This window comes from Neptunicella marina (assembly GCF_014270035.1).
Lineage (GTDB): Bacteria > Pseudomonadota > Gammaproteobacteria > Enterobacterales > Alteromonadaceae > Neptunicella > Neptunicella marina.
In genome coordinates this window covers 230,686-288,356 of the sequence record NZ_JACNEP010000004.1, presented here as the reverse complement: position 1 = coordinate 288,356, position 57,671 = coordinate 230,686, and the positions used below count along the sequence as shown (strand labels likewise).

The 57,671-nt window shown below is 44.0% G+C and carries 40 protein-coding genes (1 of these 40 running past the window's edge); 13 read left to right on the top strand and 27 right to left on the bottom strand.

Annotated elements, in window-relative coordinates:
• On the bottom strand, positions 1 to 2 hold a 2-nt sliver of the coding sequence (locus H8B19_RS07250) for an efflux RND transporter periplasmic adaptor subunit (RefSeq protein ID WP_186506128.1). Its footprint begins 1,252 nt before the window's first position; a 2-nt sliver of its 1,254-nt coding sequence is all that appears in the window; its start codon straddles the left edge of the window (only 2 of its three bases are visible, at positions 1 to 2); the stop codon falls past the left edge of the window.
• A 138-nt stretch (positions 3 to 140) separates the two neighbouring features.
• On the opposite strand from H8B19_RS07250, the gene H8B19_RS07245 reads away from it, so the two are divergent.
• Positions 141 to 1,139 (top strand): LysR family transcriptional regulator, encoded by a 999-nt coding sequence (locus H8B19_RS07245; protein ID WP_186506127.1) that lies wholly within the window; start codon positions 141 to 143, stop codon positions 1,137 to 1,139.
• Positions 1,140 to 1,204: 65 nt separating this feature from the next.
• On the opposite strand, the gene H8B19_RS07240 is transcribed toward H8B19_RS07245, so the two are convergent.
• Entirely contained in the window at positions 1,205 to 2,833 is a 1,629-nt protein-coding gene (locus tag H8B19_RS07240; protein WP_186506126.1) for a methyl-accepting chemotaxis protein, read from the bottom strand.
• 480 nt (positions 2,834 to 3,313) lie between these two features.
• On the opposite strand from H8B19_RS07240, the gene H8B19_RS07235 reads away from it, so the two are divergent.
• Positions 3,314 to 3,868, top strand: coding sequence for a M15 family metallopeptidase (locus tag H8B19_RS07235; protein ID WP_186506125.1), 555 nt, complete (start codon positions 3,314 to 3,316; stop codon positions 3,866 to 3,868).
• Here the strand turns inward: H8B19_RS07235 and H8B19_RS07230 are convergent.
• The 5 genes from H8B19_RS07230 to pbp4b form a co-directional block, all read right to left on the bottom strand.
• Positions 3,865 to 5,046: a type 1 periplasmic-binding domain-containing protein gene (locus tag H8B19_RS07230; RefSeq protein ID WP_186506124.1), complete on the bottom strand. Its 1,182-nt coding sequence runs from the start codon at positions 5,044 to 5,046 to the stop codon at positions 3,865 to 3,867. The genes H8B19_RS07235 and H8B19_RS07230 overlap by 4 nt on opposite strands.
• A complete protein-coding gene (locus tag H8B19_RS07225) occupies positions 5,027 to 5,494 on the bottom strand; it encodes a GNAT family N-acetyltransferase (RefSeq protein ID WP_186506123.1) in 468 nt (155 codons plus the stop codon). The genes H8B19_RS07230 and H8B19_RS07225 overlap by 20 nt, the downstream gene beginning before the upstream one ends.
• A 156-nt stretch (positions 5,495 to 5,650) precedes the next feature.
• The gene (ggt, locus tag H8B19_RS07220) at positions 5,651 to 7,300 is read right to left on the bottom strand and encodes a gamma-glutamyltransferase (protein WP_186506122.1); all 1,650 of its coding nucleotides are present in this window, start codon (positions 7,298 to 7,300) and stop codon (positions 5,651 to 5,653) included.
• A 32-nt stretch (positions 7,301 to 7,332) separates the two neighbouring features.
• A complete protein-coding gene (locus tag H8B19_RS07215; RefSeq protein ID WP_241737516.1) occupies positions 7,333 to 8,895 on the bottom strand; it encodes a serine hydrolase in 1,563 nt (520 codons plus the stop codon).
• A 21-nt stretch (positions 8,896 to 8,916) separates the two neighbouring features.
• Positions 8,917 to 11,424 carry a penicillin binding protein PBP4B gene (pbp4b, locus tag H8B19_RS07210; protein ID WP_186506121.1) on the bottom strand — a complete coding sequence of 836 codons (2,508 nt, stop codon included), beginning with the start codon at positions 11,422 to 11,424 and terminating at the stop codon, positions 8,917 to 8,919.
• A gap of 586 nt (positions 11,425 to 12,010) precedes the next feature.
• Here pbp4b and H8B19_RS07205 point away from each other — a divergent pair.
• The 3 genes from H8B19_RS07205 (at position 12,011) to H8B19_RS07195 (ending at position 20,531) form a co-directional block, all read left to right on the top strand.
• A complete protein-coding gene (locus H8B19_RS07205; RefSeq protein WP_186506120.1) occupies positions 12,011 to 15,016 on the top strand; it encodes a TonB-dependent receptor in 3,006 nt (1,001 codons plus the stop codon).
• 337 nt (positions 15,017 to 15,353) lie between these two features.
• On the top strand, positions 15,354 to 18,287 hold the full coding sequence (locus H8B19_RS07200) for a TonB-dependent receptor (RefSeq protein WP_186506119.1): 2,934 nt from the start codon (positions 15,354 to 15,356) through the stop codon (positions 18,285 to 18,287).
• A 354-nt stretch (positions 18,288 to 18,641) separates the two neighbouring features.
• Complete coding sequence (locus H8B19_RS07195) at positions 18,642 to 20,531, top strand: glycoside hydrolase family 3 protein (protein WP_241737515.1); 1,890 nt, start codon at positions 18,642 to 18,644, stop codon at positions 20,529 to 20,531.
• Between the two features lie 283 nt (positions 20,532 to 20,814).
• On the opposite strand, the gene H8B19_RS07190 is transcribed toward H8B19_RS07195, so the two are convergent.
• A complete protein-coding gene (locus H8B19_RS07190; protein WP_186506118.1) occupies positions 20,815 to 23,655 on the bottom strand; it encodes an FAD-linked oxidase C-terminal domain-containing protein in 2,841 nt (946 codons plus the stop codon).
• A gap of 254 nt (positions 23,656 to 23,909) precedes the next feature.
• Here H8B19_RS07190 and H8B19_RS07185 point away from each other — a divergent pair, with 254 nt between their 5' ends.
• The gene (locus tag H8B19_RS07185; RefSeq protein ID WP_186506117.1) at positions 23,910 to 24,761 is read left to right on the top strand and encodes a MurR/RpiR family transcriptional regulator; all 852 of its coding nucleotides are present in this window, start codon (positions 23,910 to 23,912) and stop codon (positions 24,759 to 24,761) included.
• 28 nt (positions 24,762 to 24,789) lie between these two features.
• A complete protein-coding gene (locus H8B19_RS07180) occupies positions 24,790 to 24,999 on the top strand; it encodes a PspC domain-containing protein (protein WP_186506116.1) in 210 nt (69 codons plus the stop codon).
• Positions 25,000 to 25,073: 74 nt separating this feature from the next.
• Here the strand turns inward: H8B19_RS07180 and H8B19_RS07175 are convergent, their stop codons facing one another.
• The 9 genes from H8B19_RS07175 to H8B19_RS18850 all read right to left on the bottom strand — a co-directional run bounded on the left by H8B19_RS07175 (position 25,074) and on the right by H8B19_RS18850 (position 35,766).
• Positions 25,074 to 26,225, bottom strand: coding sequence for an exo-beta-N-acetylmuramidase NamZ family protein (locus H8B19_RS07175; RefSeq protein ID WP_241737530.1), 1,152 nt, complete (start codon positions 26,223 to 26,225; stop codon positions 25,074 to 25,076).
• A gap of 38 nt (positions 26,226 to 26,263) precedes the next feature.
• The gene (murQ, locus tag H8B19_RS07170) at positions 26,264 to 27,208 is read right to left on the bottom strand and encodes an N-acetylmuramic acid 6-phosphate etherase (protein WP_186506115.1); all 945 of its coding nucleotides are present in this window, start codon (positions 27,206 to 27,208) and stop codon (positions 26,264 to 26,266) included.
• Positions 27,198 to 28,103: a glucosamine kinase nucleotide-binding domain-containing protein gene (locus H8B19_RS07165; protein WP_186506114.1), complete on the bottom strand. Its 906-nt coding sequence runs from the start codon at positions 28,101 to 28,103 to the stop codon at positions 27,198 to 27,200. The genes murQ and H8B19_RS07165 overlap by 11 nt, the downstream gene beginning before the upstream one ends.
• 2 nt (positions 28,104 to 28,105) lie before the next feature.
• Positions 28,106 to 29,692 carry a sodium:solute symporter family transporter gene (locus H8B19_RS07160; RefSeq protein WP_186506113.1) on the bottom strand — a complete coding sequence of 529 codons (1,587 nt, stop codon included), beginning with the start codon at positions 29,690 to 29,692 and terminating at the stop codon, positions 28,106 to 28,108.
• A 223-nt stretch (positions 29,693 to 29,915) separates the two neighbouring features.
• Positions 29,916 to 30,671 carry a L,D-transpeptidase family protein gene (locus tag H8B19_RS07155; RefSeq protein ID WP_206683168.1) on the bottom strand — a complete coding sequence of 252 codons (756 nt, stop codon included), beginning with the start codon at positions 30,669 to 30,671 and terminating at the stop codon, positions 29,916 to 29,918.
• Complete coding sequence (locus H8B19_RS07150; RefSeq protein ID WP_186506112.1) at positions 30,668 to 31,777, bottom strand: dipeptide epimerase; 1,110 nt, start codon at positions 31,775 to 31,777, stop codon at positions 30,668 to 30,670. Before H8B19_RS07150 ends, H8B19_RS07155 begins: the two co-directional genes overlap by 4 nt.
• A gap of 8 nt (positions 31,778 to 31,785) precedes the next feature.
• Positions 31,786 to 33,183 (bottom strand): C40 family peptidase, encoded by a 1,398-nt coding sequence (locus H8B19_RS07145; protein WP_186506111.1) that lies wholly within the window; start codon positions 33,181 to 33,183, stop codon positions 31,786 to 31,788.
• An 11-nt stretch (positions 33,184 to 33,194) separates the two neighbouring features.
• Positions 33,195 to 34,361, bottom strand: coding sequence for a DUF819 family protein (locus tag H8B19_RS07140; protein ID WP_186506110.1), 1,167 nt, complete (start codon positions 34,359 to 34,361; stop codon positions 33,195 to 33,197).
• A 106-nt stretch (positions 34,362 to 34,467) separates the two neighbouring features.
• Positions 34,468 to 35,766: a hypothetical protein gene (locus H8B19_RS18850; protein ID WP_194362668.1), complete on the bottom strand. Its 1,299-nt coding sequence runs from the start codon at positions 35,764 to 35,766 to the stop codon at positions 34,468 to 34,470.
• Positions 35,767 to 36,027: 261 nt separating this feature from the next.
• Here H8B19_RS18850 and H8B19_RS07130 point away from each other — a divergent pair, with 261 nt between their 5' ends.
• Entirely contained in the window at positions 36,028 to 38,145 is a 2,118-nt protein-coding gene (locus tag H8B19_RS07130; RefSeq protein WP_186506109.1) for a M3 family metallopeptidase, read from the top strand.
• Between the two features lie 149 nt (positions 38,146 to 38,294).
• Here the strand turns inward: H8B19_RS07130 and H8B19_RS07125 are convergent, their stop codons facing one another.
• From H8B19_RS07125 to H8B19_RS07105, 5 genes are all read right to left on the bottom strand, one after another.
• On the bottom strand, positions 38,295 to 38,510 hold the full coding sequence (locus tag H8B19_RS07125) for a hypothetical protein (protein ID WP_186506108.1): 216 nt from the start codon (positions 38,508 to 38,510) through the stop codon (positions 38,295 to 38,297).
• Between the two features lie 103 nt (positions 38,511 to 38,613).
• Positions 38,614 to 38,829, bottom strand: a complete 216-nt coding sequence (locus H8B19_RS07120) for an EF-hand domain-containing protein (RefSeq protein ID WP_186506107.1) — start codon at positions 38,827 to 38,829, stop codon at positions 38,614 to 38,616.
• 469 nt (positions 38,830 to 39,298) lie between these two features.
• Positions 39,299 to 43,099, bottom strand: a complete 3,801-nt coding sequence (putA, locus tag H8B19_RS07115) for a bifunctional proline dehydrogenase/L-glutamate gamma-semialdehyde dehydrogenase PutA (RefSeq protein WP_186506106.1) — start codon at positions 43,097 to 43,099, stop codon at positions 39,299 to 39,301.
• 321 nt (positions 43,100 to 43,420) lie between these two features.
• Positions 43,421 to 44,770: a sensor histidine kinase gene (locus tag H8B19_RS07110; RefSeq protein ID WP_186506105.1), complete on the bottom strand. Its 1,350-nt coding sequence runs from the start codon at positions 44,768 to 44,770 to the stop codon at positions 43,421 to 43,423.
• Positions 44,760 to 46,178: a sigma-54-dependent transcriptional regulator gene (locus H8B19_RS07105; RefSeq protein ID WP_186506104.1), complete on the bottom strand. Its 1,419-nt coding sequence runs from the start codon at positions 46,176 to 46,178 to the stop codon at positions 44,760 to 44,762. Before H8B19_RS07105 ends, H8B19_RS07110 begins: the two co-directional genes overlap by 11 nt.
• Positions 46,179 to 46,379: 201 nt before the next feature.
• Between H8B19_RS07105 and H8B19_RS07100 the strand changes: the two genes are divergently transcribed.
• The 3 genes from H8B19_RS07100 to H8B19_RS07090 are packed head-to-tail and all read left to right on the top strand — an operon-like array spanning position 46,380 to position 50,914.
• Entirely contained in the window at positions 46,380 to 47,675 is a 1,296-nt protein-coding gene (locus H8B19_RS07100; RefSeq protein WP_186506103.1) for an efflux RND transporter periplasmic adaptor subunit, read from the top strand.
• Between the two features lie 16 nt (positions 47,676 to 47,691).
• Positions 47,692 to 48,372: an ABC transporter ATP-binding protein gene (locus H8B19_RS07095; protein WP_186506102.1), complete on the top strand. Its 681-nt coding sequence runs from the start codon at positions 47,692 to 47,694 to the stop codon at positions 48,370 to 48,372.
• Positions 48,356 to 50,914 (top strand): ABC transporter permease, encoded by a 2,559-nt coding sequence (locus H8B19_RS07090; protein WP_241737514.1) that lies wholly within the window; start codon positions 48,356 to 48,358, stop codon positions 50,912 to 50,914. The genes H8B19_RS07095 and H8B19_RS07090 overlap by 17 nt, the downstream gene beginning before the upstream one ends.
• A 176-nt stretch (positions 50,915 to 51,090) precedes the next feature.
• Here H8B19_RS07090 and H8B19_RS07085 read toward each other — a convergent pair whose 3' ends face one another.
• A complete protein-coding gene (locus H8B19_RS07085) occupies positions 51,091 to 51,726 on the bottom strand; it encodes an MlaC/ttg2D family ABC transporter substrate-binding protein (protein WP_186506101.1) in 636 nt (211 codons plus the stop codon).
• Between the two features lie 201 nt (positions 51,727 to 51,927).
• Positions 51,928 to 52,407, bottom strand: a complete 480-nt coding sequence (locus H8B19_RS07080) for an ester cyclase (protein ID WP_186506100.1) — start codon at positions 52,405 to 52,407, stop codon at positions 51,928 to 51,930.
• A gap of 348 nt (positions 52,408 to 52,755) precedes the next feature.
• On the opposite strand from H8B19_RS07080, the gene H8B19_RS07075 reads away from it, so the two are divergent.
• Positions 52,756 to 53,601, top strand: coding sequence for an AraC family transcriptional regulator (locus tag H8B19_RS07075; RefSeq protein ID WP_186506099.1), 846 nt, complete (start codon positions 52,756 to 52,758; stop codon positions 53,599 to 53,601).
• Between the two features lie 44 nt (positions 53,602 to 53,645).
• Here the strand turns inward: H8B19_RS07075 and H8B19_RS07070 are convergent, their stop codons facing one another.
• The 3 genes from H8B19_RS07070 to H8B19_RS07060 are packed head-to-tail and all read right to left on the bottom strand — an operon-like array spanning position 53,646 to position 56,292.
• Positions 53,646 to 54,371 carry a copper homeostasis protein CutC gene (locus tag H8B19_RS07070; protein ID WP_186506098.1) on the bottom strand — a complete coding sequence of 242 codons (726 nt, stop codon included), beginning with the start codon at positions 54,369 to 54,371 and terminating at the stop codon, positions 53,646 to 53,648.
• Positions 54,372 to 54,400: 29 nt separating this feature from the next.
• Positions 54,401 to 55,357 carry an isoaspartyl peptidase/L-asparaginase family protein gene (locus H8B19_RS07065; protein WP_186506097.1) on the bottom strand — a complete coding sequence of 319 codons (957 nt, stop codon included), beginning with the start codon at positions 55,355 to 55,357 and terminating at the stop codon, positions 54,401 to 54,403.
• A gap of 32 nt (positions 55,358 to 55,389) precedes the next feature.
• On the bottom strand, positions 55,390 to 56,292 hold the full coding sequence (locus tag H8B19_RS07060) for a glucosamine kinase nucleotide-binding domain-containing protein (protein ID WP_186506096.1): 903 nt from the start codon (positions 56,290 to 56,292) through the stop codon (positions 55,390 to 55,392).
• 278 nt (positions 56,293 to 56,570) lie between these two features.
• On the opposite strand from H8B19_RS07060, the gene H8B19_RS07055 reads away from it, so the two are divergent.
• Positions 56,571 to 57,452: an endonuclease/exonuclease/phosphatase family protein gene (locus H8B19_RS07055; protein WP_186506095.1), complete on the top strand. Its 882-nt coding sequence runs from the start codon at positions 56,571 to 56,573 to the stop codon at positions 57,450 to 57,452.
• Positions 57,453 to 57,671 lie beyond the last annotated feature (219 nt).

Below are 57,671 nucleotides of genomic sequence, written 5' to 3'. Positions count from 1 at the left end.
ATGTTTGTTCCTTGGTCTAACTATTTTTCAGGTTGTGCAGTATGGAACAAACAAATCAATAAAAATAATTATGTATTTGTGTTCGTATCATCATTTTTAATGATATATTTTGTAGAATATTTAGCAGTGGAGTAATTAAGATGCGGGCTCAGGAACTTAATTTACTGATGGTTTTTGACGCTGTGATGACAGAACGCTCAATAACCCGGGCAGCCGACAGGCTAGCAATGACGCAACCTGCAGTATCAAATGCCGTGAGTAGAATGCGCAGTGTGTGGAAAGATGAACTGTTTGTTAAAGACGGTCGTAATATCCAACCCACCGTCTATGCACAAAATTTATGGAATCAGGTAAAACACCCTTTAGGTCAACTTGCCGATGCGGTTGATCCGCGAGAATTTGATCCGGCAACCGCCAAACGTGCATTTCGTATTTGTATGGCCGATATCTTTGTCGATATGGTGTGGGCACCGTTACGCCAGATTATCGAACGCGAAGCACCGGGCATCGATATACATGCCATCCCCTACAATCATACCAATGCCGAACAATTACTGGATGATGCACGAGTGGATATGGTGATAGGTTCGATTAATAATCCACCATCTGTTATCCGCAGCGAGCATATTTTAAGTACCTGTTATGTGGTCGCTATGCGCCCGGGTCATCAGCTGGCAAAAGCGAATCTGACTCTGGAAGAATTCGCGGCGGCCGATCACCTATTAGTCTCATTATCCGGCGATCCAACCGGCATGACAGATGCCGCACTGATGCAGGAAGGCCTGAGTCGTCGTATTGCCTGTACCGTTAACCACTTCTCTGCGGTTGTACCTTTACTCAAAAGCAGCAACCTGATTTCTGTTGTCCCCACTGCCACGGTTGAAAAAGCCATAATTTGTGGTGATATCGCCGCGACTAAAGTGCCGTTAGAGATTCAGTCTTCACAATTATCCAGCTTGTGGCATAAACGTCAGGACAGGGATGGCGGGCTGTTATGGTTACGTCGTCATATTAAAAATATTGTGACCGAGGATGCTTTACGTCACCGTCAGGTGATGGAGCAATTTTTGTGTAAAAACCAGCAATGTATGGCTGAGCGGGCCGGACAACAAATGACAGCAATGCAAAAAGCCAGTTAAATTTTAACCTGATTGTACATATAAAAAACGCCGGAAGACCGGCGTTTTTTAATTGCGATATATGGTTATGACAACCGGAACTGGTGAACCATGTTGTTAAGGTTCTCTGCCAGCTTGGCAAGCTCTGCTGATGCTATATTAGATTGCTCGGCGCCATCTGATGTTTGTTCTGCTAAATCACGAATATTCACCAGATTACGATCCACTTCTTTAGCCACCTGCGCCTGTTGCTCGACAGCACTGGCAATGGTGAGGTTCTGTTCGTTAATCTGGCTAATAATGTCACCTATTTGCTGCAACGCCTCACCGGCCTGATTCGCTACCGCTAATGTTTGACTGGCACGCTCATTACTTTGCGCCATAGATGATACGGTTTTTTCGGTATCACCTTGCGTCAAAGTAATCATATTTTCGATCTCTTTGGTAGACTCCTGCGTACGATGCGCCAACGCGCGTACTTCGTCTGCGACTACCGCAAATCCGCGGCCGGACTCACCGGCACGCGCCGCTTCAATTGCCGCGTTTAATGCCAGTAAGTTAGTTTGCTCTGCTATTGCACGAATAACATCCAACACCGAGCCTATGCTTTTAACCCTGCCGGCCAATGCATCGACACCTTGCATGGTACTTTTAAGCTCGTTAACCAATTCATCAATAGTATGAATTGTCTCCTGCACTTTTTTAGTACCGGTAACTGCCGTTTTATTCGCGTTATCAGATTCTTTTGATGTATAAGATGTGTTACTGGCGACTTCTTCAATCGCCGCGGTCATTTCATTCACAGCAGTGGCAGCCTGCTCCAGCTCCTGACCCTGCTTACGAATATGTTGAGAAGATGAGTGTGTTACCTGACTCAACTCTTCAGAGGTGGCGGCTAACTGATTGGAGGAATCGGCAATGGCCTGAATGGTACTTTTAAGATTATCCTGCATTTGTGACAAGGACCGGATTAAATCCGCCGCTTCATCCTTACCATCATCGCTGTAACCTTTACTTAAATCTCCGCTGGCAATAGTTTTAGCCACTTCCACCGCCTGCCCTATGGGAATAATCAGTGAACGACTAAAGACAACAGCTAAAACGCCTGTTGCCACCACTGCACAGATAATCACCACTATCATCATCACAGTACTGGTGTCATACAATGTTTGAGCATCATTCGATGTATCTTCAGCACGTTTTTGCTGGAAATCAGATAAATCCATTAGTGCGTCAGTAATTTCAGCAACTTCGTCCAGAAATCCCTGTTCTCTGAATATATTAGCTTCTTCAGTGCGCCCGGCATCATACATAGCAACCAGTTCTTTACGCAGCTGCTTGGTTTTTGTCATGCTTTTGTCAATACGCTCCAGAATCCGTCTTGCTTCAGGCGCTTTTGCCAGTGACAACATGCGTTTTTCAGCATCGTCATAATGCGCCAGTACTTTTTCAAGTCGGGCTAATATAACCTGTCTTTCCTGTGCTGACTTGGCATACCCCAGATTTGCAGTTTCAACTCTGGACAACAAAAAATCCTTTTGCATATCGCTAATGGCAATTAAAGCGGGTAATCTGTGCTCTCCCATCACATCCACTTCGTCATTCAGCGAACTCATTTGCAGAATGCCAAAAAAACCCAGTATGAGCGATATGCTACCCATGATGCCAAACGCTATGGTTGAGCGAATACCAATACGGAAATTACGAATATTCATAGAACGGTCCGACTCCTGAAAGCCTGTCTGGTTTGCACATAACCTTTGCGTACCAGATTTATTTTATTATTACGTGAAGGTATCCAAGCCTTGTAATTTTATTGAATCAAATTAGTTTCAATTCATGTAACAATATATGTATCGACATCAATTACAACATATTCAGTTTTGGTAACCTAAAAACAGCTGATCACTAACGTGATGATGTTCGTTTACAGCTCAATATAAACACTAATCGGAGCTGTTAAATATATAGGTCAGACATAGTGAATTTGCGAACATTTTCGGCTGTTTTTGATGCAACTCTACTTAAAAATAAACAACAGGTTATACGAAAAATACACTCATATGGATCAGCTGTTTTTTTAAAATTTCACGCTGGATTCCACTAACCTGCTTAACCGCTTATAAATGCAGATTGAATTGCAATTATTGCTTGGTTAATCTGTGACTCCTTTGCGATTTAAAAGATGCAGACACATGGACGTGATAATAGACAGTCAACTCAGCTTTAGTGAAGCCATTGCGGGTAGTCCCGCTCCACAAGAACTTATTCAACAACTGACACTGCTGGACGTGGATTATTTTTCTGATGACAACCTGCCTCATCAGGGACAATTTATACTGCATAAAACGGTCGCTGACGAAGTACGAGACATTTTCCGTTTAATTTACGACACCCGGTTTATTGTACACAAGGTAATACCGCTGGTTGAATATCAATGGGATGATGATCTGGCCATGCAACATAATGTCAGCTCAGCATTTAACTATCGAAAAATTGCGGGTACAGACAGGCTATCCCTGCATGCTTTAGGTAAAGCGGTGGATATCAATCCGTTTTGGAATCCGGTGCATTATGAAGATGGCAACATTGCACCACCTAATGCACGATATAAGCCCGGATTTAAAGGTGTATTTGATAATCAGCACGCTGTTGTACAAGCTTTTAAACAAGCTGGCTGGCGCTGGGGTGGAAACTGGACATCTCCGGTTGACCACCACCATTTTGATAAGCCACAAGCGGCAGACTAGATAAAATTTATCAAAGTAACAACAATGCCGACAACCCCAACAACAACACCCAATATATTTATAACATTGCTTACAACTCCAATGCTATTCCAGCGCATATAATAATGTGGTTTTGTTTTCTTACTTAAGGGGACAAAACTGTAACGATTAAACCGCTTTTTTACCCTCAGCAAACTAATGGTTTCATCACCAGCCATTTCACCGTTTTCTAAAAAAGTGATATCACCATTTAATGTACGTTTTGCTTTGGGTTGCCTGAGATGATTAATAACGGATTGTCGGGCATTGGCAATATCCTGTTGCATAACGTTTGGGTTATCAGTCAAATAGTTACATAAAACACATAATGCATTCATGGTGGAAGTATCTGCGTCCTGCACGTCGGGAAAATCTGCAAAGTACTGTGTTAGTTCCTTACCAATCATGCTATCGGTTTCATCTCTGTCCAGATCCGTAGCAACAATACTATTGACTGTTAGTGAATTGAGCAGATTCGAATTAGAGCCAAACGTATATAATTGCGAACGACATTTATGTGCCCGAAGATGTGTTGCCAGTTCAACTACATGCGCACTTTGCGCACAAACCACGGCAGGTTCATTTTTAGCCGGAAACACCGCAGGCATATTATCCCTGGAAAAATCATGGTGAATAACATTAATCCTGTGTTCCCTGGCAGCCTGAGTGATATCGCATTTAAGCTGCTGACCGTAGCTGAACTCAGGTCCCGCAAGAGAATAAACCAGCACATCCTGCACATTGGCATAGGTACTGGATAAATTAAGTAATAATTTCTCGGCCCTGAAATAATCAGATTTAGTGAAACGAAAAAAACTCTGTGATTGCAATGAGGATAAAAAACTCGCCGACGCAATAGTGGCAAAGATAGGAACATCAGCCACTTCATTAGATAACAGAATTTGATGGAATGAATGACTATCGGTAGGCCCAATTACCGCCAGACATCCCTGCGATACTAACTGTTTGGCTTTTTGACAACTGGTACTGGCATCACTGAAGTCATCAAGCACGACTAACTCAATATCAATACCAGCGTTTTGTAATTGCTGCTTACGTGATTGAACAATATGCTGCGCTGATGCAAACATGGCTTCAGCCGCTTTATTATGATCTCCGCTGGATTTAATTAATCCAATTTTACATAGTGCCTGGCTCATCAACCGCATTCCTTTGCTTGGCGTAAATTCGGCTATTCTCTGTCGTCAAAATCGTATCATATTGATTTTTTAGATAAAAATTTGATGCGAAACGTTTGTTACGTGCACTGGCATATAACAGACTATTAACCGCAACCACACCTTGATAATGGTCAAATGCCAACGACTCAAAAAATCGCAGCAGTTTGGAACCTAAGCCACTGTTTTGACAGTCTTGTTTTACAAAAATATTCAACAATTCAAGTACATCGGGTGCAAACGTCCGGCTATAGGCAAAGCCAACAATTCGCCCTTCAATCTCAGCCAGAGCGGCCGGATACTGATCGATATATTGCTGTAAATTCGCGCTTATATCCCGGCCGCTGTAAAACATAAACAGCTGTGACATATCAGCAATATCACTTGCTCCGGCACGGCGCAAATTCACTGTTTGTGAAGAGACCAACACCCTAACTCCCGTTATCAAAATTAGCTACAGCGATTGAATGATTATTAAACATTAGCAATAAAACCAATCACTTAACAATAAAATTCAACGCTATCCCACACGATAAAAAAACACCGGCGATAAAGCCGGTGTTTAAAAGCATCAACAAATTAAACGCTAAAATACATAAGACTGACCACGTCCACTGCTTTCAGAGGCGGCATCCAGCTGGCCATCACGATTAATAATGGCCTGCAAATCACCAAAATGGCGATTATCCAGTTTATAACCCATTTCGCTTAATTTACTTTGCACCCCCTGATCAATTCCAGCATGCATGCGAATCGTATCTTTCGGCCAAAGTTGATGGTGGAAACGAGGACTATCAACGGTTTGTTGTGCCGTCATATGGTATTCCACGGCATTCAATATCGACTGATAAACAGAAGTTATGATGGTGGTTCCGCCCGGCGACCCCGTCACCATAAAGATCTTACCGTCTTTAAGCAAAATGGTCGGCGACATAGAAGACAACATACGTTTATGTGGCTGAATTTCATTGGCTTTGCCACCCACAGCACCAAACACATTGGCCACACCGGGTTTGGAACTAAAGTCATCCATTTCATCATTCAAAATAAATCCAGCCCCTTCAACCACCACACCACTACCAAAACCTAAGTTAATAGTTGTCGTGTTTGAAACAGCGTTACCCCATTTATCAACAATTGAAAAGTGTGTGGTTTCTTCGCTCTCATGTAATCCCGGTTTCACATCTTTACTAACCGAGATCTGTTTACGATTAACTTCACCTGCGCGACGTGCAATATACTTGTCGTCAATAAGCTGCTTAACCGGTACGCTTACAAAATCAGGGTCACCCAGATATTTGGCCCGATCAGCAAACACACGTTTACCAATTTCAGACAGTAAATGAATATATTCGACACCATTGTGCGCTAACGTCTGTTTACCCGCGGTTAAATCCTGATACATAGCCAGCCATTGATAAACCGCAACACCACCAGAACTGGGCGGTGGAGACGTTAGTACCTGATATTCACGCCAGTCTTTTTGAATTGGTGTGCGCGCTGCCGCTTGATAGGCCGCTAAGTCAGCTTCATGAATTAAACCACCGGCTTTTTGCATAAACTGAGCAATAATTTTAGCGGTTTCACCTTTATAAAAACCATCGTGCCCCTGATCGCGAATACGCGCTAACGTCGCCGCCAATTCAGGTTGTTTAAATACTTCCCCCGTTTTAGCACTACCAAAATAATTAGCAAAGTTAAGCTTTAATCCCTTTTGCTCGATGCGCTTGATATAACGATGGATATAGCCTGCCAGCGCTTGCGGCATTACAAATCCATCGTTTGCTAACTTATAGGCAGGTTCAACCAGGGTTTTCCAGGGTAATGAACCGTGTTTTTGATGAGCTAACCACATGCCAGCCACCGTGCCGGGTACACCAGATGCTAATGGGCCAAACAAGGACTTGCCCGGAATAACATTTTTATTTTCATCCAGGTACATGTCGCGATGGGCGCGGGACGGTGCTTTTTCGCGGTAATCAATAAAGTCAGACTTATTATCTTTATAGATCAACATAAACCCGCCACCACCGATATTTCCGGCTTCTGGCAATGTCACAGCTAGTACAAATTCAGCTGCAATTGCCGCATCTACAGCGTTACCACCTTGTTGTAATATCTGTTTTGCGACATCAGCACTAAACTTATCAGGCATGGCAACGGCCGCCTGTTCTTTGGCAACGACTGACGCAGATACCCACAGCGTGACCAACAAATATATAAATCGCTTCGTCATGTTGCTTCCTTTAATTGGTTTATTTATGCAGATTACTCAGTGCGCTGGAAGTCGAGGTCCTGAAAATCATAACTAAAATCAATATCTTCGGATTCAGGTAACAGTTTCATTGAATTGAAAACGCCCTCTTCATCGGCAAAAAACGTAGCGATGGCATCGGCTTCCAGACTTCTGTCATACCAGCGAACAACAAACTGGTTGGGCGCAATTGGCGTCATACTGCCCACAAATTTTGGTACGCGTTTGGAACGCATAACCAGAGCATTATTCTCCAGCACAACACTGAATTCGCCTAACCAGTTATCCTGATATCGTCCAGCATATTGTGACAGTTTTGTTTGTTTATCAAGAACATAAACTGTCTTAGTCGACTGCACTGGTTGTTTGTTATCACTTGTTTTAGTTCTGGATTTGGGTAAAAACTCTTTCACCCAGTCATGTTTTTCAACCGGTAAGTATGACTTAAGTACGCTGTACATCAGTGCGTTGCGTGCCCCGCTGGATTGCTGGTTAAGCAATACCACCACACCTAAATCCAGTTCAGGAATAAAACTAACGTAAGAATACATGCCTGCCAGGCTACCTGTATGATGCACTCGCAAATAACCATTCATATCATTTAAACGCCAGCCAAGTGCATAGCTACTAAAATGACTGTTATTCAAGCGCTTATCGCTATCATATAATGGCATGATGGTTTGCGGTGACCACAACATCTGATGTTGTTGTGCTGAAATTAACTGCTTATTATCACCAAACTGCCCTTCATCTAAATGCATTTGCAACCAGAGCAGTATATCGTGCAGGCTACACTTAATACCACCGGCCGCCGAGGCTACAGCAGGTCCCTCTCTTTCAGGACGGTCAATCACCTGTAATTTACCTTCAATCACACCATGCGGTTTAGCAACATCGGCTAATTGCTCTCTGGCGACTTTGCCAGCAAAACAATGTTGCATCCCCAAAGGACGCATAATGCGTTGCTCAACAAAATCTTCCCATTGCATACCTGTGACGGCCGGAACAATTTCGCCAGCAACAATGTAAAGCAGGTTATCGTAAGCATAGTTAGCTCGGAACTCGCCAGCAGGCTGCAAATAACGCAGATTATGGATCACTTCCTGACGACTAAAAGTTGAAGGCTTGGGCCAAATCATCAAATCGCCAGCACCCAGCCCTAATCCACTGCGATGGGTTAACAAATCGATGATATTAAAATGCGCAGTGATCCATGGATCATGCAATTTAAAATCCGGCAGGTATTTTACTACTTTGTCATCCCAACGGATTTTTCCTTCATCCACCAGAATTGCCAACGCAGCGGTAGTAAAAGCTTTTGAGTTTGACGCTATTTTAAACAGGGTGAATTCGTCAACCTTCTCACCGGTTTGAATATTTTTAACACCATAGGATTTGGCTTGTACTACCTTTCCATGCTGCACAATACCAACCACAGCTCCCGGCACCCGATACTCCTCAAGCACGCGCTGAGCAACTTTATCAAGTTGTTTACTGCTTATTGGTTTAGCCGCAACCGTGGGAACACATAGAATTCCGGCGATTATCAACAGTGACTTCATTGTGCATAACTTCATCAGATGATCCCTTTATTTTTGTTATTTTTTATTCAGAACGGCTTCGTAAACCAGTGAAATCACACTACCATATTTACCGGTTTCAAAAGTTTTACCCTTAAACTCAATATGACCTTCTTCATCTTCCTCAATCACTGAATGACGTGCATTAGTCAACAAAATGATTGCCAGATCATGTTCCGGATCCATAACAGTAACCGTACCCGTCCAGCCGGTATGACCAAATGCCAGCGGGCTTGCATAAGGGCCAAAGTGCCACTTTATTTCCCCATTACTGGCACGGCGCCAGCCTAAACCAAAGCTGCCATCCCCATCGTCCGGTTTAACAAACTGATCAAACACGTCCTGATTAAATACTTGTGTCTGACCATATCCACCGCGGTTAAGTAACACTTGTGCCAGTACCGCCATGTCCGATGCTGTGGAGAATAATCCCGCATGGCCTGCTACTCCCCCCAGAGAATAAAAAGCTTTTTCGTCGTGTACTTCACCTTGCAACACGTATTGACGGATATTGGGATAATCTACCCGTCCCCCACGACTGGTGCCATGAATCTCCGTCGCTGCAAATTGTTGTTTGGAATAACCTTTTCTCAGTGGATTAAACAAGGTATGAGTTAATCCAAGAGGCTGATAAATTTCATGCTCAACATATTTATCCAGTCCCATGCCTGTTATACGTTCAACCAGCATGCCAAGCAGCATATAATCAGTATCGCTGTACATGCGTTTGGTATTGCGGCCAACCTGGAAGGGCACTTTAGTCGCCAGTAGTTGCTTGGTACGGGCAGTATTTTGTGAATAAAACCCTTCTCCCAGCGAATTGTCCGGTGTGAAAAAACGAACCTGAGGTGAATAACCGGCATGGTGGGTCAGTAAGTCTTTAACCAAACGGGTTTCACGACCACCACCACGATATTCCGGAATATAATTCATTAAAGGCACATTAACATTCAGTTTGCCTTCACTCATCAGCTTCATCAGCGCCAGATTAGTCGCGAACATCTTGGTATTAGAGGCTAAATCAAACAAAGTGTCTTTTTGCATCGGCACAGGTTGTGATAGTGGCGCACCACCATCAGCAAATTTACGCGCGTAACCGTACGCTGTGTGCTTAAGGATTTTACCGTCTTTCATCACCAGTAAAACCGCACCGGGGAAACCGTCTTCGATATCCTGATTAATTAACTCATCGACTTTTGCGAATTTGCGACGATTCTGATTACTTTTATCTTCCAGCACCGGATAAGGAATGCGAATATCCAGCGATGCGCCTTCTGGCTGAACGTTTTCTACACGTAACGTATTGTCTTCATCCTTAGTACGTTTGCTTAAGCTGTATTGGTAACGCTGATAAGGCTTAAGGGGTAAGTCGATATTCAGTTGCTGACCATTTATATAAATATCAGCAGATGTCGCATCCTTATTATCAATAATAATTTCGCCCCGACCTTTATAGGCTTTAAAAATTCCACGGTCATTTACCAGTTCACGTGTACTGCGCTCATCTTCAGGGAAAGGGAATAACTGGTCGATTTGACCATGTTTCATAGCAATAACCGGCGCTTCCACCACCCGTTTCTCATTTTCATAACGAGCAAGCAAACGTTCAGCTTTTTCCGGGAAATATTTTTCAAGTAAAGCAAACAGCACTGCTGCAGTTTTAGTGGTCGGCTGCCCCGTTACTTGCCATGGCAGAAAATGCGCCTGAAATGCTGACAAAGTATCGATGCTTTGCTGGTCCAGACGAGCGGTTTCGATAATGCCATATCCATAATCAGACAATGCCTTTTGCACTAAGCCTAATCCCGGTTGATATTGATTAAACAAATCCCAGTATTTTTGCAGCGTTTCATCTTCATACCAGGCACCAATACCTTCTTTATATAACTGATACCAGGGAAAACGTGGGCCCGGGTCGTTTTTGCGTGTGGGGGCAATGTCGGCATGCCCGACTACGGCAGTTGGCGTGATATCCGGATTTCTGGCAAGGATTTGCTTAGATAAATTAACTAATAACTCGATCTGTTTGGGATCATAATCGGGGAAGATACACAATCTTGCGGTACTGTTTTCCGCATCCTCATTGATCAGCTCACTTTGATAAGGTGTGGTGCGGTGACATTTAGGCACATTAACAATTTCAATACCGATTGATTGATCATTGATACCATCACGCCCCTGCCAGTGGCTGTACCCCGCATGCCATGCTCTCTCGTTCTCATCCACCAATTGCAATACTTTTAACTCATCATCGGGGTAACTGGGATCAAAACGTTCCGGAATCAAATAATGGGCACTTAACCCACCTTCATCGACCAAGGCTCTAACCGACCTTTCATAATCGATAGCAGTGAAATGCATCACCAAAAACTTAATTCGCTGGCTATAGTTGTGTGATTGCATTTTTTCAATTGGCAAGGTTGCACAACTCAGCAATAAACTAGCGAGCCCACCAACAACACAGTGCTTTAAAGAAAAAGAAGCGAAAAAGGAACGCGTGGAATCGCTATCGAAAAATTTGCCCATTTGGTTGTTACCACTTATAAGAATAATTAATTTTCAACTTTATAACACTAAAGAATAAAAAATCCAAAAGCATACACTTCACTATCATTTTACCTTTCACACTTAACCTTAAGCGCCGGCAGGATGCAACTCGTGCGAACCAGGTTTGCGTCAAATGGAATAATCTGCTCGACAATTTGACATAAATCAAGATAACAAATTTATTCTAATTTCTTCATTTTGGCTTAAAAACGCACAAGCAAAAAAGAACAATATTTAACCGATTGCTTAAGTTAAAAATAGCGGCTTAAATTGCCTGCCCACCTGACCTGGGCGCTAACTAGTGGTTATTTATAAATAATTATTAAGTTAGTGAGCTGTTAATAGTTAATAACCAAAAACTATTTACACCTTAAACTTAAGATAAATTATTACTAACAAATTAACATTTTGGAAAAATATTATTCTTGACGGTATTGATTATTATTTGTTAAATGGTACTGCGGAACAGCACGCAACAAGTTGATTCAAAGTAACTAAGCTTAGGCTTACGCAGTTAACTTTTTACACAAGACTACAAATTATAAAAACGGTAAAGGTGGAACACATGGCTAAACAACCTATCGCGTTCATGAAAAAACGCCTGGTACAGGCGACAAGCGCAGTCTGGCAGGCCCCGGCAAAAGCATTACCGGCAGTAATGTTAGCAGGCGCACTATTAAGCGCTCCCGCAATGGCGCAACAAGCGGGTGGCATTAAAGGTAAAATTACCAGTGCAGAACAAGCACTAAGTGGCGTAACGGTTACAGCAACCAGTAATGTTATGCCAAAACCCCGTACGACAGTGACAAAAGCGGATGGTAGTTATGTTTTGCCACTTTTGTTACCCGGTACCTATGAACTTACATTTACATCTCCAGATGGAACAGTGCGTAAAACAACAGTAACTGTTTTGCTGGATCAAACATCTAATGCAAGCATCGCAATGGATGCAACACCGGCCAGCGACACTGAAATTATTACTATTACTGGCTCGACTATGGTTCGTGAAGGTAATTCTTCACTCACTAATGCAATTAATGAAGATGTTCTGGATAAAGTACCGGTTGGTCAAAGCTACCGTGACCTGTTGAAAATTATTCCAGGTGTTCAGTATTCTGAAAATGCAACACTGGGTCCGTCAGCAGGTGGTTCAGGCCGTGATAACAAATATGGCTTTGATGGCGTTGACGTATCGTTACCTATGTTCGGTAACCTTGCTTCTGAGCCATCAACTCATGATATTGCCAACGTATCGATTGACCGCGGTGGCGCAAAAGCTATTGGTTTTAACCGCTCAGGCGGTTTTGCGATTAACACTACCTCTAAATCCGGTACTAATGAATTCAAAGGTAGCGTTGAATACAAAATTCAGAATAAGAACTTTGTTTCTGATCGTGACGATACCGACGGAACCAAGTACACACTGGATAAAAGTTGGCTAACCGCTAACTTGAGTGGTCCTATTATTGAAGATGAATTATTTTTCTATGGTTCATACTATCGTCCTGAAACCACTCGTGAAAGTAAAGAAACTGCATACGGTCCAGCCAAAGATTACGAAGTTATTCGCGATGAATATTTTGGTAAATTAACCTGGGCTCCAACCTCTGACTTACTATTCAATCTGTCTAAGCGATATTCTGAAAATGAAGGTTCTGGTTTGTCAGTTGGTGCAAACGATGCAGACTCAACTTCTCAGGGTTCGCTGGTTAAGCAGGACATTCTGACCTTTGATGGTTCATACCTGATCGATGATTTTACCACTCTAAGTTTCCAGTACAGTGACTTTAAAAACGAAAATGGTGGTGGCCCGGATACTAACTTTGACAATGTTGTACCTAAACTGGGTGAGTCTCTGAATCTGGATATGCTGGATCAGTTAGGTTTGTTTACAGTACCTAATATTCGTGATGGTGTGGAAGGTTACGACAATGACACCGCACAGTCATTAATCAACAAATATGGTTATGTTGGCGATGATGGCAGTCGCGTCGGTGGCGGCTCCATTGGTGGTGCATCTACATACAATGACCAGAACTTCTACCGCAAAACCCTGCAAATAAAACTGGATCACGAAATGGAATGGGGTGATATGTATCACCAGTTACATTTTGGTATTGAGTGGAAAGAAGGTAAAGAAGTCCTGTCGCGTTCCTCTAACGGCTGGGGTTCAATCACTTATTTAGGTGGTCTGGCTGCCGATGATTTCGATAGTGATGTGCCGGTTTACTATCAGGCTCGTGTAGAACAAATGAGCTTTGTTGATGAAACAGGTTCTGCGATCCCCGCAATTACGTCGACCAGTGAAACCTATAACATTGAAGTGAATGACACCATTGAAGACGGTGACTTCACCTACAACATTGGTTTCTTGTTCAGCCAGGATACCTTGTATGGTCAGGGTCTGAAAAAGAATTCAAATAATGTATCTGGTTATGAATTAGCCCCGGGTCATAAATACGAAATGTATAAGCTGGACTTCCTGGATATGATTCAGCCACGTCTGGGTGTGACCTGGACTTACAATGGTCAGGATACTTTATTCGCCAACTTTGCCAGTTATAACCCTGATACTTCATCACTGGCACGTGCCGCTTCATGGGCACGTAACTTAGCCAGCACACGTCTGGTTTATTTCGATGAGAATGGTGACTTTATCGGTAACACCAACGCCAACGGCTCATCCGGTAAGTTCTTCCAGGACGATCTACAGGCCCGTCGCACCGATGAATTTACGGTTGGTGCCACTAAGGTAATGAGCGATCACTTATTCCTGCGTGGTCATATCCGTCATCGTAAAGCGTTACACCCATGGGAAGACGTGCCAAATGGTGCACGTTTATACGGCGAATATGGGCCGTTTGGTGGTGTGCCGGCGCACATTGCTGAAAAAGGATTATATATTCCTAACTTAGATGAAATGCGTGCCGAAGTGGGCGGTTCATCTTATGTTATTGCCGAGCTGGATGAAGCTTCTAACAAATACTGGGAAGTCAGTATGGAAGCCGAATATTCAACTGATAATATTTATCTGAATGCGTCTTATGTCTGGAGCCATTACTATGGGAATTACGATCAGGACGTAACAAGTGGCTCATCTGATGCCAACCTGTTTGTTGGTTCTTCCAACCTGGGTGATGGTAAAGGCCGTATGCCATGGGATGGAAAATCTGGAAACCTGCATGGTGATGTTCCTCATATCCTTAAAGCCTTTGGTTATTACACCACAGACTGGAATGCGAATATCGGTGCCAACTTTGTATTCCAGTCAGGTAATGTTTGGGAAACATGGGATGGCAGTGTATACGGTTATTCTTCATCAACCATTCGTTATTCAGAACCTGCGGGTAGTCGTCGTGAACCAAGCCACTGGCAACTGGATCTGAACTACGAACAGAAGTTCGAATTAATGGATGATCTGATGCTGACCTTCCGTGCTGACGTCTTCAACCTGTTTGATAATCAGACTGGTTACAACTACGACCCTTATCTATCGAATACAACTTACGGCAAACCACGTAATCTTATTACACCGCGTCGCTTACAGTTGTCGTTCAACGTAGAGTTTTAATCCATTCCTAGTCATTTATGGATTAACCTTAAATCCCCGCCAACTGGCGGGGATTTTTTATCTATCAATAAGTTAGCTTTCCTACGCCGCATCCCCTTTTTAAAATAATAAAACCTAAAATACTGCTTTATTATTAATATTTTATTCTTGACGAATTTTTTATATGCCTATTTAATGAACAAGGCAATGGATTTGTCGGCGGCAGTTCACAAATAACCAAGCTTGCAAACCTTGCTCTAAAACTAAAATCGCCTCAATAAGCGCCATGCTTTGGCGCCAGCGCAAACCTGTAGTAAGTGCGCTATTTATAAGCTCTGCATTAGTATCCAATAGTGTTATGGCACAAGAAGCGAGTGGAAGTATTCGCGGCTCGGTTTCCGCAGCAGGAGCGAGTGCCATTTCAAATGCGTCTATCTCCATTACAAATAAGGATACGGGTGTAACACGCTCTATTCTGGCAAAGAATGATGGCAGCTTCCGTATTCCCAGACTTGCGTTGGGAACATATAGCCTTACAGCACAAAAAGAGGGCTATCAAACAGTAAAACTGGACAATGTCACGGTTAAAATAGGTAATGCGACAACCGTGGATGTGACCTTAACCGCTGGCGATGTTGAAGTTATCTCTGTCAGTGGTGCACGCATTTCGATGATAGACACCACTTCCACTGAAAGTGCACTGAATATCAGTGCAATCGAGCTGGAGCGCATCCCGGTAGAACGTAGCCTCAACTCTGTTGCTCTGCTGGCACCGGGCGTTGGCGGAGGTGGTCGTCATGGTGGTGTGTCTTTTGGTGGCTCGTCCTCGGCGGAAAATGCGGTGTTTATCAATGGATTAAATGTAACCGACCCGCAATTCCCAACTGGTTTTTCTTCCGTTCCATTCTCTTTCTATAAAGATTTCCAGGTCAAAACAGGAGGTTATTCTGCTGAATTCGGCCGTACCACCGGTGGTGTATTAAATGCCGCGGTTAAATCGGGAAGTAATGAATTTGATTTTGGTGCAGATGTTTATTACACACCGGGCGCGTTAAAGGCGAAAGGCAGAGTTGCTTACGATAATCAGGGGCGAAAAACCATTGACCGTACCGTAAGCCAGGCTGGTAACGATAGCACCACGGCATCAATTTATGCGTCTGGCGCCATTATCAAAGACAAGCTGTTTTTCTTTGCTTTGTATGAACCCAGACTTTATCAAAACGAATACAGTGGCTCTTCAGAAAAAGTAAGCAGCGAAGCAAACAATGGCTTTTGGGGTGGAAAAATTGACTACTACCTGACAGAAAACCATCGCTTTGAATTTATCGCATTTTCTGATGAAGACGAAACTGTCACAGAAACAATCAATTTAAATGATGGCAGTCTGATTGGTTCAGAAACCTCAAACACCGGTGGTAAAAACTACATAACAACTTATACGGGTTATCTGACCGATAGTTTAACGGTAAAAGCAATGTACGGCGAATTACGTCGTAAGGACTCAAGCAATGATGCTTCCACCCTGGAATGTAATAAGGTTCAGGACGGCACCAAACTCGGCCCAATTTGGAACATTGGTTGCACCACCTCTACCTATGCAGAAGATAAAACCAATGGGCGCGATGCTTATCGTCTGGACGCAGAGTGGCAACTGGATGATCATTTATTGCGCTTTGGGATGGATTACGAAGAGCGCTTTACAGAGCAAAATCGTACCTACTCTGGCCCGACGGCAACTCAATATACAATTTATGACGTCTCGCCAGGCGACTCATTAAATGGTGAAGTTCAAAGTGCCGATTACGACTACTACGTTTTTGCCCGTACGCGTAAAAATATTGGTAACTACAAGACCAAAACCTCTGCTTATTATGTGGAAGATATCTGGTCAATGACAGACACCATGACCCTGACTCTCGGCGCCCGTCTGGATGAATTCGACACCGACGACGTAGGCGGTGTGTCATTTTTGAATGTGGAAAAAATGATCTCTCCCCGTATTGGTTATTCCTGGGATATTAACGGCGATGGTGAATCCAAGTTTTTTGCTAACTTAGGACGTTATTATTACCCCATACCTAATTCACTGGTGGTCAATGAAGGTGGCGGCACCGTTGAAGCAGCAAACTATTTTTATCTGCAAGGGGGTCAGTTAGTAGATGGTGAATGGGTTGGTGGATTTACCGAAGAACAAACTGCCAGTGGATTTACCAACCTGATACCTAATTTGGGTCCGCAAATCGGTAGCAATGTGGAACTTGCCAGTTCGCCGGAACCCGGAGCTGATCAAAGTTATCGTATCGATCAGGATATAGATGCAAGCTATCAGGATGAATTGATCCTTGGTTATGAAACCATGTTGAATGAGGACTGGCGCTTTGGCTCGCGTATGACCTACCGAAAATTTCAGGATGCCATCGAAGACATGAAAGTCTATCACGACTGGGGTGATTGCGATTCTCCAGGCACCTGGCTAATTGGTAATCCGGGTAAAGAAATTACGCTTAACCTCAATTGTAACGGCACACAACAGCTGGTTACGCTCGATTTAGGCAAAACCCAAATTGACGCCGATCATTCAAAAAATAAAACGGGCAAAGATATTGGCAGCCCAACTCCATTCAGAAAATATCTTGGTCTTGATTTTGTATTGGAAAAACAATGGAGAGACGACTGGTCACTTTATGCGTCTTACACCTGGGCACATAGCTGGGGTAACTATGAAGGCGGGTTAAACAGTGATACCTCCAACAATGTTGCTGGCTGGCTTGAATACGGGGATGATCCCATGTATCTGGTAGGCGGTTATGGCAACTTACCCAATGACCGTCGTCATACCTTTAAAATCCGTGGCGCTTACGCAGTAGACGAAAACTGGACGGTATCAGGTTCGTTTTCGGCAACCTCGGGCGCCCCTATTAATGTTCGTGGGGTCGGTAATCCTTATACCACCGATGAGCACTATTATATGAACTGGATTTGTGCGGAAAACTGCTCCGGTGAATATGATGCAGCAGATCGGGTATATAACGCCATTCCGCGGGGCAGCTGGGACAGATACGACTGGCTGGTTAATCTCAATGCCAAAATCAGTTATAAAACCTCCTTTGCGGGCTACGATACCAGGTTCGCGCTGGATGTATTTAATTTGCTAAATAATCAGGCCGTGACACGTATCGACCACTTCCTGACCCAAACTGATAGTGTTGGTGCAGAAAACCCTGGATTTGGTGAAATAAAATCAATACAGGCAACACGCTCAATGCGGTTAAGTGCCAGTGTGCGTTTTTAATTAAACCAGACATCCTGATTTAAAAATCCCCGCATTTAGCGGGGATTTTTTATTTGTATAAAACCAACAAAGTTTACCGTTCTTTTACTGTGACATTGCCAGATATCCATTTTTCCGGCATGTTTTCCCACGCTGTAACATCCCAGCCCAGGTTCTGAGCTGATTGAATAGCATTACACATAGAAGCAACTGCTTTTTGCATATCGCTCGGTGTATAACACTCCCACACAAAGAATATTTAATTCCACATAAAATAATTAATAGTGATATTTTATCCATTACTTTTTAATGCAAATCTGATAGATTGAGTTCATCTTTATGCCCTAAGTCCAATCGTTTGCCTTCGGAGTTTAAATGTATTCTAAATCAGCCAGTTATTTATGCATGGGTGCTGCAACTTTATTACTAAGTGCCTGCGCCAGCAAAACACCACCTGCAGAGGTAAAAGCCGATCCTGTCATTGCCAGAATGGTGGCACAAAAACTGATGCTGGATATACGTTATTTCTGTGATGACGTGCCAGCGGGAAAACGCTGTACATCGCCAGTAACCGAATTACCTGCTGATTTAGCATCGATGATTGCTGACACTGATGTGGGTGGCATTGTTTTATTTGCCAACAATCTGGTTAGTACCAAACAAATGGTTAAACTCAATCATGATATTCAGCAAGCGTCACTGAGTGCAGGTCATGATCCACTGTTTATTGCGGTTGATCAGGAAGGCGGACGGGTTGTACGTATTCCTCATCATCTGGGCACGTCTTTCAGCGGCAATATGGCGATTGGCGCCACAGCTAAAAACAGCGGAACACAATTTGCCCTGCAAAGTGGTGAGATTATTGCCAAAGAGTTGTTGTCAGTAGGTTTTAATGTCAATTTCGCGCCGACAGTTGATGTTAATGTTAACCCACTTAATCCGGTGATTAACGTGCGTTCCTTTGGTGAAGACGCCGATCAGGTAGCCAAATTAGGTTTAGCGCAAATGAACGCGATGCAGCAACAAGGCATTATTTCTTCGCTTAAACACTTTCCGGGACACGGCGATACCAGTGTCGACAGCCATACCGGCTTACCACGAGTAGATCATGACCGCAGCACCATCAATAATACAGATTTAAAACCGTTTAAATATGCCATTGATAACAGCAATCCTGGCATGATCATGACTGCCCATATTCAGTATCCACAATTGGATAACAGCGAATTTATCGCCAAAGATGGCAGTAAAACCATCTTACCCGCCACCATGTCACGTAAGATTTTGACCGACCTTTTGCGCACAGAAATGGGGTTTAAAGGTGTTATTGTTACCGATGCGTTAAATATGGCGGGTATTGCGCATTATTTTGATCCTACAGCTGCGGTTATTCAAACCTTTAAAGCAGGTTCGGATATTGCCCTGATGCCAATGCCTATCCGCTCACCTGCGGATATTCCGAGAATTAAACAGCTGATCAACGATGTTGCTATAGCCGTGCAGCAAGGTGAAATTTCACTGGACGAACTAACACAGTCAGTTGAACGGTTAAAAACACTGAAACAACAATATGCCCTGAATAAACGTGTCATCGATAATGTTGAAGAAGCCACCCAAATTGCCAGCAAAGTCTTAGGTGCGCCACAACACAAAAAAATTGAACAAAAACTGGCTAACCATGCAGTAGTAGACATTGCCAATAACGGCGTATATCCAATCAAAGATTCGGTAAAAAAACTGCACCTGCTAATGCCGGATCAGACCAAATGTATGGCCATGACGTTTGCGCTTAAAAATCGTCATTCCGCGTTTAATATCAGTTGTACCAGTCTGGCCGGTAAAAATACCGATTTAACTAAAGCACAACAACAAATCAAACAGGCTGATTTAGTTATTTCAGCCGATATTACGCCTCAGCAAAGCATGGCGGAAATGGGTGGAATGGATGATATTGCCCAGTGGCGCGATCGTCTGGATAAAACGCAGCAAATTAATACGCTGCTGGCGCTGATGAAGTTTGCTAAACAACAAAATAAAGCCAGCATTTTTATCAGTTTGCGCACACCTTACAATGTACCGCAGTTTGCGCCATATTCTGACGCAGTGTTAGCCACCTTCGCACACAATACCGCTAAACATGAATATGTTGACGACTATGGCCGCTTAATCACTGAATTTAGTGGCCCAATGTTTAATGCTGTAGCAGATATTCTAACCGGCAGGCTGGAAGCTAAAGGCAGTTTGCCTGTTAGTATTGAGCAGTAAAATAAGAGAGCGTGTTGATCTTTGCTGTATATTTTTGCAACGAGTTGCGCGGTATTTAAACCATGAAGCATGAATGTGGTGTAGTTGTTCTACATAAATGAGTGCTGAAGCAGTAGAAATGCCGCGCAAACGTTGCCCGAAGGGTTCGTCCTAAACACTTTTCACTCATTGTTGCTTATTTTTGACTTAATCCATTAGGCCTGCAAATAAGCGTCGCGATTAAAAAGCGTTTAGTTAGAACAAAATTCATACAGCAAAGATCAACACGCTCTAGCATGCCCCGTTAATTGCGGGGCATACTCACTTCATCCAATAAATACAGTACCGACTGATAAGGTACACCGGCATTTTTAGCCAGACCAATTTCACAACTACGGCTATTACTTATACCTCGTGAGCAGTCTTCTGGCACCTGCGCTTTTAAAGGCGATAGGGCAGCATCATTAAGCTCAGGCAGACTAAAGCCTTTATCGCCAGCAAAACCACAACAATAGATTTTCTCTGGCACGATGACCTGATTTGACAGCTTTTGCGCCAACTGCTGCAGTGCAGTGCCATTGTCTAACTTGAGGCTGCTGCAGGTTTTATGCAACATAACTTTTTCATCGGTAGGTGTTATATCCAGTTTATTCAATACGTGAGTAAGCAGGTACTCGCTTAACTCATACACTTTGATATTCGGTTGTTGCAAACGAAGCGAACATGGACTGGCATCCATAACCACCGGCCATTTTCCATTGTCAGAAAGCAGCTCAATCTGCTGTTGTAATTGTTGTTGTTTGTTATTGGCGATATCAGTGTAACCTTTTGAATCCCAGGGCATGCCACAACACAAATTGTTTACCTTTTCTGGCTGCAACAATTCGATGCCGGCTTTATCCAACACCGAGGCCAAAACTGACTGAATAGAGCGCTGGTCTTTAGCCTGGGGATCGGGTGCAAACATTCGGTTGGCACAAGCGCTGATATACACCACCTTCTCTGTGCCTGAGGTATCCGAATGCTCAAATTTGTCAGCAATGTCTGCGCCTTTAGGGAAATGTGAATGCCAATTTGGGATGCGCCCGGCCGATACTTTATTTAACAGTGAAAATGTACCTCTGGTGAGAGTGTCGCCCGTCACTTTATGCCAGACATTCACCCCATTTAAGGCAAAACGAGCTATGGCTGTGGCTTTATCAAAGTGCTTAGCCGCGCTACTGGCTAAAGATGTTGCTGAGACTTGCCCGGCACGCACTGATTTCACAAAGGCTCCCGTATCAATGCCAACCGGACACTGAGTAGCGCACAAACCGGTAGCCGCGCAGCTATCAATGCCAAAATGCTGATAGTTCTCGTCAATATCCTTTAACTCATGCTGCTCGGTTAAAGTAAGCGAAATCCTGTTGGATAACTCAGAACGACGCCGCCATAAACTGATCCGCTGTCTGGGCGTCAGGGTCAAATCTTTGGAAGGACAAACCGGTTCACAAAACCCACACTCAATACAACTGTCGATCTGCTCATCTGCCTGAGGCATAGTTTTTAAATTGTGCAAATGACAGTCAGGATCATCATTAATTAATACCCCGGGATTCAGTACTCCGTTTGGATCAAATAAGGATTTTAATTCACGCATAAACTGATAAATATCAGTGCCCCACTCCAGTTCAACAAAGGGAGCCATGTTACGTCCGGTACCGTGTTCCGCTTTTAACGAGCCCTGATATTTCACCGCAACGAGTTGGGCCACCTCAGCCATAAACTGTTCATAGCGCTTTATTTCAGCATCTGAATTAAATGCCTGTGTGAATACAAAATGTAAATTGCCAGCTAATGCATGACCAAAAATAATTGCTTCGTGGTAATCATATTTAATAAAGAGCTGCTGCAACTCAGCCACGCCTTCAGCTAATTGCTCAATTGGCACCGCAATATCTTCGATTATTACCGTAGTTTGCGCCTCCCGCACTGCGCCTACAGCAGGAAACATTCCTTTGCGGATTTGCCATAAGTCAGCCGCTAACACACGATCCTGACTGAACGCCTGACTGGCAATTTGTGCAGATTCATAGCCACTAATACACTGTTCAAGCTGCTGTTTTTTATGTAAAAACTCAGTTTCATCCGTTGCGCCAAACTCAATTAATAATGCAGCACTGTCGGCATCAAACCCACTGTTCCCCAACACATTTTGCAGTTTTTGATGCACGCTGTTCAGTGCCCGTGCGTCCATTATTTCAACAGCATCAACATCCAGCCTGGCTAATTCACTCACCAATTTGCAGGTAGCCTGCATATTGTTGAATACATACAAACCAGTGGCACTAAACTGAGGTAAAGGCACTGTGTTGTAGGTAATGTCGGCGATAAATGCCAGTGTGCCTTCCGAGCCAATCATCAGGTGACTCAATACATCAATAGGATCACTAAAGTCCAGTAGCGCATTGACACCGTAGCCGGTGGTATTTTTAAGTCGGTATTTGTGACGAACTCGTTCCACTAATTGTGGCTGTTGCTGTAATTGCCGTTGCAGGTTGTTAATGCCTGCCAGCAAAGTTTGCTGTGACTGGCGAAATTGTGCTCTCGATTGTTCACAACCCGTGTCTAAAAAAGTGCCATCGGCTAACACAACTTTCATGGCAGCCAGGGTGTGATAACTGTTGTGTTTGGTTCCACAACACATACCAGAAGAATTATTTGCCGCAATACCACCAATTTTACAGGCGTTAATTGAGGCCGGATCCGGGCCTATTTTACGTTTTAGCGGTAACAGTGCCTTATTAGCATCCGCGCCAATTACACCTGGCTGTAAACGAATTTTGTGCCCGTTATCGAGAACTTCCATTCCACGCCACTGTGACGATAAGACAATAAGTACCGAATCGGTAATCGCCTGACCGGACAGACTGGTTCCAGCAGCGCGAAACGTAACAGGCACCGAGTATCGATTGGCGGCTTTTAACGTTTGGCTTAATTGTTCAATTGAGTCAACCCGTAACACTAGCTGGGGTATCAGGCGATAAAAGCTGGCATCAGTGCCATAGGCATATCGCTGCAGGTAACCGTCAATAAAGTCCCGGGACGCAAATAATGGTTTTAATTGCCGTACAAACAAATCAAATGGAGACAATTCGGTGCTCACATGCAGCTCCCACTCTGATGCTGATCAATTTTCGTTTGGAATAAGAATAGCCAGCGAATAGTTATGATTTTTTTATTTTATCAAATAACACAAATACGAATACTTTATTTTTATAACCAAAAATTATTAATCTAACCTAATCAGGTTGCAAAAAATTCAACCAATATTCAATAAATAACAATACTAAACTGGCAAATCGATAAAAATTAATGTTATATAGTCAACCGAATAAATTATTATTGTATGAATAGATTATGACAACATTCGTTAAAATAAAGGCAATACGGAAATCCCTGTCGCGCAGCGAAGCAAAATTGGCAGACTTTACTTTAAGCTCACCTAACGCCATTCGTGACCTATCGTCAATTGAACTGGCCAAGGTAGTTAATGTTAGTCAATCCAGCGTGGTTAAATTTGCACAAAAACTAGGCTACAAAGGTTATCCGACCTTCAAACTGGCCGTGATAGATGCACTTAATCACGAATCACCTGAGCCGCGTTTACATGGCAAAATCACCCTTAACGACAGCTTATCGCAGATAGCAGAAAAACTGCTCGCCAGCAAAATGTCGGTACTGACCGAAACCAAAAATTTAAACGAGGCTAACGCCTTTGAGCAAGCGGTCGAATTACTCAAGTCGGCCAAACGCATATTAATTTGCGGACTGGGTGGTTCTGCATTAGTAGGTAAGGATTTTTCCTACAAACTCCAAAAGCTGGGAATGGCAGCCATCGCTGAGCCCGATGGTCATGCACAACTGGCTAACGTCGCCACCTTTTCAAAAGACGATTTGGTATTTGCCATTAGTGAATCGGGTGTCACCCGTGAAGTCACTGAGGTGGTAGTGCAAGCCAAGAAAAACGGCAGCAAGGTCATATCACTGACCAAATACGGTGATACACCGGTTTCAAGCCATGCAGATGTAAAGTTGTTTTCCATTGCAGAAGATGAATCACATCGTCTGTCATCGATCCTGGCCAGAACGGGTCAGGAATTTGTGATTGATATCCTGTTTATCGCGATTACACAATCTTCTCGTCAGGGCCGTAAACTACTGGAAAAAACCAATATGGTGGTAAGCGATTATCGCCATGCCAATGATTAGTCGTTGATATTTATGCCAGAACAAGACAATGCATCCCACATCCGCTAAAGAACTTACCCGTGGTGACACTTTTGTCGCAGGTGGTATTTGTGCCGGACTTGCCAGGCATTATGGATGGAATAAGGGAGGCGTTCAGGCCGCGTTTGTGGTTGGAACGCTGGTATTTGGAGACATTCCTTTAGTCATCTATTTAGTACTTTGGCGGATTTTACCCAAACATACCGAATCGGCTCATTAACTAAAACCAATTCATTTTGTCATTTAAAAAGCACAGCATATGCTGTGCTTTTTTATTTTTGACCTAAATGACCTTTAAGGGTAGTCAGGATAAAGCAAATAAGGTTGGCGTTGTTGACGGAATTGAGCAATTCCGTCCTGCCATTGCTGATGCAGGGCCTGCATGCTGGTACCCTGTTCTATGGCTAAACGCAGTTTATCGGTACCGGCTAATTTATCCATAAAGCTGGCACGGGTGAAAAAAGTCAGGCCTTTTTCATCAAACGCTTTTGACCATTGCAATAAAGGCTGCAAATCCAATCCGGCAATTTCGCTGTGTCGTAAATCCTGGCCTGTTGCCTGCTTACCTTCCAGTTTAGGATGGCTGGCAGCACCAGCGATAGAGCGCGGGCTAAACTCAAAACTGCCTACATGAACCTCATCGTGACCAATTACCTGAAACGGAAAGTCGGTGCCACGCCCAATGCTAACGGGTGTTGCCTCAAAAAAGCACAATGAAGGATATAACTGAATTGACTGATCGTTGGGCAGGTTAGGACTGGGTTTAACTGGCAACGAATAGGCCATTTCACGACGATAGTTAGCAACGGGGATAACCGTTAAGTCAAGTGACTTATCAGTATCCAACCAATGTTCACCCCTGATCATTTGTGCCATTTCACCCAATGTCATCCCATGCAACACAGGAATAGGATGCATGCCGACAAAAGAGCGGAATTCTGGTTCCAGAATGGGGCCATCAACGTATTTACCATTGGGATTAGGGCGATCAAATACCATAAATTTGATACCAGCATCAGCCGCCGCTTCCATCATGTAATGCATTGAACTGATAAAAGTGTAAAAACGTACCCCGACATCCTGAATATCAAAAATCACCACATCCAGTTGCTGCATTAAAAAAGGGTCAGGCTTTTTGTTTTTTCCATATATGGAAATAACCGGGATCCCTGTCGCCTGATCAATCGCATTATCGACATGAGCACCGGCATCATGATCACCACGAAAGCCATGTTCAGGAGCGAAGACAAATCGAATGTCCACACCTTTGGATTGCAGATAGTCAACCAGATGCTGTTTGCCTACCCGTGAAGTCTGATTAACCACCAATCCCACTTTTTTACCTTGTAGCATGGGCATGTAAAGCTCAGGCTGGCTGGCCCCCACCTGGATTTCATTTTGCTTTGTATCGGATGTTGATACACAACCACTGATACCCAGCAACATGGCAAACATTAAACAGACACTAAAGGTAAATTGACGCATCATGATTTTTCCGAGGCCTCCACGGCTTTGCGCAGGAATCCATGACAACCGAGCAACATACTTTCCCCCTGTTTTGCATCCACTCCTGTTAATACCATCAAAATAGCCAGTTTGGCTTTATCATTCGCCTGATGTAACGCGGCTTTTGCGGTGTCCGCATCGCATCCTGTCGCTTGCATTACGATACGAATGGCACGTGCTGCAAGCTTTTCATTGGTCGCATTTACATCAACCATCAAATTTTGATAACTCTTACCAGAGCGTATCATGCTGGCGGTAGTTAACATATTCAGGATAAGTTTTTGTGCACTGCCGGATTTTAACCGCGTAGAACCTGTCAACGCCTCTGCGCCCACAACAGCACACAATCCGATGTCAGCATCGTTAACCACCGCGGAATCGGGGTTACAGGTAACCCCCACCGATGTCGCCCCTACCTCACGCGCATAGGCCAGCGCTGAAATGACATAAGGTGTGCGTCCGCTGGCAGCTATTCCCACCAATACATCTTTACTGGATAACCTGCGTTGTTTTAAATCATCCAGCGCCAGTTGCATATCATCTTCTGCACCTTCAACCGCTTTAAACATGGCAGATTCACCACCGGCCAGAATACCAACCACTTGTTCGTCAGTCACACTAAAGGTGGGAGGACACTCCACTGCATCCAACACCCCTAAACGGCCGCTGGTTCCTGCTCCGATATAAATCAAACGGCCGCCATTGGCAAAGGCTTGCACAATCGCATCCACCGCTTTAGCGATATCGGGTAAAATTTGTCTGACGGCAAAGGGGACTTTCTGATCTTCATCATTGAGTTTCTTTAAAATAGAAATACTATCGAGAAGATCAATATCAAGCGTATCCGGGTTTTGTCCTTCCGATACGATATAGTTCAGTTCTTCTAACAACACTGACTGTTTATTTGAATGCTTAACTGGCATTACCTGTTACTCCGCTATCGATACGCTGTTCAGCACGCTTTTCAGCGAGCAGACAGGCACCATCTAATGCCGTCCCAAGGGGTTCCACTAACCGCTCAAGACATTGACTTGAAAGAAAAGACTGGCTGGGTTTTGCTAACCCGCCCAGCATCACCAGCGATAATTGCGTATCACCTAATGTAGTTGAAATAAGCTGTTCAACCTGCTGGCTGTGAATAAGAACAATGTTACTGGCCACAGGACAATCACCAGCATACTCAAATACCAAATGAGAAAACTGTGCGTAGTCTGTGGGTGTGGCTACTGATAACCAGTTAAGGATATCCTTGCGGTTATCACCAATTTTGTCACCCAGCGCTCTGGCCAGACGACTGCGCAACTGAGCATAACGATCAATCTCAGTCAGCGCACATTTGACAGCGTGCAATCCTAGTTTTGCTCCGCCACCTTCATCCCCGGCAGCAAATCCCCAGCCACCAAAAAAGGATGTTTGTCCATCTGCATCCAAACGCGCACCTACCGACCCTGTGCCAAGTGCAACCATCGCGATAGGTTGTCCCTTGTTGGCTCCAAACAGTGACGTGCGAGCATCATTGCAAATAAATAAATCGTCAAAAGATAATGCCAGTGCGGTTTGTAAGCTTGCCGCACGTTCCGGACTGCCACCACCAGCCAGCCCCATAACGGCAGCCGTTTGCTGCACTGTTGCCTGGCTTTGCAAACATAATTGCTTAACTAATGTTTGAATAACTGACACTGCAGAAGAAAAGTCATTAGTTAGTGATGACGGACCTGATTTTTGTTCCCACATCCTGCCTGACGCGATGTGCACCATACGACCGATGGTTTTAGTGCCACCACCATCCACACCCAATATGTATTCAGGTTGCCGCATACTTATTGTGCTCCGGCTTTGAACATATTGCGGTTTTCATCATCACTGTTGCCCGATACACAGACCAGAAATGAAATTAATGTACCGATGCAAAGTTGCCAGGTAAAACCAAGATTAATCTGCCACTCTGCAGGTAACAGAAATTGCATCACATAAGGCTGGAATGCCAGGGTTACGAGGAAACCAACAATTAATGCCGCCAATACCGAGCGCTGGCTACCACGCTGAGTAAAGAGCGCCGTAAAATACACACCCAGTAATCCACTATACGAAAAGACCATCACACTTAAGGCAAACTTTAACAACGGCATTTCAGTATATTGCTGCCAGTAATAACAAAGCACAGCCATACTACCCAGTGCAATTGACACTATCACCATGCCAGCCTGACCGGCTTTAACAAAATGATGTTCATCGCGTTGCTGATTATTTTTCGCCAGCCACGGACGATAAATATCCTGAATCAATACAGACGACATGGAATTCAACCCTGAGTTTAATGTTGAGAGGGCCGCCGCAATAATGCCTATGGTGACCAGACCTTTAACACCAGCAGGGATTTCATTCAGTACGTAATACATAAAAATGGTAATTTTTTCGCCATTAAACTCCTGATTTACCGCCATTTCATTACCTAACATGATGTCAGGACGCTGATAAAAAATGAAAAGCAGCAAACCAATGACAATAAACAAAAACATTACCGGAACGACCATCACAATAGACATAAGCATTGCTTTGCTGCCGTCTTTAGCGCTTTTACAGGTCAGTACGCGTTGGGTCATATCCTGATCCAGACCAAACGCAGCAATATTCAACAGTACAAATCCAGTTAAAACCGAGGCCATGTTAAACACGCCTGACGCGCTGAAATCCCAGTTAAATTTAAACAACGCCAGTTTAGAAGGTGCGTCTGCTGCCGGATGCTGTAACACATTAATAATTTGCGACATATCGGCCGGAATAGCTTTAAGTAAAAAGTAGATCACGCAGATGGCCGCGCTCACATAAACACCACATTGCACAACATCACTGTAGATAACAGTACGGATCCCGCCAAACACGGTGTAAAGCACCCCAACTGCAGCAAGAATTACAGTTGCACTTATAACGCTACCGGGGGCAATATCACCAAAAAGAATCATCGACACAGCAATTGCAGCCATATACAAACGCGCGCCACTGGCAAACACCCGACCAAATAAATACATTAATCCTGCTTGCCGTTTAGCGCTGGTGCCCATGCGTTTTTCCAGCAGTTCATACACGGTATAAACCTTGTACTGGTAAAATTTGGGAATAAGTACCTTGGCTACAAATAAAACCGCTATTAATGCTCCGATATTGGTCGCAAGGTAAGATAAGTCACCCTGATATCCCTGATCCGGACCACCAATAAAAGTGGCCGCTGATTGCGACGTTGCCAGCACTGAAATAGCCACAATCCACGTGGGCATTTGGTTGCCGCCCAGAAAGTAGTCCTGACTATTAGCAGCCCGCTGGCGATTGAAAAACCAGCCGGTTAAGACAATTAATAAACCATAAGCGACAAACACAGCCCAATCGAGGCCGCTATAGTGTGAACCCACGCTCACTCCTCAAACTTTAATTCAGTATCAGATTATACCGATAAGAATAAGTTATTCTGAATAAATTACAACAATATGAATTTTATATAACGAACTTACTAAAAACACAACTTTATTTATCGCCAATAACAATCGAATGTAACGAATAAATTTTTTGCCCCTGCGCCTTATGGCGCAAGGGCATGCTCTGACCAGTAAAGGATTGGACCCAGTCTAAAAACGCTTAATTAACGTCAGGTAACGACCAGGCTTGTTTTTTGGCTTGATATTGTTTCTGCGGCAGTGCCACATAAAGAGGATGTTGAGATTTATCCAGCCAGGCTAACAATCGATCCATCACAGTTTCCGGCATTGATGTACAACCTGCGGTAGGAACACCTTGTCCTTTCCACAAGTGCATAAAAATACAACTTCCTTGTCCGTTAATATTCTCAGCATTATGCATAACTACCAGCCCTTTTTTATATATAGGAAGGTTTTTATGTATATCCAGACGCATAGGTTCAGATGACGCTTTAACCGCATCAGCTCCAACACTGGCTTCATCGACTATCTGGTTGTAATAAGGCGAACCTTTTACGTCCATACAGTAATTACCAGCCTGCATTTGCTGATATGGCATATGCGTATTTACGTGTTGTAAGTATCCAAAAGCAGTGCCTAGTTCAAAAATTCCTGCAGGCGCTTTGCCATCACCTTCTTTTTTGTACTGACCTTGCTGTTTTGGATGCAAACCTAACCCCCAGGCTAAACCGGTTCTGCCAAGGTTGACCTCAGAGGTCAGGTCTTTTTTAATCCATTTGCCCTGTTGTTTCTCAAACGCATACAAAGTAGCAGTGGTTGCATCCCAATTATTGGATACTGCTACCACTAATTGTTTTACATCATTCTGATTTAACGGAGACGAAAAATCAGCAACACTGAACTGAGACACCATTGCCAGTGACAAACTCAATAACATTTTTTGCATAATTTTCATTGCCAAACTCCATTCACTAGTGGTTGTAAACCTTCAATGGATTCAATGCCCAGTCCAGGCCCGCGTCCCAGCTCTATCAGTGATTTATTAAATGTGGCGCCGCCTTGCACAGGATCAAATTTGCCTAGTGCCGGGCCATCCAGATCAATTTTATTAATTACCTGAGAACGCGCTGAAGCCAGATGAGCGGCCGCAGCAACCCCGATACTGCCTTCGAGCATACAACCTATCATGCATTCCGCCTGATAGGAGGAAGCAATATCAGCGATTTTAAGCGCGTTGGACAACCCTCCCGTCTTCATCAATTTAATATTGATAATATCTGCGGCTCCGGTTTCAAGCAGTTCAATAACCTGACGCGGAGAGAAAGCACTTTCGTCAGCCATCACAGGAGTATTAACGCGCTGAGTAACAAATCGCATTCCATCAATATCATGACTTTTAACCGGTTGCTCAATCAGCTCCAGTTCCACCCCTGCGTTTTCAAGTTGATTTACTGCATAAACCGTTTGTTTAGCCGTCCAGCCCTGATTCACATCCAGACGAATAATAGCGCGATCCTTAATCACCTCATAAATGGCTTTAACCCGCTCAATATCCTGAGCGATATCATTACCAATTTTAATCTTAAGTACATCGAATCCATCGGTAATTGCACGCTCGCTGTCAGCTACCATTTCATTCACCGGATTAACGCTAATGGTAACATCCGTTTTCAACGTAGCAGGCCCGCCACCGAGCAGTGTGTTTAACGGGGCATTTAGTGATTTAGCCCACAAGTCATAGACTGCAATTTCCACTGCGGCTTTTGCACTGGTATTGCTTACTGCACTTTTCTGGATTTTGCTAACAATCGCTTGTAACTCATCAACTGGCATACCAACGAGCTGTGGTTTTATGATGTTCTCAATTATGAACAACATAGATCCATGAGTGTCGCCAGTGATCACTGGCGTAGAAGGGGCAGAACCATATCCAGTGACACCTTCGTCGGTTTCGACCAACACCACTAAATCATCAATATTACTTACGCTACGCAGTGCGGTTTTAAACGGGGTGATTAACGGTACGCTCAAGCGCGCAAAACGGATATCTGTAATTTTCATAAATATCCTTACCCCTGACTGTCTGACGTAATACGCTTAATGTTATAGATACGATCCACATAACTGGTATCCACTGATAATTGCAGTGGTAGAAGTGGGGTAACCGAAACACCGTTCAGAGTTCCACGATAAAGTTTACCCTCTGCGTTCATATAACCTAATCCTTTGACATCATGAATAACATAAGGCTGACCATCTACTTCACCCAGCACCATCATGACGTGACCAGGGATATAAATCAGGTCTCCGGTTTGCATTTTATTGATAACGGCAAGTTTGTCTTTTGACTCGGCTTGTTTGTTAAACCTGTGGTTGGTTCCATATTTGGCTCCGCCCTGCTGGCCCGAATTACGCGGCATTTTGAAACCAAACGTTTTATAAACTTCACCGACAAACCCTGTACAGTCACGGCCATTGTAGTCATGTCCCCAACCATATCGCTCTCCAAGGAACTTAAATCCCTGCCTGATAATATTGGCCTTGGTAAAAGGCAAATAACCAATACTCACATCAAAATGACGTGCAATCAGCGCAGGTTTAATCACCAAATTGCCTTGCTGGTCACGAGTTGGCAACTTAACTGCGTATGATGCATACGGGTTTTGTCCGTATAATTCTGTAGGTAACTCATCTTTGCTTAACAAAGGTAAGCGGGTACCCATATCCAATACAATTTGTGACACATCACTGTCAGGTACGTAGTTAGTTTTAACCTGATAACCAGTTATCACCGCAAAAGGTTTGGCTGTTTTAAATGCCTGAATTTGTTGCTTATCCGCAAAAGCAACTGCATCTTTTTTCACCCAGGCAAGATAATGATAATTCTGCACCAGTAACCATTTTCTATCTTTACTCTGGTGCAATATCGCCACGGCATCTCCCGGGAATAAACCACTTTCCTGGAAGCGATCCAAATCAGCATCCATTCCACGATTTAAAATACGATCAGTGGTTGGAAAAGTGCGTAACATCGCGCGTTTCACTGCCAAACCATACCGTACCAGATTACTCGACTTAATCCCGCCTTCATTGAGATTTTCAATATAGTTGGCAAAATCTTGCGGACTAAGCTCGTCGCCGTCAGGATAGAAACGCTGGGATGATGGCACACTGGAAATTGACTCAATCAATTTTTTCAGCGCTTCAGCATCCAGTATCTCCGGGTAATAATTCAGTGGATCAACCACATCTTTATTTTTGCTAATCAGTTGCTGATTAAACCCGTCGATGGCTTCGCGGGTCATCAGAACCTGATTTTGATCATTATTATCCAGCTTGTTAACCCAGTAGGCTGGCTCCAGTTGAGCATAATCAATGCCGACAACGTCGGTTTTCCAGTGCTCCTGTGCCTGCAACTGAAAACCGGCAAGCAAAAATAAGCATAAACAGGATTTAATTAATTTCATGTTGATCTCTTTTATCCAATTGCAATAACAGACAGAATTTTTCCAACAATCAGTCCACCACCGGTGCCTATCACATACCCCAACAACGCCATTAATACACCAATTGGGATTAGCGCACGGGAATATGCCGCCGCTAAAATCGGTGCTGATGCCACACCACCAATATTAGCCAGTGAAGCAACTCCACAGGTAAACAAATCAAATTTAAACAACTTGGCAAAAACCACCATCATCACGCCATGCAACGCCAGGATAACCAACCCCAGCAAAATATAAGTTGGTGCTGCAGCCAATTCTGCTATATCAGCACGCGAAGCAATTAAAGCGATGATCAAATACAGCATTAATGTCGACAGTTCAGTAGCGCCAAACAATTTACTCATGGGGGTCATGGCGGCCAGTACTCCAACAACAGTCACGATCAACACTGTCCAGGTTGTTTGTGTAAAAAAGGCACTGGTAGGCAGCAAGCCGGCAATATTGATTGAGACAATAGAGACCACTAATGAGCTGGCTAATAACAATAACAATGGCGTGGTGAGATCACCTTTATGCACCTGAGACTCACTGGATAATTTACTGCCGACTTCATCTAATACGCTGGTATCGGCACCAGTCCAGTCGGCAAATTTTTTGGCGTAAGGCACCAGTGCCAGTAGCAACATGACCCACAACGCGTAGTCAATCGAGTCTATTAATAAGGTATATCCCATGCTGCTGTCAGGCACATCCAGCGCCATTTGCACCGCTGCCATATTGCCCATGCCACCCATCCAGCTTCCGCTTAAGGCAGCCAGTGTTTTCCAGGCACCAGGTAATAAAAAAGACTGGAACAGGGTAAACCCAACAACAAAAGCAATACCAATGCTGATCGATGCTGCGAAAAACGCCATTAGCATACGTCCACCCAGCTGGCGTATTTTGCGTAAATCAGCATTGAGTAACATCAGGAATATCATTGCCGGCAGAATATGTAATTTAAGGGATTTATAGGCCTGATTTATTTCAGGTGTTTGTTGCCATACACCAAAGGTAGATAACAACATCACCACAAAATACAACACCACAATCGCGGGTAAATACTGGAAGATTTTCCAGCGTCCATATACATCTAAAAACTTAAGTATTGCAGCAACTGCAAACAGAAGCGCCACAAAGGCGTATGCCTGAGTAATCATTTAACCTGCCTGTACAACGTTCGGTTTGTGCCCAAGAGTATCAGTAACCTCAACAAATGAACACAATTTAGAATATTTTATTTATTTTAATTTGCAGCAACAATACTTAATTATTCTTTAGCAATTGTTGCATTGCACCATTCAACAATGTTTGCATTTTAAGTCCGGCTCTTGCCACACTCGCTTCCTCTGGCTCAGGTGCGCTGGTTTGTGCTGCCAGAGTGAATGAACGGCCGCCCTGATAATGGGGCAAACATACCTGAGACAACACAACTAACTCGCCCGTTCCACGAGTTTCACTGGGTCCCCAGCCAATTTTTTGAAACACCCGCCACTGACCCTGAGTGGCTTTATCCAGAACAGCTTTTGTGTCATCACTTGTATTATCAATCGCTGCGGCAATGGCTCTGTGCAACATAATACTGATGCCCTGCATCATACCACCAACCTGATGCTCCTTATCAGAGTGTCCGTCACCATAAAATAACAGCCTCACATCAGCAGTCGTTAACCCAGGCATCGCAGTTGATGAGTCCCGTTCTATTTCAGCAACTCTCTTAATCCACTCGGCCTGTGCCAGTGTAGTTAAAGGTTTATTGCCAGTAAGTCCACAATCATCACAACGGTAAGGTCGGTATCCGGGATCATCTGAATTTTTGGCATAGGTTTTAAGATGCAATCCATCAGGATGCGTGGGACCAAACCATAAATCCGGTTCAGGTTGGTAAAGAGTAACGTCGTAAGCGCCACGCAACGCAACTTTATCGTTACTCAGGTTTAACCACCCCTGATGCAGTAACGACGTTGCATAGTCACGTCCTGCAACATTAAAAAAATAACTGGCAATGGCGTTAGAATTACCATCGGCCTTACCAAAAGGCGCATAACTGTTAATGCTGGTGATTAAATCCGCCAGAGGCACACTGCCCGCTAAGCTGGGTGAAGCTAATCCGGCCTGATGCGCTTTGGTTAATGCTGCAGTAAATACCATGACTTTTGACGAACTCCAGGGTTCGTATAAGTCATCTTGTGTATTATCGTTAGCCAGGTAACGATACCCCACACCTTTATCGCTTAGCTGACTGTCAATTAACGTAATTTTCCCCGCCCCGGCGCTGGATTGAAAATATTGCCAGTCGTGGGCAATGCGCTTTTCCCAGCCACCAAGATGGTAACCCACTTCATCCGCACGCAGATAGTGACCATTCGATGCGCTGCTATTTTTTGTCTGCTGTTCACAACTAATAGAATGATGACTTAAATCGGCAGGTATCGGTGGTGCAGCTTGCATCACCGTATCGTAAAAAGCTTGCTCAGTAGACGTCATCGCCTGCTCTGCCCAGCCTGAACAATGCATGCTCAATGCTATTAAACCAACACTGGTAATGGATTTTGTTGTTTTCATTTTTAACCACCTGCGCAGTAATAAAACAATAAGGTATTACTATAATAGGGCAAATGCAAAATATCTTATTCCTTCAAAAGGATCACAGATCAAATAGGAATAAAAAAGGCGTAAAGACATATTGCATATACGTTAAATGCACTGCAATGCGGGATTAAATCGTTTGATGGGAGTAAGTGTTCACTGATATGGTTGAGGTTTAGATGATGTATATCGTCACTGTCTGTTGTCCACCCAATAATAAATATAACTGGAGATATTATGCGATTTTCTGTACTCGCTGCTGCCGTGGCAGCTGCTGTATCTTTGTCTGCCTGTTCAGACAATACTCCCACTCAACCAAAACAAGAAACCCAAATGACACAAAGCACTAATGCCCTGCTGCAAAAAAGTTCTCTGTATCTGAATGCTCCTGAGTTTAACAAAATCAAAACCAGCGATTTTGCGCCTGCATTTAAACAAGCGCTGAGTGAAAACAAAGCTGAGATTGAACAAATTGCCAATAACCCGGATTCGCCAACCTTCGATAACACCCTGGTTGCGTTGGAGAAATCGGGACGCTTATTAACGCATGTCTCTAAAATTTTCTTCAATTTATCCAGCGTCATTTCTGATGAAGAGTATCAGGCACTGGAAGCAGATTTAGCCCCCAAATTGTCTGCTCACTATGACAGCATGTACCTAAACCCACAGTTGTTTGCGCGTGTGCAAAGTGTGTATGCCAATATCAGTGAGTATCAAGGTGAGGATAAACGTTTAATCGAAACCTACTATCAGGACTTTGTGCGTGCAGGTGCGACCCTGAGTGATGCGGATAAAGACAAAATTCGTGAAATCAACAGTCAGCTTTCAACCCTGTCTACCGAGTTCTCGCAGAACATCTTAACCTCGTTTAAACAAGATACCATTGTGGTTAAAGATAAGACTCAGTTGACTGGATTATCCGAATCAGATATCGCCAGCCTTGCCTCCGCCGCCCGGGATGCTGGCAAAGATGGTTATATGATCACCTTGGTTAACACCACGCGTCAGCCTATTTTAGGTAGCCTCGAAAACCGTGAATTACGTGAAAAAATCTGGCGTACTTCTGCCACACGTGCCATGGATACCAATGGTCCGGTGCTGAAAAAACTAACTCATCTGCGTGCTGAAAAAGCCGAATTGCTTGGTTCAACTACCTGGGCTGATTATGTTACTGCCAACCAAATGGCGCACACGCCTGAAGCGGTTTATGGCATTTTAGATGATTTAGCACCAAAAGCCGTTGCACGCGCCAAAGCCGAAGCGGCAGATATTCAGGCGCAAATTGAAGCAGACGGTAAAGACTTCAAATTAGAACCCTGGGACTGGGCGTACTACGCAGAAAAAGTGCGCAAAGCTAAATACGATTTAGATGAAGATCAAATCAAACCTTACTTCGAGTTTAACCGTGTGTTAAATGATGGTCTGTTTGTGGCCATGAACAAACTGTACGGTATCAGCTTCAAAGCGCGCAAAGATTTACCTGTCTACCATCCCGACGTTTTAGCGTTCGAAGTATTAGATACAGATGGCAGCACCATTGGCTTGTTCTACCTGGATCCTTATGCCCGTGAAGGCAAAGGGGGCGGAGCCTGGATGGACGCGTTTATCAGCGAAAACGGTTTATTCGGCGAAAAACCAGTGGTTTACAATGTACTGAACATTCCCAAACCAGCTGAAGGTCAGCCAACGTTACTGACCTACGATGAAGTATCAACCCTGTTCCACGAATTTGGTCATGCGTTACATGGTTTATTCTCGAAAGTGAAATACCCGAGTTTAGCGGGCACCAATACCGCTCGTGACTTTGTAGAGTTCCCGTCTCAGTTTAACGAAGACTGGGCGATTCAGCCGCAGATTTTAGCCAGCTATGCCAAACACTATCAAACAGGTGAAGCCATCCCTGATGCATTGCTACAAAAAGTATTAACTTCACACAAATTCAATCAGGGTTTTGATACCACTGAATATCTGGCAGCTGCGCTATTGGATATGGAGTGGCATTCGATTACAGCAGATACTGAGGTAGATGACGTTGAAGCCTTCGAGCAAGCCGCGTTAGCTAAACACGGTATCAATTACCGTCCGGTCCCTCCTCGTTATAAGTCCGCTTATTTTAGTCACTCTGCAGGTGGCTATTCAGCGGGATATTACGCTTACCTGTGGACAGAAGTGTTTGCAGCGGATGCTTTTGCTTATATGCAGGAAAATGGCGGATTAACCCGTGAAAATGGTGATAAGTTCCGTAAAGAGGTGTTATCCCGGGGTAACAGCCGCGATTTGATGCAGGATTACATCGAATTCCGCGGTCAAAAACCAACGGTTGATGCATTACTAAAACGCCGTGGTTTAAATTAACTAAAAAGAAAAAAATGCCAATTCCAAGAGGATGAATTGGCATTTTACCATTAATCTGCAACCACTAGCAGGTAAGGGAATTATGACCTGCTAGTGGTTACAGCCATGGCTTAACTGCAATTAAGGCAGGTCAGGAACAATTCTGGCGATTAACCAGCGTTGTACTCGGCTTCCGACAACTGACCATCCTTATTGGTATCCAGTTGTTCAAATTTTTGTGCAAGTGCACTATCAGCAGCAGCTTCCTGCATACTTAACGAGCCACTGTTGTCAGTATCCAACTCAGAAAATGGAGTGAAACCACCGGCAAAAGCACTGGCACTGGTAATTAACGTAATCAGAGTAAACATTTTGAAATTTTTCATGGTTTTCTTCCTTATTGATTAACAATTCGTTTGGTTACAAGCTTTTAAGCAAGCGACTTTAAGAAACGGCTACTATTACTATCTTCAGCAGCCCAAAATACAGTTAGCCAGCGTTATATTCAGCTTCAGATAACTGACCATCTTTGTTGGTATCCAGTTGTTCAAATTTCTGCGCAAGTGAACTATCGGCGGCCGCTTCCTGGACACTTAAAGAACCACTTTTATCTACATCCAGCTCAGCAAATGCGGTATAACCGGCCGCAAAAACACTAGCGCTAGTCATTAGGGTCATCAGAGTTAACATTTTGAAGTTTTTCATGATTCTCTTCCTTATTGATTGTTTAACAATGTCTTCAGTTACAAGTTTTTAAAATAAGCAATGTTAAGGAACTGCTATTGCGAACCTTCAACAGGTATATATCAAAGAAGATGCCAACTTTATTTTTTACAATTAAATCAACAAGTTGAATAGAAATTATGAAATCTGGTGGGTATCGGGGTGGAGAAAACGTTACTAATTAACTACACCTTGAATTCAGACAAACAAAAAACCTTTATATTCATATAGTTATACTGAATGAAAATAGAAACACCGGTTTCTTTAATGTACTATTTTATTCAAACCATATATTGGCATGCCATGGGTCATACATGCTTCCAGGGCAGATGAAAGGCTTGCTTAGAAATGGATGGTTTACTAGCAGCAAAGCAGGATCAAAAAGCCGAACTGAATATATAAAAAAGGAGAGCCGTGCTCTCCTTTTTAGTCTAATAATTATTTGTAAGTCTTATTCGTCGTCTTCCACCAACGTCATCAGTGAGGTGTTACCGCCAGAGGCTGTGGTATCAATACTGATGGTTTTTTCCGTCAGCAGACGCTGAATCAGGTTATCGTTATATTCCGCTGTAATAACTGGCAGAATAGCGCCTTCGCGCTCCGATAATTTTTGTGAAATATAAGCACTTCTATCACTCAAACTATCAATAACCACACCAGCAAGTTTTTCTTCGGCTAATAAGGCTTCAAGGTGCGCCAGTTTAGCCACTTGTAAAACCCCTTCCGGGGCTCCGGTCGCAACGAACTGATTACGGAACTCGATGGCTTCGTCGTAAAACAAATCAGATACCACAGAAATGACCACGTTACCGGTTGCCAGAGCAGTAACAATAGACAATGCCCAGTATTCAAAGGTTACATTTTTATCAGCGAAACACACCAAAATACCGCGTGGCTCCAGATACAACACATTGGACTCACCTGTTGGCCCGGGTAACTCTTTAGGTTTTCTGAGTAAACGCTCAATGCTCATCAGCTGAGAGCGGGCGGTTGATAAGGTGAGATTTAAATCCTCAGCCAGTTCATCAACAATATCGACTTTAGAAATACGAGCCAGCAATTGACGTACCCAGGAAATACGCGCATTTAACTGACTCAGACGCCAGTCATTTTCATTGGCTATCGCCTGTTGCATAATGGCATGCGCTTCTTTAGTGGCAGTTTCATCACTGTTAAGCGCCACATCCTGCTCGGGTTCATAATTATCCGATGTTGGTTTAGGTGTGGCTTTTTCCAGCATCAAACGGGACAAATAGTTTGGTCCGCCGGCTTTTGGACCGGTACCGGATAAACCGCGTCCACCAAATGGCTGCACGCCAACAATTGCACCAATCATATTGCGATTAATGTACACGTTACCGGCACGGGATAATTTAGCCAGTTCAACCGCGCGCTCTTCAATACGTGAATGCACTCCCATGGTCAGGCCAAAACCAGTGCCATTAATCTTATCGATAACCTTATCCAGCTCTTTGGCTTTAAAGCGCACTATATGCACGCATGGGCCAAACACCTCACGCGTGAGTACATTAATATCATCAATCTGATATAAACGCGGTGCAAAGAAGGTCGACTCCGCTGGCACACCCTGCACTTTGCATTCGTACAACAGGGTTGCTTTATCCTGCATTTCGTCAACGTGTTTGTTTAATGAATCCAGCGCTTTTTGATCAATCACCGGTCCAATATCTGTGCTTAATTGTGCGGGATCTCCCACATGCAATTCTTTTAATGCACCAATCAGCATAGACGTAATTTTATCAGCGATCTCTTCCTGCAGGAAAAGCACACGTAACGCGGAACAGCGCTGTCCGGCACTCTGAAAGCCTGAGGAAATCACATCATCAACCACTTGTTCAGGCAAAGCAGTGGAATCAACTATCATGCAGTTCTGACCACCCGTTTCTGCAATCAGAGGAACCTGCTCGCCACCGCGGCTGGCAAGAATCTGAGATATTAAAGTACCAGTTTGGGTGGAACCGGTGAACATAACCGCTTTAATACGTTCATCCGGGATCAGGTTTTCCCCCACGGCTCGTCCGGGGCTTAAGACCAACTGCACCACATTTTCCGGCATGCCCACAGATTCCATCAATTCCATAGCACGCACGGCAATTAAACTGGTTTGTTCAGCAGGTTTAGCTAATACGGTATTGCCTGTCACCATGGCAGCAGCCACCTGACCAAGGAAAATGGCCAATGGGAAATTCCACGGACTAATACACAACACCACACCACGTGGTAATAAACGCTCGTCTTCGGCCAGTTCCTCTGCACGAGCTGCGTAATAACGGCAAAAATCCACAGCTTCACGCACTTCGTCAATACCATCCTGCGGAACTTTACCTGCCTCTTTGATGCACAAGCCAATTAGCTCATCCATATGACGTTCCAGAATATCACTGACACGACGCAATAAATTAGCACGGTCAGCAACCGGTGTTTGCGACCAGCTACTGAAAGCCTCCTGAGCTTTTTCCAGTTTGTGAGTCATGGTGTCGGCATCATCATAAAAATGATATCCAACAATCTCTGCATGATTCGCCGGATTCTTCACTGCATGCGCCAGCTCAGGCACGCCAGAGGCTTCCACCAAATGTTGGTTGAACCAGCGTTCCAAATTGTCTTTAAGTGGAATTAACTTGTTAATATCGGTTAAATCCAGACCTTTCGAGTTAAAACGCTCATTACCATACAAATCAATTGGCATACTGATTTGATCGTTATATTTGCTTTTTAAACGTTGAGTCTTTTCAACCGGATCTTCCAGCAACGCTTCTACTGGCTTGCTGTCGTCCACAATCGCATTAACAAAAGAGGAGTTGGCCCCGTTTTCCAACAGACGGCGTACTAAATACGCCAGTAAATCAGTGTGGTCACCAACAGGTGCATAAACACGGCACTGGATTTTATCCTGAGTAACAATTTGATCATAAAGAGTATCTCCCATGCCATGCAGGCACTGGAATTCAAAGCCTTCTTTATCATCACCAGCCAGTTCCAGAATAACCGAAGCAGTATAGGCATTATGGGTAGCAAACTGTGGATAAATGGTATCGCGAAAATCCAGTAAGCGATTGGCACAGGCATGATAGGACACATCGGTAGACGACTTACGGGTAAATACCGGGAAATGCTCTAAACCGTCTTTTTGTGCATTTTTAATTTCAGTATCCCAATAAGCACCTTTAACCAGACGCACCATCATTTTACGATTTACACGCAGGGTTAATTCATGCAGCCATTCCAATACAAATAACGCGCGTTTTTGATAAGCCTGAACTGCCAGACCAAAGCCGGTCCAGTCACCCAAATCCGCATCACTGAATACCGCTTCAATAATATCCAGTGAAATATCTAAACGCTCGGATTCCTCAGCATCAACGGTCAGACCAATGTTATATTTTTTGGCCAGCATGCAAAGTTCTTTTAACTTCGGTGGAATTTCCTCCATAACACGGTCTTTATGGGTAAATTCATAGCGAGGATGAATAGCAGATAACTTAACGGAAATACCGGGACTGCGTCGCGGACCTTTACCATCCGCGGCTTTACCTATGACCTCAATTGCATCGGCATAGGCCTTAAAATAACGATTTGCATCATTAACCGTACGCGCACCCTCACCCAGCATGTCATAGGAATACACATAACCGGTACGCTCTTTATCTTTAGCTCGCTCAACGGCGTCGTCAATGTTTTCACCCATAACGAACTGCTTGCCCATAATTCGCATAGCAATATTCATGGCTTTACGGATCACCGGTTCACCAACCCGGCCGATTAATTTTTTTAGAATACCGAAGTTTTCTTTCTGACGTTTATCCGCGTAATTCACCATGCTGCCTGTCATTAACAGACCCCATGAGGAAGCATTGACAAATAAAGAATCTGAATTGCCAAGATGCGGCGTCCAGTGTCCTTTGGATAATTTATCGCGAATTAATTCATCCTGTGTCGCTTTGTCCGGCACGCGCAATAATGCTTCAGCCAGACACATTAACACCACCCCTTCAGAGGTAGATAAAGAATATTCATTTAACAGGGCGTCAATACCGCCGTGACCTTCCTGCTCGCGACGAATTTGCAGAACCATGGTTCTGGCACGTTCCCATGCACGACTACGAGCACGCATGTTCACTTCGGCTTCAGGCAAAATCAGATCAACGGCGTGGTTTTCTTCAATACGGTAGAAATCGCGAATTTTTTGACGTAATGGACAGTCACTGGACAAGTTACCGTTATACAACATTTGCAACCTCGGATTGTGAATTTAATAGGGTGAATTTATAGAGCGTGCTCTACTTAATATATAATCATTCGGCAACAGAGAATGCCGCGGCCAGCAAGAGGGTAACCTGTGCTGGCGGCTGAAAGCGGCGCGATTCTATCTCGTTTATACCGTGCTTCCAAATAAATCCACACGCTGTTTTACGCTACCTGAGTGGCGCTATTTGTTTACAGCTCACAATCTGAAATTTAATTCATAAAATACAAATAGTTGCGTTAGCAATTACGCTTAACGACTTATGCTAAGTCCAATCTTTTTTGTAACGAAAAACCTCTGTCGAGTCTAAAAAATCAGGCTAAATAATGCACCGCCTGCCGAACTGGTCGCCAGCTTTACATGCCCACCGTGCGCCAACATAATTTGCCTGGTTAACGCCAGTCCCACTCCGGACCCGTCTTTTTTGGTGGTATAAAAAGGAACAAATACCTTATCTGCAATCTGTGGCGCAATGCCCGGGCCGTTATCTGCTACTTCAATGATACAACGCCCCCTTACATTGACATACGCTTTGAGCCACACACTGGCACCTTTAACATCTATTAGGGCTTGCTCAGCATTTTTCAACAAATTAATTAGCATTTGCTCCAGCAAGTTATGATCGGCCGCTATGCTTAACTCTGGCGGCTCGACCTCTACATGCAGATTAATTCCTTGATTTTGCCACTGAGATGTTGCCAGTACAGTAACCTGTTGAAATAACCCGGATAACTGACAGGATTTCATAACCGGAGCGGGTAAATGAGTCAGACTGCGGTAGTTAGCAACGAAATCCATCAAATTCTGACTACGCCGATGCACTGTCATCAGTGCGTCCTTCGCATCCTGCAATTGCGTAACAGGTATATTGGCCTCAAGCAGTTGTTGATGACAATCATCAACCAGTGCCACCGCCGTGTCTGCCAGCGATGCTACCGGAGTAATGCTGTTCATAATCTCATGGGTTAATACCCTGACCAGCTCTTGCCAGGCATTTAATTGCGCACCTTCAAGCTCAGACTGAATGTCCTGCAGACTAACCAGCATTTGCGGCTTATTGTCGGCTATAAATTCACTGGCAGTAATAGATAAACGATATTGCACACCATCAATTTCAGTTTCTATTAGTTTTCTGTCACCCGCTTTAAGCTCAGAAAATGTCTGCTGCAATTCACCAAATTCAGCCAAATCAGTGATTGATTTCACACCATGCTGGGCAAAAAAGTGACGGGCTGCCAAATTACATAATCTGATACTTTTATCCTGATGAATGCTCAGCAATGGTACCGGCACTTGTTCAATCAACGCATTAGCGTATTTAAGCTGTTGTTGTTGCCCGACTCTGTGCTGCCTGAAACGCTCAATAACATCATGAAACGTTTGTCCCAGCTCAGTAAAACCACTGCCCAGTTCGGTCAAATCAAAACGCTGATTAAAATCTGCATGTTTAAGTGCCTGTAAAAAACGTTCCAGCTCCTGATTGGTTTTAAAGGTAAAACGAATGACCTCAATAATTTGCAATATAATTAATCCAAGTAATACCAGACTTGTCGCACGGTACTCCGGAGACGTAATCAATAAACTCAAAATAACCAACGACACCAACAATGCCATCAGGCGCACTGCCAATGACAAGCCAAATCCTTTACAGACCATGTTTTTCCATCCTTCTATAGAGCGCAGCACGGGTTAATCCAAGCGCTTTTGCACTATGACTGATATTGTAATGATGCTGACGCAAAGCCTGCAAAATCAGTTGTTTTTCGTGTTTTTCCAGATTGAGCTCATCCTGTGGCTCCGGTTTTTTAACCGGAGGTGGAAAATCAGTTGCGCAAGGTTCGGGTATAGCGGCATCGCCGGGAGCAGACGGATTTAATTGAAAATCATGCGCACTTAGCACTGTGCCATCGGATAGAATGGTGGCGCGTTCCATAGCATGTCGCAGTGCGCGAATGTTGCCAGGCCAGGGGTAAGCGCTGATAGCATCAATTGCATCATTACTCAGTGTTAGCTGAGGTTTGTGATACTTATGCTGGTAATGAGTTAAATAATGTTGTGCCAGTAATGGAATATCGGCCTGACGTTCACGCAGTGCCGGCAACACAATTTCAACCGTATTTAAACGAAATAATAAATCCTGACGAAATTGCTGTTCATCATGTAACGCCTTTTTAGACATATTTGTTGCAGAAATAACCCTAACATCGATGGGTTCTGCTTTATTTGCCCCTAGCGGCGTGACCTGACGTTGCTCAAGCACACTTAACAATTTAGCCTGTAAGTGCAGGGGCAAATTACCCACTTCATCTAAAAATAATGTCCCCCCGCTGGCGGCTTGTAACCTGCCAATCCGGTCAGTGTTAGCGCCGGTAAACGCCCCTTTTTTGTGACCAAATAATTCGCTTTCAAATAAAGTTTCACTCACCGCACCTAAATCGACAGCCATAAAAACCTGAGACGCTCGGCGACTTTGCTGGTGCAACGCACGTGCAACTAACTCTTTACCGGTTCCGTTCTCACCTAAAATCAATACGTTGGCATCAGTGGGAGCAGCGCGTTGTATCAACTTTTTTATCTGCTGTATGGCTTGACTGCTGCCTATGATTTCATCGCTACTGACAGGAGATTGCGACAATATCTGGTTAGTGATCCGTAAACGACTGGCTTCACGTTGTGATTGCGATAGTTTTACTGCAGCAAAGACAGTTGCGACCAGTTTCTGGTTATCCCAGGGTTTGGATACAAAATCGGTTGCCCCTTGCTTTAACGCCTCTACCGCCAAACCGACACTGGCGTGAGCGGTTATCATAATCACGGTTACCTCAGGCTGTATTTCACATATCTGACTCAGCCAGTGTAACCCCTGCTCACCAGAGCTTTCACCCGGGCCAAAATTCATATCCAGTAAAATGGCATCAAAATTTGTTTGTTGCAGCAGCTGTGGAATATGTTCAGGACGATTACAGATAGCAACATCGCTGAAATGACGTTTAAGCAATAATTTTCCCGCCACCAAAATGTCATCATCGTCATCAATTAACAAAATGTTTCCATGACTATGCATACAAGCCTCTGGATTTACTCGTCAAACATTTAAAGTGTCCGAAATCGTACACCCTATGTTCAGATCTGTACACTTTTAAGTGTTCGAATATGAACACAGCAAACAATAAACCTTAATTATCAATCAGTTAACATTTGGAATAATTCTTGTAGTAAGTCATTCAGACCTTAAAAATCATGTTAATGCAGTAACGGAACAAATATGTCAAAACGACCTCAACAACAAACACCTGCTCACCGTCAGCCCGTCAGTGGTGCAGGCATGGACAGAGTTGTCGCACGTCAGTCGGGGTGGCGAAAATACCAACACGGGATAATTGTGGCAGGGGTCAGCATTATCGCCCTGGTTTGGTGGGCAGGCAGTCAAAGTGGCCCGGCGCTGAAAGTGAACAGTGAGCATATCGTGATTTCCAGTGTAACAAGCGGAATATTTGAAGACTTCATTCCGTTGCGAGGGCGGGTTACGCCAGCTAAAACCTTGTATCTGGATGCGGTTGAAGGTGGACGTGTGGAGCGCATACTGGTGGAAGATGGTGCCGAATTAACCACTGGAGACTTAATTGTTGAATTATCCAACCCCAGCCTGCAATTAAATGTGCTGGGTAACGAAGCAAGAGTTGCGGAGCAGCTCAACAATATGCGTTCAATCGAGCTAAGCCTTGAACAAAACCGCCTGCAACATAAACGTAATCTGGCTGATATCGAATACCAGATAAAAATGTTAAGCCGCCAGCTTGAACGTGAACAAAAATTGCTGGCAAATAATTCGGTTAGTCAGTCTCAGTACGACGATACCCGCGATACCCTTGAGTGGTATCAAACCCGGCTAAAGCTGACAAAAGAAAGTCAGGCGTCAGATCAGCGTATGCAACAAAGTCAGCTGACTTTTCTACGACAAACCAGTGCGCGGCTGGAACACAACCTCGAATTATCACGTAAAAACCTCGACAACATGAATGTGCGTGCGCCGGTCGCCGGCACTTTGTCAGGTTTTAATGTGGAAGTGGGACAAAGTATTGGGCGTGGTGAACGTCTTGGTCAAATTGACACCCCCAATGATTACAAACTCACAGCACAAATAGACGAATTCTATCTTGCACGGGTCAGCCCCGGACAAATTGCACGATTTGATCGGTACCAGTTAAGTATCAGCAAGATCTATCCGCAGGTACAAAATGGTCAATTTGAAGTGGACTTTAGTTTTGAACATCAACAACCAACGGATATCAGGCGAGGCCAGACAATTCAGCTCCGCCTGACACTTGGCGATGAAAGCGAAGCCCTGTTATTGCCTAACGGCGCATTTTATCAGGATACAGGTGGCAACTGGGTGTTTGTCGTCAGTGAAGATGGTGACAAAGCCATCAAGCGCCAGGTTCGTTTAGGTCGTCGTAACAGTCAATTTATAGAAGTCATAGACGGGCTTGAAGCGGGTGAAAAAGTCATTACCAGTCCCTACACCAGCTATCTCGATATGCAGCAACTCTCACTGGATTAAAATTAAGGAACTCACCATGTTAACGCTTAACCATGTTTGTAAAAGTTTTCAGACTCAGGATGTGGAAACCCTTGCGCTAAATAACGTCACTTTTGATATCAGCCGTGGCGAATTTGTGGCCATTATGGGGCCATCCGGCTGTGGAAAATCCACTTTGCTAAATATTATTGGCATGTTGGATACCCCCAACAGTGGTGATTATTATTTTATGAACGAGAATGTCGCCACCTATAACGAAACCCAGTTAGCGCGTATTCGTAAAAAACACATTGGTTTCATATTCCAGAACTTCAACCTCATCGACGAACTGACCGTAGCAGAAAATATTGAACTGGCTTTGCTTTATCACGGCATATCCGAACAGGAACGCAAACACAAAGTCGCCGACGTAATGGACAAGGTAGGCATTGCTCATCGTGCAGGACACCGCCCCAGTCAGCTTTCCGGCGGGCAGCAACAACGGGTAGCCGTCGCCCGTGCAGTAGTAGGTAATCAATCCATGATTCTGGCAGATGAACCTACCGGTAACCTCGACAGCAGCCATGGTGAAGAAGTGATGAAAATGCTTGAAGCTCTGAACGATGAGGGCACAACCATAGTAATGGTCACCCATAGCCCGGAACATGCGCAATTTGCCCGTCGTACCATCAATTTATTTGATGGTCAGGTCATTACGCAAAATGTACGGGCAGCCTGAACAGGAAGATTTCACCATGTTTAAACATTATCTGATAACAGCCTGGCGTAACCTGATAAAAAATGGATTGTTTTCCGGCATTAATATCTTTGGGTTAGCCATCGGTTTAATGAGCTGTATTTTAATTTTACTTTTTGTACGCAATGAAAGTGGATATGACCAGTGGTTTGAAGGCAGTGAGCAGGTGGTGCGCCTGCACAGCGGCTTTCATATGCCAAATCGTCCGCCTTTTGACACAGTGCGCTCCTCGGGACGCATGATGGAAGCGATTAAAGCATTTGCCAGCAACGAAGTACAAAGTGGTGCCCGAGTGGTACAACAGGGATTAAGTGTGCAAAAGGGCACCGATGTTTACCCGCAGGATGTCAGCATGGTAGACGGTAGTTTTCTGGATATATTTCCTCTGGACTTTATCGAAGGCTCGCTTGAAACCTCATTTAAACGTCCTATGGACATGTTAATCACCCGCGATTTGGCAATTAAATATTTCGGACGCACAGATGTGGTTGGCGAAACGTTAACCCTTTGTTGTGTAGCCAGTAACCCGGTGACGCTACCCGTTAGTGGTGTGATTCAGAATTTACCGGAAAATACCCACCTAAACACCGATCTACTGGTGTATATGCAACCACGTATTTTTGCTGATAGTCCCAATATTCTGGAAAGCTGGGGCAGCCTCAACGTATATACCTATTTTAAATTGCGCCAGGGTGCCACTGTTGAACAATTACAGGAGCGGGTTAATTACTGGCTGAATAATGAAAGTCCGTTCAAAAAAATGTATGAAGACAATGTGGGTGAGCTGCCTTCAGGCATGCAGATAAGTGATCACGTAAAACTACGCATTATGCCGGTAAGTGATATCCATCTGCATGCCAAGGCGCATGCTGGTAGCATGGGTGATTTAACCCCTCTTGGCGACTACAACATGATAGTAACCTTTGTCGTAGTCGCTGCACTTATTTTGCTAATCGCCTGCATCAACTTTATGAATCTGGCAACCGCCAGAGCCAGTCAGCGTGCGCGCGAAGTAGCCATGCGTAAGGTGCTGGGAGCCAGCCGCCGTCAGATAGCGCTGCAATTTTTAGGTGAGTCAGTCATGCTGGTAATCATCGCACTCTTATTTGCTCTGGCTGCCGTAGAATTGATTTTGCCCTTTTACAGCCAGTTGTTAGGCCGTGAATTACACCTCAATTTATTGGGTGATCTATCACTATTAGCGACACTACTTGGATTGGCGATTATGGTAGGAGTCGGTGCAGGTATTTATCCGGCGCTATTTCTTTCCGGCTACAAACCGGCACAGGTTCTGACATCCACCAAAGGAGCCGAAAGCAGCGGCTCAGGCAAATTACGTATTGCACTGGTGATTTTCCAGTTTGCAATATCAGTTGTGTTAATCATCGCGACCTTGATTGTATACGGTCAAACCCGGTACTCGACCAATATTGACGTAGGTTACCGCTACGATAATAAACTTATCCTTAACGTGTTTTATGCACAGGATCGTCTTGACGCCCTGAAGCAGGAGCTGGAAAAGCTGCCTCAGGTGAAACAGGTGGTTTATACCTCCGATGCACCAACACAGGATAGAGAAAATAACCGGGGCTATAAATTACTGGCGAGCAGCGATGGCAAAGCAGGACAACCTGACGCACAAATGCTTAATTACTACAGTACCGATTATGGTTTCTTCAATGCCTACGAAATTGAACCAGTGGCAGGCCGGGTATTCGATCCTGCCTACGGCAGCGACAAGGTAATACGTCCTGAGACTTTGGGGCAGGATATTTCAAATGCTTCAGCCATTATCAATCAATCCGCAGCACGTCGTTTTGGTTTTAATGATCCACAACAGGCGATTGGCCGCACACTTGAAGTTTCACTGTATGAAAACCAAATCCATCACCTGACTATTATAGGTGTGGTACCGGATGTGCATTTCCGTTCGATTAAATTCAGTATTCGTCCCAGTATCTATTTATTGCGTGAGGACAGATTCAACAATGCCAATATCGTATTCAGTGGTCATGATATTCCCACGCTCATGCAGCAAGTTGAACAAATATGGAAAAAAGTCGTGCCTATGCAACCCATCTATCTGGATTTTCTGTCGGAAATGATGGCAGCTCAATACGCAGAACAAGCCACCACTGCAAAGTTATTTGGCGCGTTTTCCTTACTGGCAATAGTGGTAGCCTGCCTTGGACTCTATGGACTTGCTGCCTTTACCGCAGAACGTCGAACCCGTGAAATAGGCATTCGTAAAGTTATGGGGGCTGAAGTATCAGACATAGTACGTCTGCTGGTATGGCAATTTTCCAAGCCGGTTATGCTGGCGATACTGCTGGGCTGGCCAGTTGGGATACTGTTAATGCGCCACTGGTTACAGGACTTCCCTTATCGACTGGATAACTGGTGGTTTATTCCCGTGTGTGTACTCGCTGGATTACTTTCGTTGCTGGTAGCCTGGTTTACCGTTGGGGGTAATGCTACCCGTGTAGCCAGGCGTAACCCGGTACATTCATTGAGACATGAATAAATGAGTGACGGTTATTGCAAAAGGCTGATATAGCAAAACTGACAATGCTTTAACATAGCGCCCTGTTGGCCGGTTACTGTATCAACATAACCGGCCTTTTTTATTCAAAAAAAAAGGGCGTCAAAACGACGCCCAAACACACTGTTTTTTAAACAGTCACACGCTAAATAAATCGATTAATTACCGACAGATACCTTTTGAGTACTTTTATCTTTCATAAGAGCAATAACAGTATCTATGCCCTGCTGGCGCAAAATGGATTCAAACTCGCTTTGTTTACTGGACACCAGACTAATCCCCTCGACCACCATATCGTAAGCACGCCATTCGCCTGAACGACTATCTTTACGTACCACAAAGGTTAAATTGACGTCTGGTTTACCTGGATCCTGTACCAAAGCTTTAACATTAACCTGCTTTTGATCACCGATATCATGAGCAGGCTCAATAATTACCTTTTGATCTTCATAATAAGCCAGTGCATTTGCATAGGTTGCGACTATGTAAGGCTTAAATTCATTAATGTATTCATACACCTTTTCTTTAGGATAATTACGATAATATTTACCCAATACTTTCAGTGCAGCGTAGTTTGCATCCACATAAGGCATTAACTCATCTGATACGATCTGTTTTAGTACCTCAGGGTTGGTGGCGATATCCTTCTTCTCACTTTTAATGCGTTCGAAGGTATTGGTCGCAACCTGATTGACCATGGCATAAGGGTTGGTTAAATCAACCTCCACCGGTTTTGCCAGTGCGGGTAAAGCTGATACCACAACAGCCATCCCGAAAAGTAATTTCTTAAACATGATTGTTCCTGTGCGCTAGTTTTAAATATTCTTACATACATCTATGAATGTATATTTTATACATTCATGTCTGTTTGTAAAGCGACCTTCTGCCGTAAGCTATGATTTATAAGGCATAAGCCATAAAAAATTTGTATGAAGATGTATTATTAAATGTACAGATTTTTAGAATGTCGTTAACAAATGGGCAGGCAATACAATTTAGTATGCAGAAACCAACTGCTCAAACCAGCTATTACCGGCCGAGGGCAACGCTGTCAGTGCCTGACCTTGTGCCTTTTCTTCCACAATCAGGCCATCTATAAGATGAAAACGGATCGACCCACCGGTTAATCGTATCGATAACCCACTATTTTCATCCGGTACGCCAACAATAGGATCATTGAAGCGACAACCTGTGTGTGTCCCCATACCGTCAAAACGTCCTACAACATAATCACCTTCGGCAATCAACTCCCCAACCTGCCAAAACGCCAGATTAGGGTAAGCCCGCCTGAATCCTTGCATAAACTCACGAATTCCCTCACGACCACAAATAATATCGCGCCCGGGATAGACGAGTTTTGCATCAACAGCCAGAAACTGTTCGACCACATCCAGCTGCGCCTGATTTCCCCAAAAACCACGGAACCATTGTTCAACTACAGATTTATTCTGTTCGTACTTATTTATAATGGACATGCTGGCTATTCCTTCGCGTTAAGAATTGATTAACGCTGCCTATGCCTGACCGGAATACACAGAAAAATTATTCACGACAATCAGGGCAGATGTTTCGGCAGCGATATAACTATAGGATCAAATACGCTATAACAACGTGCCTATTTCTGCACAGTTAATGCCTATTTGTATTAATCCCTTTCTTTTTGACAATTACTGTATTAATTTACAGCAAGCAATATAAAACACCTCATAATAAAAAGGGTTTAAAGCACCTGTTTTTATTAAGGTAATTTAATAAAGTTGTCTATTTGTCCAACTTTCATGCCTATTTCTACAATATTTGAGGAGCCAATATGGAACCGGCTAATGCAAGGTAAGGAAGGGGCAATTGCATCTGCGGTAGAGGGTCTGTTTCTGGCGCGGGTTTGTTGTTCAACCGGGCCTATTGCGGCGATTCAGCAACCAGCTTTATCTGTGATTATTCAGGGTTCCAAACAAGTTTGTATTGGCAATGAAAGTTATAGTTATGACCCCTTTCACTATATGCTGTCGACCGCCGATTTGCCGGTTACCGCCCGGGTAACACTGGCCAGTGAAACCGAAGCATCGTTAGGCATTAAACTGCTACTTGATTCTAAAGAAATCAGTCTGTTGCTGGCAGACGAAAATCTGCCAACCGTTGATAAACAGCAGGATATCAAAGGGATTCAAATTCACCCGTTAAAACAGGATTTGCTCGATCCTCTTATCCGATTAATTAAATTACTGGAAACACCGGAAGACATCCCGATTCTTGCGCCACTGATCAAACGGGAAATATATTACAGGCTCATCCGAGCCGGATTGGGCAAACATTTACAGCAAGTGGTAATGCAGGATGGGCATGTCAGCCGCATTGCCCGTGTGTTAAATATCATGCACGAAAATTATCGCCAACCGCTTAAAGTCGATGATTTGGCCAAATCTGCACATATGAGTGTGTCTGCATTACATCATCACTTTAAATCTTTTACGGCAATCAGTCCGTTGCAATACCACAAAAATCTGCGACTGCAGGAAGCAAGACGTTTAATTTTAAGCACCGATCAGGGGGTTGCCGCGATTGCCCGCGAAGTGGGTTATGAAAGCCCGTCACAATTCAGTCGAGAATACCGGCGCCTGTTTGATGTTCCACCGGCACAGGAAAAACAACGCTGGGCCAAACAAGCCTGATCAGCGGGTTCAGGCTTTAAAAAGGACAGCTATTACTGTCCTTTTTAGTCTGCAAGCAATGCCACCAGACTTGTAACTTTTTCCACGTCTACCAGGCCATCAGTTAGTACCGCTGAATGAGTATGGAATGAAAGGCGCCGGTTGTCCCGGTGCAACTTATGTTTAAGCCACTGAATATTACTGTGCTTAACACCACCGCCCACCACCAGTTCAATTTGTCCTTGTGAGTACTGCAAAAACTTTTCGAGTTTTTCAATGCCTTGCTCAGCGCCCAAACCTGATAACCAGGATGTACCAGCACTTAAAACCCGGCTTATGCTGAGTTCAGATATGCTTCGTAGCGCAGCCTGATGGTCTGAAATAGCATCAAATGCACGATGAAAGGTCATAGCTAAGTTATGTGATTGTGTTTGTTGTGCAAGTTGCTTCATTGCATCAACATTAATTGCATTTTCAGAGGTTAACCCCCCTGTGACTATGCCATCGGCACCCGCCTGCGCCAAAGCCGGAATCATTTCAAGCATTTCATTTACTTGTTTTTCTGTATAACTAAAATCACCTGAAACCGGGCGCAACATTACTAATAACTCGACGGTGCCGGCAGTTGCTTCCCTGACACACTGAATGGCATTGAGTGATGGTGTAAGCCCATCATTCTCCATATTTGAACAAAGTTCGATACGTCTGGCACCGCCCTTTGCAATATTGATCGCCTGAGCAGCTAAATCACCACTCCCATCTGATGCCAGACATATTTCTAAATCAACCATATTTTCCAATCAACACGCTCTGACAAAAATCAGCCTTTGAGTAAATTGTTAGCATCAATCAGCTGACTACCTGAGTTATCCTGTACTGCATAGTTAAAACCAGGCTGAATACAGTAGGCGCCATATTGTCCCTGCTTATTTAAAGCTAAAAAGCCCACCTGAAACGCTTTGTAATCACCTAATTTAGTCGCAATACGTTCTACCGCTTGTTGACAGGCTTGCTGAGGTGTCGCCCCCTGGCGCATAAATTCCACCACCAGATGGCACCCCACCGTCTTAATCATTAACTCGCCCATGCCGGTTGCGGTGGCGGCCCCGATTTCGTTATCAACATATAAACCGGCACCAATTAACGGTGAATCGCCTACCCTGCCGTGCATTTTGTAAGCTGCACCACTAGTGGTGCAGGCACCGGATAAGTCACCATTAGCATCCAGCGCCAGCATGCCAATAGTGTCGTGATTTTCGATATTAATCATTTGTACTTCACGTTCTTTCAGCCAACGTTGCCAGTCTGCTTTTGCTTCAGGTGTAAGCAAATTTTCTTCTTTAAATCCTTTAGACTTAGCGAACTCCAGAGCTCCCTCACCCACCAGCATCACGTGTGGTGTATCTTCCATAACTTTGCGCGCAACGGAAACCGGATGTTTGATGTTTTGCAAAAACGCCACCGAACCACAGTTCATGTTCTCATCCATAATGCAGGCGTCCAGCGTAACAACACCGTTTGCGTCAGGATAGCCACCATAACCTACCGTGCGGATTGCGGGATCCCCTTCAGGCACTCTTACACCCGCCTCAACCGCATCCAGTGCTTTTCCACCTTGATGCAGGATTTTCCATGCCGCTTCATTGGCAGGAATACCATGCTCCCAGGTCGACACCACAATGGGTTTATTATTGGTACTGGCCTTAACTCCCGATGCCAGACCCACTGCACCAGCAGCGGCGGAAAGTTTAAGAAAGTCACGTCTGTTGGTTTTCATAAGGAATTCCCGGTTAAATATTTGTCATTGTTTTAGTTGTTAGTACGATTGGCCAGCAACATGGCACCAAATTCAGGACTGGCTTTGGCTTCAACCACATAGTGTCGTAATGCTGGTGACAGATAGTGCTGAATATGTGGTGCCACACCTCCCACAAAAGTAATTCTCTTAACGCCATTATCGATTAAACGCTGCATCACACGATTAATAAAATCAGCCCCTTGTTGCAACAAAGATAAACTCAGGGCATCTCCCTTTGCTGCATGTTCAAATACAAAAGGTGCAAGACGGGCAAACTCCTGTGCCGGTGCGTTATTCATTTTTTCTGCCAATGTCAGGATGTCGGTCTGGCTTAATATTGCTTTTGTCAGAGAGGTTTTAACGCCAACCCCGTCTGCATCGAGCAAGATTGCTTTAATCAGTTCCAGACCAAACCATGAACCACTGCATGTGGCATAAATCGGAAAACCATATCCACCAATAGGAAACTGCTGCTGTGCCACAACACCTAAAGCACTAAAACCAGTACCAAGAATAATCACGGCACCGTCATTACCATCATGTGCACCTAATACCGCAGCATGCAAATCGGTTGTTAAAAATAAATCTGCAAAAGGATGCTGCCACTTTGCCATTGCCTGTTGCATCGCAGGCAAATGCAAACCGGCCAGACCTGCACCAACAGACAGTTGAGCCAGTGTAATATTGTTTATTCCTGCATCAGACAGCGCCTGCTGCGTTGCGGTTACGATTGACTCACAAGTTTGTTTTAAACCGTTTACCGGGTTGGCTGGTCCCGCCTTGCCCATTCCCAGCAACTTATGATTTTTGTCAAAAAGCTGTGCCCGGCAATGGGTGGCTCCCCCATCGATTCCAACAAAATACAAAGGGGTTGGCTCACCGGATAAACCTGTCCCAGCTACTTCAATCACCATTGATTACTGACCTTATTGTCATGGTTGTGACTTACTCAAGGCGTACAATTTAAACGCAAAATAGAAGAGATTGATCCGCTTGAGATAATTGTATGTAAAACAAGCATCATACAGATATTTACCCGGATAGAAAATTATCACGTATTTAAGTAACGTTATGATTTATATGCGATTAACTTAAGGGTCTGTTGATCTTTGCTGCTTTGAGTTGCAATTTTTGTGATAACAAGGTTTGATGGTATTCACAAGGCAGGTCAGATCCCCATAAGGAAATCACAGTGAAATTATTATCTGCACTAAAATTAAAACGCATTCAGCGTCACACTTTCTTCTTATTGTCTGGCTTATTACTTTCTGGCCTGCTGCTTCCCAGTGCGTTTGCAACAACACCAGTCAGTTTTATCGCGGAAAGTTTTAATTTGCGTTATGACAATCCGGATGACGGAATCAACGCATGGCCACACCGTAAGTTGATGGTATTGACCCACCTAAAAACACTACAACCTGATGTCGTAGGCATGCAGGAGGTACTGGCTCATCAGCTCGACTGGCTGGATAAAAACCTGCAGGATTACAGTTATTTTGGTGTAGGTCGTGACGACGGGAAACGCGCAGGTGAATTTGTACCACTGCTATATAATCACACTAAAGTGCAACAACTCGATGGTGGAAATTTTTGGTTATCGGAAACCCCAAATAAAGCTGGCTCTATAGGTTGGCTGGCACACTTACCCAGGGTTGTAAGTTGGGGACACTTTAAAAAAGCGGATAAAGAGTTTTTTGTCTTTGACGCCCATTTTAGCCACGTTAGCGATTTGGCACGTAAAAAGAGTGCTGAATTTTTAATGCGTTATATACCAACAATTAGTAAAGATAAACCTGTGGTTTTACTCGGTGATTTTAATACGCTGGATAGCGAACCCGCGTACAAAACATTATTGACTCCCGCTGAAATAACTTTTACCGATGTCGCTAAAGCACCAAATGCCACTGCATTATCCACTTTCAATGGATTTGGCCATTATGATTCGAACCGTATAGATTACATCTTAATAAGTGGTGGTTTGTCAGGTCACCATTATCAAACTCATAAAATCCACGCGGATGGCGTTTATATTTCTGACCATTTCCCGATCTCCGTCAGTTTAACATTCGAGTAATTATAAGCTTTTTTATGTTTTTCTAATTCAGTAAAAGTTCTGATTAGAGAGACTATTAAAGGTTTGTTCAGATGCGAATTTTAAAAAAAATTGCTAATGTACTCATGCAGTTAGTAACTTTAAATTGAAATGACTGACACAAACACTGTACAGTGCTTTTCTAATATCAACGCTGTCGCATATAGTGGCAGCGCATCATCAGACAACATAATCAGTATA

Coding starts and splice junctions, on each gene's coding strand:
- H8B19_RS07245 (WP_186506127.1), top strand. CDS start 141: ATGCGGGCTCAGGAACTTAATTTACTGATGGTTTTTGACGCTGTGATG.
- H8B19_RS07240 (WP_186506126.1), bottom strand. CDS start 2,833: ATGAATATTCGTAATTTCCGTATTGGTATTCGCTCAACCATAGCGTTT.
- H8B19_RS07235 (WP_186506125.1), top strand. CDS start 3,314: ATGGACGTGATAATAGACAGTCAACTCAGCTTTAGTGAAGCCATTGCG.
- H8B19_RS07230 (WP_186506124.1), bottom strand. CDS start 5,046: ATGAGCCAGGCACTATGTAAAATTGGATTAATTAAATCCAGCGGAGAT.
- ggt (WP_186506122.1), bottom strand. CDS start 7,300: ATGACGAAGCGATTTATATATTTGTTGGTCACGCTGTGGGTATCTGCG.
- H8B19_RS07215 (WP_241737516.1), bottom strand. CDS start 8,895: ATGAAGTTATGCACAATGAAGTCACTGTTGATAATCGCCGGAATTCTA.
- pbp4b (WP_186506121.1), bottom strand. CDS start 11,424: ATGGGCAAATTTTTCGATAGCGATTCCACGCGTTCCTTTTTCGCTTCT.
- H8B19_RS07205 (WP_186506120.1), top strand. CDS start 12,011: ATGGCTAAACAACCTATCGCGTTCATGAAAAAACGCCTGGTACAGGCG.
- H8B19_RS07200 (WP_186506119.1), top strand. CDS start 15,354: ATGGCACAAGAAGCGAGTGGAAGTATTCGCGGCTCGGTTTCCGCAGCA.
- H8B19_RS07195 (WP_241737515.1), top strand. CDS start 18,642: ATGTATTCTAAATCAGCCAGTTATTTATGCATGGGTGCTGCAACTTTA.
- H8B19_RS07185 (WP_186506117.1), top strand. CDS start 23,910: ATGACAACATTCGTTAAAATAAAGGCAATACGGAAATCCCTGTCGCGC.
- H8B19_RS07180 (WP_186506116.1), top strand. CDS start 24,790: ATGCATCCCACATCCGCTAAAGAACTTACCCGTGGTGACACTTTTGTC.
- H8B19_RS07175 (WP_241737530.1), bottom strand. CDS start 26,225: ATGTTGCTGGGTATCAGTGGTTGTGTATCAACATCCGATACAAAGCAA.
- murQ (WP_186506115.1), bottom strand. CDS start 27,208: ATGCCAGTTAAGCATTCAAATAAACAGTCAGTGTTGTTAGAAGAACTG.
- H8B19_RS07165 (WP_186506114.1), bottom strand. CDS start 28,103: ATGCGGCAACCTGAATACATATTGGGTGTGGATGGTGGTGGCACTAAA.
- H8B19_RS07155 (WP_206683168.1), bottom strand. CDS start 30,671: ATGAAAATTATGCAAAAAATGTTATTGAGTTTGTCACTGGCAATGGTG.
- H8B19_RS07150 (WP_186506112.1), bottom strand. CDS start 31,777: ATGAAAATTACAGATATCCGTTTTGCGCGCTTGAGCGTACCGTTAATC.
- H8B19_RS07145 (WP_186506111.1), bottom strand. CDS start 33,183: ATGAAATTAATTAAATCCTGTTTATGCTTATTTTTGCTTGCCGGTTTT.
- H8B19_RS07140 (WP_186506110.1), bottom strand. CDS start 34,361: ATGATTACTCAGGCATACGCCTTTGTGGCGCTTCTGTTTGCAGTTGCT.
- H8B19_RS18850 (WP_194362668.1), bottom strand. CDS start 35,766: ATGAAAACAACAAAATCCATTACCAGTGTTGGTTTAATAGCATTGAGC.
- H8B19_RS07130 (WP_186506109.1), top strand. CDS start 36,028: ATGCGATTTTCTGTACTCGCTGCTGCCGTGGCAGCTGCTGTATCTTTG.
- H8B19_RS07125 (WP_186506108.1), bottom strand. CDS start 38,510: ATGAAAAATTTCAAAATGTTTACTCTGATTACGTTAATTACCAGTGCC.
- H8B19_RS07120 (WP_186506107.1), bottom strand. CDS start 38,829: ATGAAAAACTTCAAAATGTTAACTCTGATGACCCTAATGACTAGCGCT.
- putA (WP_186506106.1), bottom strand. CDS start 43,099: ATGTTGTATAACGGTAACTTGTCCAGTGACTGTCCATTACGTCAAAAA.
- H8B19_RS07110 (WP_186506105.1), bottom strand. CDS start 44,770: ATGGTCTGTAAAGGATTTGGCTTGTCATTGGCAGTGCGCCTGATGGCA.
- H8B19_RS07105 (WP_186506104.1), bottom strand. CDS start 46,178: ATGCATAGTCATGGAAACATTTTGTTAATTGATGACGATGATGACATT.
- H8B19_RS07100 (WP_186506103.1), top strand. CDS start 46,380: ATGTCAAAACGACCTCAACAACAAACACCTGCTCACCGTCAGCCCGTC.
- H8B19_RS07095 (WP_186506102.1), top strand. CDS start 47,692: ATGTTAACGCTTAACCATGTTTGTAAAAGTTTTCAGACTCAGGATGTG.
- H8B19_RS07090 (WP_241737514.1), top strand. CDS start 48,356: ATGTACGGGCAGCCTGAACAGGAAGATTTCACCATGTTTAAACATTAT.
- H8B19_RS07085 (WP_186506101.1), bottom strand. CDS start 51,726: ATGTTTAAGAAATTACTTTTCGGGATGGCTGTTGTGGTATCAGCTTTA.
- H8B19_RS07080 (WP_186506100.1), bottom strand. CDS start 52,407: ATGTCCATTATAAATAAGTACGAACAGAATAAATCTGTAGTTGAACAA.
- H8B19_RS07075 (WP_186506099.1), top strand. CDS start 52,756: ATGCAAGGTAAGGAAGGGGCAATTGCATCTGCGGTAGAGGGTCTGTTT.
- H8B19_RS07070 (WP_186506098.1), bottom strand. CDS start 54,371: ATGGTTGATTTAGAAATATGTCTGGCATCAGATGGGAGTGGTGATTTA.
- H8B19_RS07065 (WP_186506097.1), bottom strand. CDS start 55,357: ATGAAAACCAACAGACGTGACTTTCTTAAACTTTCCGCCGCTGCTGGT.
- H8B19_RS07060 (WP_186506096.1), bottom strand. CDS start 56,292: ATGGTGATTGAAGTAGCTGGGACAGGTTTATCCGGTGAGCCAACCCCT.